Source organism: Neobacillus jeddahensis (assembly GCF_000612625.1).
Classification (GTDB): Bacteria; Bacillota; Bacilli; order Bacillales; family Cytobacillaceae; genus Neobacillus; species Neobacillus jeddahensis.
On the sequence record NZ_CCAS010000014.1, the window covers coordinates 1 to 57671 of the forward strand.

General features: G+C 37.6%; 52 protein-coding genes, 1 tRNA gene and 1 riboswitch (1 of these 54 running past the window's edge). Of the genes, 19 read left to right on the plus strand and 34 right to left on the minus strand.

The window, feature by feature from the left end:
- Positions 1-508: 508 nt before the first annotated feature.
- From TY15_RS08645 to TY15_RS08660, 4 genes are all read left to right on the plus strand, one after another.
- A complete protein-coding gene (locus tag TY15_RS08645) occupies positions 509-1204 on the plus strand; it encodes an MgtC/SapB family protein (RefSeq protein WP_040203744.1) in 696 nt (231 codons plus the stop codon).
- A gap of 144 nt (positions 1205-1348) precedes the next feature.
- Positions 1349-1421 (plus strand) — tRNA-Ala (locus TY15_RS08650).
- A 319-nt stretch (positions 1422-1740) separates the two neighbouring features.
- On the plus strand, positions 1741-2064 hold the full coding sequence (locus TY15_RS08655) for a DUF485 domain-containing protein (protein ID WP_040203745.1): 324 nt from the start codon (positions 1741-1743) through the stop codon (positions 2062-2064).
- The gene (locus TY15_RS08660; RefSeq protein ID WP_040203747.1) at positions 2064-3602 is read left to right on the plus strand and encodes a solute symporter family protein; all 1539 of its coding nucleotides are present in this window, start codon (positions 2064-2066) and stop codon (positions 3600-3602) included. Before TY15_RS08655 ends, TY15_RS08660 begins: the two co-directional genes overlap by 1 nt.
- A gap of 204 nt (positions 3603-3806) precedes the next feature.
- On the opposite strand, the gene TY15_RS08665 is transcribed toward TY15_RS08660, so the two are convergent.
- Positions 3807-5051 carry a DEAD/DEAH box helicase gene (locus TY15_RS08665; protein WP_040203749.1) on the minus strand — a complete coding sequence of 415 codons (1245 nt, stop codon included), beginning with the start codon at positions 5049-5051 and terminating at the stop codon, positions 3807-3809.
- A gap of 192 nt (positions 5052-5243) precedes the next feature.
- Here TY15_RS08665 and TY15_RS08670 point away from each other — a divergent pair, with 192 nt between their 5' ends.
- The gene (locus tag TY15_RS08670; protein ID WP_042374331.1) at positions 5244-5819 is read left to right on the plus strand and encodes an RBBP9/YdeN family alpha/beta hydrolase; all 576 of its coding nucleotides are present in this window, start codon (positions 5244-5246) and stop codon (positions 5817-5819) included.
- A gap of 48 nt (positions 5820-5867) precedes the next feature.
- On the opposite strand, the gene TY15_RS08675 is transcribed toward TY15_RS08670, so the two are convergent.
- The 3 genes from TY15_RS08675 to TY15_RS08685 are packed head-to-tail and all read right to left on the minus strand — an operon-like array spanning position 5868 to position 7604.
- A complete protein-coding gene (locus TY15_RS08675) occupies positions 5868-7004 on the minus strand; it encodes a zinc-dependent alcohol dehydrogenase (RefSeq protein ID WP_040203750.1) in 1137 nt (378 codons plus the stop codon).
- A gap of 16 nt (positions 7005-7020) precedes the next feature.
- The gene (locus TY15_RS08680) at positions 7021-7380 is read right to left on the minus strand and encodes a spore coat protein (RefSeq protein WP_040203752.1); all 360 of its coding nucleotides are present in this window, start codon (positions 7378-7380) and stop codon (positions 7021-7023) included.
- A 14-nt stretch (positions 7381-7394) separates the two neighbouring features.
- Positions 7395-7604 carry a hypothetical protein gene (locus TY15_RS08685; protein WP_040203754.1) on the minus strand — a complete coding sequence of 70 codons (210 nt, stop codon included), beginning with the start codon at positions 7602-7604 and terminating at the stop codon, positions 7395-7397.
- Positions 7605-7741: 137 nt separating this feature from the next.
- On the opposite strand from TY15_RS08685, the gene TY15_RS08690 reads away from it, so the two are divergent.
- Together TY15_RS08690 and TY15_RS08695 are read left to right on the plus strand one after the other, a co-directional pair.
- Positions 7742-7948: a hypothetical protein gene (locus TY15_RS08690; protein WP_040203756.1), complete on the plus strand. Its 207-nt coding sequence runs from the start codon at positions 7742-7744 to the stop codon at positions 7946-7948.
- Positions 7945-8244 (plus strand): spore coat protein, encoded by a 300-nt coding sequence (locus TY15_RS08695; RefSeq protein ID WP_040203757.1) that lies wholly within the window; start codon positions 7945-7947, stop codon positions 8242-8244. Before TY15_RS08690 ends, TY15_RS08695 begins: the two co-directional genes overlap by 4 nt.
- Positions 8245-8372: 128 nt before the next feature.
- Here the strand turns inward: TY15_RS08695 and thrB are convergent, their stop codons facing one another.
- Genes thrB through TY15_RS08710 form a run of 3 tightly spaced genes read right to left on the minus strand, consistent with a single transcriptional unit; the run spans position 8373 to position 11640 of the window.
- The gene (gene thrB, locus TY15_RS08700) at positions 8373-9290 is read right to left on the minus strand and encodes a homoserine kinase (protein WP_040203759.1); all 918 of its coding nucleotides are present in this window, start codon (positions 9288-9290) and stop codon (positions 8373-8375) included.
- On the minus strand, positions 9287-10348 hold the full coding sequence (thrC, locus tag TY15_RS08705) for a threonine synthase (RefSeq protein WP_040203760.1): 1062 nt from the start codon (positions 10346-10348) through the stop codon (positions 9287-9289). Before thrC ends, thrB begins: the two co-directional genes overlap by 4 nt.
- Positions 10345-11640, minus strand: coding sequence for a homoserine dehydrogenase (locus tag TY15_RS08710; RefSeq protein ID WP_040203762.1), 1296 nt, complete (start codon positions 11638-11640; stop codon positions 10345-10347). Before TY15_RS08710 ends, thrC begins: the two co-directional genes overlap by 4 nt.
- Positions 11641-12279: 639 nt before the next feature.
- Between TY15_RS08710 and serA the strand changes: the two genes are divergently transcribed.
- Positions 12280-13917: a phosphoglycerate dehydrogenase gene (serA, locus tag TY15_RS08715; RefSeq protein ID WP_040203764.1), complete on the plus strand. Its 1638-nt coding sequence runs from the start codon at positions 12280-12282 to the stop codon at positions 13915-13917.
- Between the two features lie 99 nt (positions 13918-14016).
- Here the strand turns inward: serA and TY15_RS08720 are convergent, their stop codons facing one another.
- The 3 genes from TY15_RS08720 to TY15_RS08730 all read right to left on the minus strand — a co-directional run bounded on the left by TY15_RS08720 (position 14017) and on the right by TY15_RS08730 (position 17366).
- Positions 14017-15141: an HAD family hydrolase gene (locus TY15_RS08720; RefSeq protein ID WP_040203765.1), complete on the minus strand. Its 1125-nt coding sequence runs from the start codon at positions 15139-15141 to the stop codon at positions 14017-14019.
- Positions 15142-15332: 191 nt separating this feature from the next.
- A complete protein-coding gene (locus tag TY15_RS08725) occupies positions 15333-16547 on the minus strand; it encodes an acyl-CoA dehydrogenase family protein (RefSeq protein WP_040203767.1) in 1215 nt (404 codons plus the stop codon).
- A 216-nt stretch (positions 16548-16763) separates the two neighbouring features.
- The gene (locus TY15_RS08730) at positions 16764-17366 is read right to left on the minus strand and encodes a cell wall hydrolase (protein WP_040203769.1); all 603 of its coding nucleotides are present in this window, start codon (positions 17364-17366) and stop codon (positions 16764-16766) included.
- A 359-nt stretch (positions 17367-17725) separates the two neighbouring features.
- Here TY15_RS08730 and TY15_RS08735 point away from each other — a divergent pair, with 359 nt between their 5' ends.
- Together TY15_RS08735 and TY15_RS23550 are read left to right on the plus strand one after the other, a co-directional pair.
- Positions 17726-18172: a Dps family protein gene (locus tag TY15_RS08735; protein WP_040203771.1), complete on the plus strand. Its 447-nt coding sequence runs from the start codon at positions 17726-17728 to the stop codon at positions 18170-18172.
- A 356-nt stretch (positions 18173-18528) separates the two neighbouring features.
- A complete protein-coding gene (locus TY15_RS23550; RefSeq protein ID WP_040203772.1) occupies positions 18529-18621 on the plus strand; it encodes a YjcZ family sporulation protein in 93 nt (30 codons plus the stop codon).
- Positions 18622-18700: 79 nt separating this feature from the next.
- Here TY15_RS23550 and TY15_RS08745 read toward each other — a convergent pair whose 3' ends face one another.
- From TY15_RS08745 to TY15_RS08760, 4 genes are all read right to left on the minus strand, one after another.
- The gene (locus tag TY15_RS08745) at positions 18701-19114 is read right to left on the minus strand and encodes a disulfide oxidoreductase (RefSeq protein WP_040203775.1); all 414 of its coding nucleotides are present in this window, start codon (positions 19112-19114) and stop codon (positions 18701-18703) included.
- Positions 19107-19814: a DsbA family protein gene (locus tag TY15_RS08750; protein WP_040203776.1), complete on the minus strand. Its 708-nt coding sequence runs from the start codon at positions 19812-19814 to the stop codon at positions 19107-19109. The genes TY15_RS08745 and TY15_RS08750 overlap by 8 nt, the downstream gene beginning before the upstream one ends.
- 210 nt (positions 19815-20024) lie before the next feature.
- Positions 20025-21803, minus strand: coding sequence for an ABC transporter ATP-binding protein (locus TY15_RS08755; protein WP_040203777.1), 1779 nt, complete (start codon positions 21801-21803; stop codon positions 20025-20027).
- Between the two features lies 1 nt (position 21804).
- Entirely contained in the window at positions 21805-23556 is a 1752-nt protein-coding gene (locus TY15_RS08760; protein ID WP_040203778.1) for an ABC transporter ATP-binding protein, read from the minus strand.
- Between the two features lie 187 nt (positions 23557-23743).
- Here TY15_RS08760 and TY15_RS08765 point away from each other — a divergent pair, with 187 nt between their 5' ends.
- Positions 23744-24802, plus strand: a complete 1059-nt coding sequence (locus TY15_RS08765) for a lactonase family protein (protein WP_040203780.1) — start codon at positions 23744-23746, stop codon at positions 24800-24802.
- A gap of 141 nt (positions 24803-24943) precedes the next feature.
- Here TY15_RS08765 and TY15_RS08770 read toward each other — a convergent pair whose 3' ends face one another.
- The 19 genes from TY15_RS08770 to TY15_RS08860 all read right to left on the minus strand — a co-directional run bounded on the left by TY15_RS08770 (position 24944) and on the right by TY15_RS08860 (position 45737).
- Entirely contained in the window at positions 24944-26347 is a 1404-nt protein-coding gene (locus TY15_RS08770) for a right-handed parallel beta-helix repeat-containing protein (protein WP_040203782.1), read from the minus strand.
- 226 nt (positions 26348-26573) lie between these two features.
- Entirely contained in the window at positions 26574-27377 is an 804-nt protein-coding gene (locus TY15_RS08775) for a hypothetical protein (protein WP_040203784.1), read from the minus strand.
- Positions 27378-27410: 33 nt separating this feature from the next.
- A complete protein-coding gene (locus tag TY15_RS08780; RefSeq protein WP_040203786.1) occupies positions 27411-28511 on the minus strand; it encodes a GNAT family N-acetyltransferase in 1101 nt (366 codons plus the stop codon).
- An 11-nt stretch (positions 28512-28522) separates the two neighbouring features.
- Complete coding sequence (locus tag TY15_RS08785; protein WP_042374336.1) at positions 28523-29530, minus strand: ATP-grasp domain-containing protein; 1008 nt, start codon at positions 29528-29530, stop codon at positions 28523-28525.
- 32 nt (positions 29531-29562) lie between these two features.
- A complete protein-coding gene (locus tag TY15_RS08790) occupies positions 29563-30489 on the minus strand; it encodes a beta-1,6-N-acetylglucosaminyltransferase (RefSeq protein WP_040203788.1) in 927 nt (308 codons plus the stop codon).
- A 186-nt stretch (positions 30490-30675) separates the two neighbouring features.
- Positions 30676-31929 carry a type III PLP-dependent enzyme domain-containing protein gene (locus TY15_RS08795; RefSeq protein WP_040203789.1) on the minus strand — a complete coding sequence of 418 codons (1254 nt, stop codon included), beginning with the start codon at positions 31927-31929 and terminating at the stop codon, positions 30676-30678.
- Between the two features lie 74 nt (positions 31930-32003).
- Entirely contained in the window at positions 32004-32936 is a 933-nt protein-coding gene (locus TY15_RS08800) for a beta-1,6-N-acetylglucosaminyltransferase (RefSeq protein WP_040203791.1), read from the minus strand.
- Between the two features lie 32 nt (positions 32937-32968).
- On the minus strand, positions 32969-34036 hold the full coding sequence (locus TY15_RS08805) for a polysaccharide pyruvyl transferase family protein (protein ID WP_040203793.1): 1068 nt from the start codon (positions 34034-34036) through the stop codon (positions 32969-32971).
- Positions 34037-34146: 110 nt separating this feature from the next.
- A complete protein-coding gene (locus TY15_RS08810; RefSeq protein WP_052353733.1) occupies positions 34147-35331 on the minus strand; it encodes a glycosyltransferase family 4 protein in 1185 nt (394 codons plus the stop codon).
- Positions 35332-35333: 2 nt separating this feature from the next.
- Positions 35334-36875 carry a murein biosynthesis integral membrane protein MurJ gene (gene murJ, locus TY15_RS08815; RefSeq protein WP_040203794.1) on the minus strand — a complete coding sequence of 514 codons (1542 nt, stop codon included), beginning with the start codon at positions 36873-36875 and terminating at the stop codon, positions 35334-35336.
- 8 nt (positions 36876-36883) lie between these two features.
- On the minus strand, positions 36884-38011 hold the full coding sequence (locus tag TY15_RS08820) for a protein kinase family protein (RefSeq protein ID WP_040203796.1): 1128 nt from the start codon (positions 38009-38011) through the stop codon (positions 36884-36886).
- Positions 38004-39293, minus strand: coding sequence for an O-antigen ligase family protein (locus TY15_RS08825; protein ID WP_040203798.1), 1290 nt, complete (start codon positions 39291-39293; stop codon positions 38004-38006). Before TY15_RS08825 ends, TY15_RS08820 begins: the two co-directional genes overlap by 8 nt.
- 62 nt (positions 39294-39355) lie before the next feature.
- Positions 39356-40120: a tyrosine-protein phosphatase gene (locus tag TY15_RS08830; protein WP_040203800.1), complete on the minus strand. Its 765-nt coding sequence runs from the start codon at positions 40118-40120 to the stop codon at positions 39356-39358.
- Between the two features lie 68 nt (positions 40121-40188).
- Entirely contained in the window at positions 40189-40878 is a 690-nt protein-coding gene (locus TY15_RS08835; RefSeq protein ID WP_040203835.1) for a CpsD/CapB family tyrosine-protein kinase, read from the minus strand.
- Positions 40865-41599 (minus strand): YveK family protein, encoded by a 735-nt coding sequence (locus TY15_RS08840; RefSeq protein ID WP_040203802.1) that lies wholly within the window; start codon positions 41597-41599, stop codon positions 40865-40867. The genes TY15_RS08835 and TY15_RS08840 overlap by 14 nt, the downstream gene beginning before the upstream one ends.
- Positions 41574-41945 carry an XRE family transcriptional regulator gene (locus TY15_RS08845; RefSeq protein WP_040203803.1) on the minus strand — a complete coding sequence of 124 codons (372 nt, stop codon included), beginning with the start codon at positions 41943-41945 and terminating at the stop codon, positions 41574-41576. Before TY15_RS08845 ends, TY15_RS08840 begins: the two co-directional genes overlap by 26 nt.
- Positions 41946-42015: 70 nt before the next feature.
- Positions 42016-43128: a DegT/DnrJ/EryC1/StrS family aminotransferase gene (locus tag TY15_RS08850; RefSeq protein WP_042374343.1), complete on the minus strand. Its 1113-nt coding sequence runs from the start codon at positions 43126-43128 to the stop codon at positions 42016-42018.
- Positions 43129-43267: 139 nt separating this feature from the next.
- Positions 43268-43882, minus strand: coding sequence for a sugar transferase (locus TY15_RS08855; RefSeq protein WP_040203807.1), 615 nt, complete (start codon positions 43880-43882; stop codon positions 43268-43270).
- A gap of 28 nt (positions 43883-43910) precedes the next feature.
- On the minus strand, positions 43911-45737 hold the full coding sequence (locus TY15_RS08860; protein ID WP_040203809.1) for a polysaccharide biosynthesis protein: 1827 nt from the start codon (positions 45735-45737) through the stop codon (positions 43911-43913).
- A gap of 541 nt (positions 45738-46278) precedes the next feature.
- Positions 46279-46394, plus strand: a riboswitch (SAM riboswitch).
- 129 nt (positions 46395-46523) lie between these two features.
- Here TY15_RS08860 and TY15_RS08865 point away from each other — a divergent pair.
- The 8 genes from TY15_RS08865 (at position 46524) to TY15_RS08900 (ending at position 57183) form a co-directional block, all read left to right on the plus strand.
- Complete coding sequence (locus tag TY15_RS08865; RefSeq protein ID WP_040203810.1) at positions 46524-47636, plus strand: methionine biosynthesis PLP-dependent protein; 1113 nt, start codon at positions 46524-46526, stop codon at positions 47634-47636.
- Positions 47636-48829: a cystathionine beta-lyase gene (gene metC, locus TY15_RS08870; protein ID WP_040203812.1), complete on the plus strand. Its 1194-nt coding sequence runs from the start codon at positions 47636-47638 to the stop codon at positions 48827-48829. Before TY15_RS08865 ends, metC begins: the two co-directional genes overlap by 1 nt.
- Entirely contained in the window at positions 48826-50676 is a 1851-nt protein-coding gene (locus tag TY15_RS08875; protein ID WP_040203813.1) for a bifunctional homocysteine S-methyltransferase/methylenetetrahydrofolate reductase, read from the plus strand. The genes metC and TY15_RS08875 overlap by 4 nt, the downstream gene beginning before the upstream one ends.
- Positions 50677-50779: 103 nt before the next feature.
- Positions 50780-54229 (plus strand): methionine synthase, encoded by a 3450-nt coding sequence (gene metH, locus TY15_RS08880; protein WP_040203816.1) that lies wholly within the window; start codon positions 50780-50782, stop codon positions 54227-54229.
- A 185-nt stretch (positions 54230-54414) separates the two neighbouring features.
- On the plus strand, positions 54415-54828 hold the full coding sequence (locus TY15_RS08885) for a MarR family winged helix-turn-helix transcriptional regulator (protein WP_040203817.1): 414 nt from the start codon (positions 54415-54417) through the stop codon (positions 54826-54828).
- Between the two features lie 14 nt (positions 54829-54842).
- On the plus strand, positions 54843-56057 hold the full coding sequence (locus tag TY15_RS08890; RefSeq protein ID WP_040203818.1) for an MFS transporter: 1215 nt from the start codon (positions 54843-54845) through the stop codon (positions 56055-56057).
- A gap of 150 nt (positions 56058-56207) precedes the next feature.
- The gene (locus TY15_RS08895; RefSeq protein ID WP_040203821.1) at positions 56208-56771 is read left to right on the plus strand and encodes an NAD(P)/FAD-dependent oxidoreductase; all 564 of its coding nucleotides are present in this window, start codon (positions 56208-56210) and stop codon (positions 56769-56771) included.
- 28 nt (positions 56772-56799) lie between these two features.
- A complete protein-coding gene (locus TY15_RS08900) occupies positions 56800-57183 on the plus strand; it encodes a VOC family protein (RefSeq protein WP_040203822.1) in 384 nt (127 codons plus the stop codon).
- A 52-nt stretch (positions 57184-57235) separates the two neighbouring features.
- Here the strand turns inward: TY15_RS08900 and TY15_RS08905 are convergent, their stop codons facing one another.
- Positions 57236-57671: the 3' portion of an aldose epimerase family protein gene (locus TY15_RS08905; protein WP_040203824.1), read on the minus strand. Its footprint extends 431 nt past the window's final position; only the last 436 of its 867 coding nucleotides appear in the window; its start codon lies off the right edge, out of view — the gene reads right to left on this strand; it ends in the stop codon at positions 57236-57238.

Genomic DNA, 57671 nt, shown 5'->3' on the forward strand with positions numbered 1-57671 from the left:
ATGAAAGTTGATAAGCTCATTTGTTACGTTGGCTTAGTTTCAATGAAGAAACTAATAATTTATTGTTTGTTGACGTTTTTGTTTGTTTAGTTTTCAAAGAACAAATGTCTCAATCGCTCAAAAGCGACTTCCTTAATTTATCATATCCAACATTTAAAAGTCAATAACTTTTTTTAATTTTTTTCAGTTACTGTTGCTCTCTCGATGAGGACAAGAATTAATATACCATGGGTAATAAATGATTGCAATATAATTTTTAAAAGTTTTTTAGATTTATTTCGCCAATATCAGTGAAAGGTGAAAGAATATGATCCTCATCAATCCTTTAAATTATTTTTCCTCTTCTTCTATTAGAGAATAAATACATATGATAAGTAATAGAATGGTTTTTGTATTTTATCTCACTTTCCTTCCAAACTCTAATCAGTGTAGAATCAAAGTAACGGTTTCCAATTGAATCATAATTACCCTATTAGTAACATGACAATAAAATTGGATGTGAATAAAAATGAGCAATGTCGATATTGATATATTAATTAAGCTAGGCATTTCCGCAGTCTTTGGACTTATTATTGGTCTTGAACGTGAATTAAAAAGAAAACCAGTTGGACTTAAAACAAGTTTGGTCATATCTGTTGTTAGTTGCTTACTGACAATTGTATCGATACAATCGGCATATATGTTTCCAACCTCTGATGATGTAAAAATCACAATGGATCCGCTCCGACTTGCGGCTCAAATCGTTTCTGGAATCGGTTTTCTAGGTGCAGGGGTCATTTTAAGAAGAGGAAATGACAGTATCTCGGGATTAACCACTGCGGCAATGATTTGGGGAGCCGCCGGAATTGGAATTGCAGTTGGGGCTGGCTTTTATATTGAAGCTTTTGCCGGGGTCGCTCTTCTTATTATTAGTGTTGAATTAGTCCCATTTTTAATGAAATTAGTTGGTCCAAAACAATTGCGAGAAAAAGAAATTACCCTGCAATTATTTATTAGAGACCAAGCCCAAATTGAAACGGCCATCTCTTTTCTACTTGAAAAAAAGTATATTATTCGAAGGCTCCGAATTAAGGATTTAGATAATGGGGATCATTTAGTCCAAATATTAGTAGCCGTTGATTATCGCGAGAAGACGACGGAGGTATACGCTGCTGTTTCTGACTTAGAGGGCGTTCAAAAAGTTGAGATTGAAAGTATTGGCTAAGTGAAAAGCGTATGGTTTCCGGCACTTAAATTTCTCAAAGTGGTATCTTATCCATTCTTTTTATAAAAATAGTCTAATTTTCAAAAATTTCTTCTTGCAAGATTCTTATAATGCAGATATAATTTCTTTTGTACCAATCAAATTGGGGGCTTAGCTCAGCTGGGAGAGTGCTTGCATGGCATGCAAGAGGTCAGGGGTTCGATCCCCCTAGTCTCCATATTTAGAAAACCTTCGCATAGCGAGGGTTTTTTTGTGCCTTTTATTTACTCAAATAGGAAAAAATAGTAATATTTTCCTATTTTTTCATTTCCCTCTTGCTTAGTTTATTCTATTATTACTATAATAAAATAAACTGTTTTAAGATTCAGAAAAATATAACAAGGAGGGATTTCTTCTATCACTCATTTCTTTTCCTCTTTTACCCACATCCTGCCGTAACTTTAGTTTTTCTACACCCTATGACCATCAGTCATGTCACTTCTTTTTCAACATATGTGTTAAACATAAGTTTTGTTTACTGAGAGGGGGAGCTTCCATTGGAGGCACGAAAAACAAAAACCAATTCTGAAAGCGATTACACATCAATTGTTCATTCACCAGCATTTCAAACATTACTCTCTGAAAAGAAAAAATTTATTATCCCAACTACTATTTTCTTTTTTTGCTTTTATTTTGCATTACCCATCTTAACATCCTATTCAACAATCTTAAATCATAAATTTATTGGCAGCATTACCTGGGCATGGGTATTTGCCTTCTTGCAATTCATCATGACTTGGGTCTTATGCATGCTCTATTCAAAAAAAGCAGCTAAATTTGATGAATTAGCAAATCAAGTTCAAGAGGGAGGAAAGGACTGATGAATACTCCTGCTTTTATTATGTTTCTAGGAATCGTATTTGTAACGTTAATCATTACCTATTACGCTTCTAAAAAAACAAAAAATGCAAGTGAATTTTATACTGCGGGCGGCGGATTGACAGGCTGGCAAAATGGCATGGCGATTGCTGGAGATTATATGTCAGCAGCTTCCTTCCTAGGAATCGCCGGCGCCGTTGCCTTAACAGGCTTTGATGGATTTTTTTATAGTATTGGTTTTCTTGTCGCCTATCTTGTTGTTCTATATTTAGTGGCTGAACCCTTAAGGAACCTAGGTAAATACACATTTGCGGATATGATTGCCTCCCGTTTTGACGCCAAGAAAATACGTGGATTTGCAGCAATGAATACCGTAGCAATCTCGATATTTTATATGATTGCACAGCTTGTTGGTGCAGGTGCACTTATTAAATTATTATTAGGCATAGAATATACCACTTCTGTGTTAATCGTCGGGGTCTTAATGACCGTTTATGTTATTTTTGGTGGAATGCATGCAACTAGTTGGGTCCAAATTATTAAAGCCATCCTACTAATGGGTGGTACTTTATTAATCTCAATCATGGTGTTCGCTAAGTTTAATTGGAGTATTACCGATATGTTCGCTCAGATGAAAACTGCAACGCCGTTAAAGGAATCCTTCTTGAATCCAGGGGTAAAATATAAAGTCGGCCTTGATACGATTTCATTAAATATGGGGCTTGTACTAGGAACAGCGGGATTACCCCACATTCTTGTCCGCTTCTTTACCGTAAAGGATGCGAAAACAGCTCGTTCTTCTGTTGTATATGCGACCTGGATCATTGGAATCTTTTATGTTATGACCATTTTCCTCGGCTTTGGTGCCGCAGCTTTTGTAGGTAACTCTGACATTGTAGCTGCAAACCCTGCTGGTAATATGGCAGCACCACTATTAGCACAGGCCCTTGGCGGCAATATGTTATTTGCGTTCATTTCTGCTGTAGCATTTGCTACCATTCTAGCGGTTGTCGCGGGACTTGTTCTCACTTCAGCATCTGCGGTTGCTCATGATTTTTATAATGAGATTCTTTGTAAAGGGCAGGCAACAGAGAAACAGCAGGTCAATATGGCACGCTGGGCATCCGTAGGTGTTTCTGTTGTCTCTATTATATTGGCATTAGGTGCACAAACCTTAAATGTCGCTTTTCTTGTATCACTTGCCTTTGCTGTTGCCGCCAGCGCTAACCTACCTGTTATTATTTACACTATTTACTGGAAACGATTTAATACATCAGGTGCGATTTGGGCAATGGTGGTAGGACTCATTTCAGCGATTGGTTTAGTTATCATTAGTCCAAATGTTTTCAGTCCTGAAGCCGGAAAAGCTATTTTTGTTGGCAATCCTATTTTCCCATACACAACACCTGGGATTGTTTCTATCCCACTCGGATTTATAGCCGGTTATCTAGGAACCATCTTTTCAAATCAAAAAGCTGATGTGAAGAGATATGAAGAAGTACTTGTAAAATCCAATACTGGTATTGGAATAAAAGGATAATAAGAAAAGCGCAAGGCGCCCGTAATCGTCGACAAGCACAAGACGAGCCGGCGGGAAGGTTGTTCTTTAACCTTCTCGACGGATTGGCTTGTGACCTCGAGCCGATGGCGCCTGGAGCTGGACAATTCTCAAAGTCAAAATTTATACTTTCTTATCTTTTAAAAAAGGGACTGAAATCATTTCAGTCCCTTTCCTATGCGCCGTTTACTTTCTTCTTCTAGATCCAGCTGATTTGAATTTATCCCCACTTCTTTTCGGATGGAAGCTTGAAGAACTTGAATTCGCTTGTTTTCCCTTGAATGATTGGTTCTGTCTTCCTCGATCTTCCCTTTCAGAGGCACCAAGGTTTTGCTTTTGGATGGTGATGTTTAATTCCTTTTCAATTGACTCAAGTGTTGGTCGATCGTCTGTGGAGTAAAAGGTCAAAGCCAAACCCGTCATACCAGCCCTACCTGTTCGTCCAATTCGATGGATGTAGCTTTCTGCATCTTGAGGGATATCATAGTTAAATACATGAGTGACACCTTCTACATCAAGCCCCCTTGCCGCCACATCCGTTGCAATCAACAATTGAATCTCAGCATCCCTAAACCGCTTCATTACCTGTTCTCGTTTAGCTTGGGACAAGTCCCCATGTAACTCATCACAGGCAAATTTTTGAGCCTTCAGAGCATCATAAAGCTTGCTTACTCTTCTTTTAGTCCTACAAAAAATAACAGCTAAAAATGGTCGATATGTTTCAACCAATTCAATGAGGTTGGCTTGTTTTGCCCGATCAGTAGTATGAAAGGCAATTTGTTTCACATTGTCTGCAGGTCCTTGTGTTTTTTCGACCTGAATGTATTCTGGTGAATCCATATGTTTCTTAGCTAATTTTCGTATTTCTGGTGGCATCGTTGCTGAGAACAACATGGTTTGTCGCGTTACCGGCGTTTCCCTGATAATAGTCTCTACTTCACCCAAAAAGCCAATATGGAGCATTTGATCGGCTTCATCCAGAACAAGGAATGATATTTCTGATAAGCGAACCGTTTCTCTCCTAATATGATCTAACAGTCTGCCGGGCGTCCCGACCACTATTTGAGGATTCCTTTTTAATTTTTTCAATTGCTTCGCTACATCTTGTCCTCCGTAAACGGCTAAAACCGCAACACCTTCCATATCTGCAGTCAGTTTTTCGACTTCATCAGTGATTTGCAAAGCAAGTTCTCTCGTTGGAGTGACAATCAACGCTTGAACATGTGTAGCTTCCCGATTGATTTTTTCAAGAATTGGCAGGATAAAGGCAAATGTTTTTCCTGTACCTGTTTGTGCTTGGGCAATAATATCATTCCCCTCCATAACAAATGGAATAGCTTGTTCTTGAATCGGGGTTGGTACGGCAACACCATAGCCCCGTAATGTATCTACAATTGTTTCCGAAATACCTAATGATAAAAAGTCTGCCAAAAAATACCCCTACTTTCTAAAAATCCTATCTACTAATATTGATGGTTTTTCATCACAATTGCAAATAACTTTTTTATCTTACTATTAGGGATAAAATACGGAAACAATTATTGCCTTTTCTTTTTAAAAGCATTATAATTTCTTTAATACCAACTTATTCAATCGGAATAGTTAAATTAAAGGAGGGATTATATGAATGAACAAAGTTTTCTCATTGTCCATGGATTAGGTGGAAGTGGCACTGAACATTGGCAAACTTGGCTGGCTGCAGAACTGAGAAAGAGGAACTACCATGTTTGTTATCCAACCTTCTCACAATTCGACTCCCCGAATAGGGACGTTTGGATGGAGGAATTAAATAGGGCAATACAAACTATCCCGGCAGATTCTCAACTTACTGTGATTACTCATAGTTTAGGATGTTTTCTTTGGTTGCATTATGCAGCAGCACAAAACAAAAGGATTGCTCAACAAGTTATTCTCGTTGCTCCACCGTCCCCAACAAATGTTCTTACTGAAGCAAAATCCTTTTATCCTGTCCCACTGTTAGGTAAGCACCTTTCTAATAGTGCAGAAGATATCTTATTTATCCACTCCACTAATGATCCTTATTGCAATATGGAAGATGCGCAGCACTATTTAAATTTAGCTCATCGTTCATTTGTGTTACCAAATGCGGGACATATTAATACTGCATCAGGACACAGGGAATGGTCCTGGATGTTGGATTTATGCCTTACTGATGAAAAATTAGCCGTAACTATATAAACTGAGGGAGTGATGTTTAATCTATCACTCCCTTCTTTTATCTATTCTTTATGGTTTTAAAATAACTTTAATACAATCTTCCATTTTCGTATCAAAGACTTCATAACCATGTTTAGCCTGATCCAATGGAAGCACATGTGTGATGATATCCCCAGGGTCTATCTTTCCTTGATTAATCTGATCGTAAAGAAACGGCATGTACGGAATGACAGGGGCTTGTCCTGTCTTGATTTCGACATTTCGTTGAAAAATATCTCCGAGAGGAAATGCGTTATAGCGACCACCATATACACCGGTTATTTGAATGGTTCCGCCCTTTCTGACAGCCTGACTCGCAATTACAATCGCTCCCATTGCCCCGCCATGTAATTTTAAACCAGAAGCAAGAAATTCAAGCGGTGTCCATTTTCCATCCATCCCAACAGCATCAATGACAATATCAGCCCCACCTTTAGTTATTTCCTTTAAATATTCCCCTGTATTAGGATGTTGTTCAAAATTGATAATTTCTACCTTGTTTGTTCTTTCAGCATGCTTCAAGCGGTAATCTATATAATCAACCGCTATCACCCGTTTTGCTCCTTTTAGCCAAGCAAATTTTTGCGCCAATAATCCAATTGGACCACAACCTAGAATGATGACCGTATCACCTGGTTTCACCCCTGCATGATCAACACTCCAATAAGCAGTTGGTGTAGCATCAGCCAGTAAGGCTAACTTTTCATCTTCTACTTCACAATTTTCCGGCACCTTAAATGGGGTGAAATTCCCATATGGGACCCGCAGGTATTCAGCCTGTCCCCCCGGAAAACCACCAGTTAATTCTGAATAACCAAAAAAGCCACCCATTTCTCCATGTGGATTGGAATTGTCGCACTGGCTTGTGAGATCATGGGTACAATACCAACAATGACCGCAACTTACGTTAAAGGGGATAATAACCCTATCCCCTTTTTTTAGTTTTGTCACTTCAGGACCCACTTCTTCAACGACTCCCATCGGTTCATGGCCAATCACAAAATCTGTTGGGGTATTGGGAACCATGGCATGAATCAAATGCAAATCTGATCCACAAATAGCTGAAGAAGTAATTTTCACAATAATATCATCGGCTTTTTGTATTTCAGGATCTTTGACTTCCTTTACCTGAACGTTTTTTATACCTTGGTATGTAACAGCCTTCATTCTAAAATGCCTCCTTCTATTTATTTGGTGTTGCAAACATGCCAAGGCGGTCAGTATCATTAGGAAAAAGATTTAACTTTGCAATCTGAACAGCCGTTTCTGCCGACTTCAAATCAATAGGAAATTGCTCATTAAAATTATGGGGATGCAGCCAGCCCTTTTTGATCATCAAGTCAGAAATTTCTGTGTGTAAATCAATTGCGGATTCCATTTGTTTGTGTAAAACTCGTCTCAGTTCGGGATTAGCTGTTTCAGTAATCGCAAAACCATAATTTCGAATTCCACTTTTAACCGATAGTAAAAAGTCCATAGCAAACGCAGAATCAGCTAAATTGGGCATTCCTTCAGAGTTTCTCGGGTCTAAATAGTCCTCCAATTTTTTCACCTCATTTATTGTAGTAGTTTACTTTTTTTATAAAGATCAACGAGTTCATTAATATCCATAATCGATTGTTGAACATCTTTTTCCATTAAGGCTTTTAATTCATTATCAAAGCAAATTCCTTGCATTAATTTTGAGCGAAGTAGGCAAATCGTTTTAAAGTTGAGGATTTCATGTGTTTCCATTGTTTCATGTAGGGCTAAGTATTCCTTATCCACGAGTACACCTCCAGATTCTTAACATGTGTATTTTCTCCTACACCGATTACTATTTATACAAAGGCCCTGTGGTGAATAATCAGTCATGGACTTAGAAAGGATAAAGTGAAAAGAATGTTTAGGTTGGAGGGAACAAAATGACGAAGTACTTAGGACTTCATGAGACCTTAGATCTACATGAGTTGGTATCATTTAAAAATCTATGCTTAACGAAAGCAACGACCATGAGTGGATTGGTTCAAGACGAAGCGCTAAAGGCTATTCTCTCTGAAGATGTTACGACCGGTACATTGCACATTCAGCAATTACAGGAGTTTCTGACAGATCGGAGGAATAATGGATGAATCAATTTATTCAAAACATGATGGGGATGGGTGGCATGACGGATCAGGTTATAGCGACAGACTTTCTCGTTTCTGCCAAGGCTAGTGTAAAAAATTATGCTGTGGTGATTACGGAAACCGGTACCCCAGAGCTTAAAGCAGCTTTAAGGGCACAATTAAACGACGCCATTGCCACCCACGAAAAAATTACCAACTATATGATTGCTAAAGGATTCTATCATCCTGATAATTTAAGTGCACAGTTAGAAGTTGACTTAACTGCGTCAGACACTGCCCTTGACCTTGCTCAAGAGTAATAAGGGAGAAAGTGTGTTGGAGGTGGACGACTATGTCTGAAAAATGCGTTTATTGTACATCTCACATTGAGGAAAGACAGTTACACTATGTTCCATTAAAAAGTGAGAGGGCAGCATAAGCTGCTCTCTCACTTTACATACTTCTCAACTTCCTTCACACTACTCCCGCTATGGTCAATAGAGACTTGCTTCACAGACATTTTAGGAAATTCTTCTTGCAAGGCATTTGCAAGCCTCTTCCCTTTCCCTTTTTCACTAAAACAAATAATCGTTGGTCCGGCTCCACTTAATGCGACCCCGAACGCTCCATTGACCTTTGCTTGTTTTTCGATTTCCTCATAAAAGGGAATGAGTGGCCGGCGGTATGGTTGGTGGAAATAATCCTTGCTCATCATTTTTCCAGCAAGATACCAATTTTGACTTAAAAGGGCTCCTACCATGAGATTAGCCGTTGAAGAGGCTTGGACTGCCCCCTGACGAGAATAGGTATCCGGCAAGATGTCTCGTGACTCCTTCGTCAATAAGATTTCTTGGGGAATGACCACGACTATTTCGATCGGAAGATTATTAAATGACAGGATATCGACTTCTTGTTGCTGATAACAGCCAATCACTAATCCTCCATATAAGGAAGCACCGACATTGTCTGGGTGTCCCTCCCATTTTGTGGAAAGTAGAAGCTTCTCCTCCTTCGTTAAACGTAATTGGCCAACAGCATCGGCAAGCTCAATCCCCGCCACAATCGCTGCTGCACTCGAACCTAACCCTTTTGCTAAGGGGATATCACTATCTACCTTGATTTTACATGGGGGTAATTCAGTCTGATAGTGTGCCGCTGTGTTAATGGCTACCTGACAGATTAGGTGATTTTCGTCGGTTGGAAAGTCCTTTAATTCCTCACAAGACGAGAAACATTCCCAGTGTTCACTTTTTTGTATATCTAGGGTCAAATATAAATCAAGGGCGAGGCCGATCGAATCGAAGCCAGGACCAAGATTGGCTGTACTTGCAGGTACTTTAATCATAAAGCGATCAACTAAAGTCATCCGAGGACAACTCCTCGAATATGTTCTGTTACTGCCTTTTCATCATTTGGCAATTGGATCGGCTTAATTAAACTGCTTTTGATAGCTGTGTCTGGATCCTTTAAACCATTTCCTGTTAAGACAGCGACAATTTTAGTTCCCTTTTGAATTTTTCCATTTTGAATACTTTTATAAACACCTGCAAGAGAAGCGCATGAAGCTGGTTCAGCGAACACTCCTTCAGCAGCGGCTACTTTTTTATAAGCTGCGACGATCTCTTCATCGCTTACCTCATCAAACTGACCATCAGATTCTTGTACAGCAGAAACAGCTAAATCCCAGCTTGCCGGATTACCAATCCGAATTGCTGTTGCAATTGTTTCAGGATTTTCAAAAACCCGGTTATGAACAAGGGCAGCAGCTCCAGCAGCTTCAAAACCGAACATCCTTGGGAGACCAGTACCTCTTTTGCTGGCAAATTCCTTAAAGCCTTTCCAATAGGCACTAATATTTCCAGCATTCCCGACTGGAATCGCTAAAATGTCTGGGGCATCCCCAAGTTGATCACAAATTTCAAAGGCTGCTGTTTTTTGCCCTTCTAGCCGGTAAGGATTGACAGAATTGACTAGAGTGATCGGTTGTTCTTTACTAATATGGCGAACCATCTGTAAAGCTTGGTCAAAGTTCCCTTCAATCGAAATAATTTCTGCCCCATACATCATCGCTTGTGCGAGTTTCCCGAGTGCAATTTTCCCTTCTGGGATGACGATAATACATTTTATCCCCGCCCTGGCTGCATAGGCGGCGGCCGCGGCAGAAGTGTTTCCCGTCGACGCACAAATAATTGTTTTACTGCCTGCTTCAATCGCTTTCGTAACTGCCATCACCATTCCACGATCTTTGAAGGATCCCGTCGGATTTGCTCCCTCCATTTTCACATTGAGCTCTACCCCCCACTCTTGTGAGAGTCTCTCAAGTTTAATTAATGGAGTATTTCCCTCATTCAATGTTAATTTAGGCGTTTTCTCATTCACTGGTAAAAATTCTCTATAAGCTTCTACTAATCCTGGCCATCTCATAATGATTTCCTCACCACTCTATATGCACTTTTTATTTCCTTCACTGCTTGTAAATCATATAATTCTAGTAAAATTTTATCGTAATTGGTTAACGATGCCTTGTGAGTTACTAATACAATCTCCGACGTTTCATTTTTCTTGATTGGCAGCTGAAGTATTTTTTCAAAACTCACTCCGTACTTTGCAAAGATAGCCGTAATGTCAGCAAAAACTCCGACCACATCCTGTACATGGATGCGTAGAAAGTATTTTGAATACTTCTCTTCATTATCCTTTAATTTCTTCGGATATTGTGGGGTAACAGCACTTCTGCCATTGACACCGAGCCGCAAGTTTTTTATTACTCCAACTAAATCGGAAACGACTGCGGTTGCAGTTGGCAAGCTGCCTGCCCCAGGTCCGTAAAACATCGTTTCGCCTACAGCTTCACCGTAGACATAAACAGCATTATACTCATTTTGGACCGAGGCGAGTGGATGATTATTGGATAGGAACGTTGGTGCAACGCTTACTTCCACCTTTTCTCCCTCCCTATGAGCGAAACCAATTAGTTTCATGGTATAGCCTAATTGTTTCCCATAACGGATATCTTCCTCCGTAACCATCGAAATCCCACTTACCTTCACATCATCTAAATCGATATGCATGGAAAATCCTAATGTTGCGAGAATAGTCATTTTTCGAGCTGCATCAAGTCCCTCCACATCAGCAGTTGGATCCGTTTCTGCAAAGCCAAGCGCCTGGGCCTCTTTCAATACCTCATCATAGGAGCGGCCTTCATCGCTCATCTTTGTTAAAATATAATTCGTTGTCCCGTTAACAATCCCCATCATTTGCGTAATTCGGTCAGAGGCAAGTCCATCAACCAACCCTCTTAAAATTGGAATCCCCCCCGCCACACTGGCTTCATAAAATAAGTCGCAGCCATGTTCAGAGGCAACCGTTAATAACTCCGAGCCATGTAAGGCCATCAAATCTTTATTTGCTGTCACGACATGCTTTCCTTGGCGAAGGGCCGTAATTAAATAGTCCTTAGTGGCATTTACTCCACCCATAACCTCAATAACAACATCGATATCCTGGTCAAAGAGGATTTCTTCGGCGTTGGATGTTAATACTTTTGAATCCACTTCAACCGGGCGACTTTTATGTAGATCTTGTACAAGAATCTTTTTAATGACAACTGGACACCCCACTTGGTGGATTAATTTGTCCTGATGATTCTCAATGATTTTTACCACTCCAGAACCAACTGTTCCTAAACCCAATAATCCAATCGAGATCGTTTTCATATTTTCCCCTCCCTCAGATGTCCACTTATCGTGTACAAATGTTTTTCTGTTGTAGACATTATATGATTCTCTGAATTTTTTTACAATAGATTTGTTTCCCTATTTTCTATTGTAATCGCTTACTATCCTAGTGTAATAGGATAAATTTTAAAAAATAAATTTTCTATTTAAAAAATTTGTTTTTTTCTACTTTCTCCCTTTACAATCATGAAGGGTTGGATGTAGAATAATCCCTATATTCAATTAATATTGAAATTTCAGAGTACTATAATGTTAAAAGTGATGATGAAGACGGCATTAAGAAAAATCCCCAGAGAGCCGGTGGTTGCTGCGAACCGGTGATATTTCTTACGTATTGCAGAAGCTTCCATTAAGTGATGTTTGATCCTCACTGCTCGCTTATGCAAGAAGGTTACGGAGTTATTTCGTTAACCTTTGCCCAGCCCTTCGGAATTGGCTGCTGAAACTTTTAGTAGGTATGCCCGGTGAAAACCGTTAAATAATGAAGGTTGCGTTATTTTACTGCAACAAAAGAGGGTGGCACCACGTTCATTCACGTCCCTCATAACAAGGCATTTCTGTCTGTTATGAGGGACGTTTTTATTTTTATAACAAAGATTACAGGAGGTATACACAATTATGTATAAAGTACTTGTAACCGATGGGATCAGCAGCACAGGACTAAAAAGCTTATTGGAGCATCCCCATTTTGTTGTCGAGAGACAGCCCACACTACCTACTGAGGATTTAAAACAAATTATTGGTGATTATGATGCTCTCATTGTTAGGAGCCAAACAAAGGTAACTGAAGATTTGCTTTCGGCTGCTAAGCGCCTACGGGTCATCGCTCGTGCTGGTGTAGGGGTCGACAACATTGATGTCAATGCCGCCACACGAAAAGGGATTATTGTTATCAACGCTCCTGGTGCGAATACAATTGCTGCAACCGAGCACACGTTAGCGATGATGTTGTCATTAGCAAGAAAAATACCACAAGCCCATCAAAAGACGTCTAGTGGTGCATGGGACCGCAACTCCTTTAAGGGAGTGGAATTATATAAAAAGACACTCGGGGTCATTGGCATGGGGAAAATCGGCACAGAGGTGGCGAAACGGGCCAAAAGCTTTGGCATGAATATTTTAGGATTTGATCCTTATCTGTCCGAAGAACGGGCTAAGAAACTGGGAATGACAAAAGCAAGCCTTGACTTAATTGCTCAAGAATCCGACTTTATTACGATCCATACCCCACTGACCAATGATACGCGTGGATTGGTCAATGACGAATACTTAAGTAAAACGAAAAAAGGGGTCCGCTTCATTAACTGTGCACGCGGCGGGGTCATCGATGAAAAAGCCCTAGTTAGAGCGATTCAATCAGGTCATGTTGCTGGAGCAGCCTTGGACGTGTTCGAAAAAGAACCAGTCGCCGATGTGGAACTATTACAAAATCCCAATATAATTGTTACCCCACATTTAGGTGCTTCCACTGTAGAGGCTCAAGAAAAAGTAGCTCAAGAAGTTAGTGCAGAAATCATTGAGATTTTTGAAACCCAGTCGATTCAAAATGCTGTTAATATGCCACAAATGTCAGGGGAAACACAGGCGAAGCTCCAGCCTTACTTACTGCTTGGAGACCAAATGGGACAGCTCGTTATTCAATTGCTAAACAAACAGGCACCTTCTAAAATTGAAATCAATTATTATGGGGATTTAATTGAGGAAGATACGGAGTTGCTGACCCGTACACTTTTAAAAGGGATTCTATCCTATCATTTAAGTGATTCTGTTAATCTGATTAATGCCCTTCATTTGTTGAAGGAACAAGGCGTTTCTTATAATGTGGTGAAACACGCTACAAACAAAGGTTTTGCTAATTATATGGAACTAAGCGTCTCTAATGGTCAGGAAACAGCTAAAATTGGGGCAACAGTCTTAAACGGGTATGGGGCAAGAATTCTTAAAATCAATCAATACCGCATTGATGTGAAACCTGAAAAGTTTCTTTTATATATTAAGCATCGTGATGTTCCGGGGATGATCGGTAAGGTTGGCTCATTATTGGGTGATCACGCTATAAATATTGGGACCATGCAGGTCGGTCGGACTGCTATTGGCGGCGAGGCGATCATGGTTTTAACCTTAGATAAAACATTAAATGCCAATGTCATTCATGTCTTAAAACGAATTGATGGTTTAGAAGAAGCACAAGTTCTAGAATTGACCAATATTGATTCAGTTGAACAAGGAAGGCTAGAGCCGGTAGAAAGCATCTAGTTTATTGGGAAAGAGGGATTGCCTGGTGGCAGCCCCTCTTTCTTTTTTTAGTAGAAAAGTTTCAATTCGACATCGAGAAATGCCGCATCCTACGCCTTCTTACAGGATACTCTTTATATCTAAAACAGAGTCTAAAATATAATCTGCCTGATGACTTTCAAATTCACTTCGTGCCGCTTTCCCTGATAGGCCCGTTAACACCGCAGCAAATTGGCAGCCCAATTGTCTTGCGGCGAGAAGGTCTGCCAAAGAATCACCGACAACCAGCACTTCATCACCTTGATCGATTGGTAGTGATGTATGTAAACAATCTTGAATCGATGTTCCTTTTCCTTTTAAACCCATTATATAGGTGTAGGGATGCGGCTTTGATAGAGATTTGCCATCTCCAAGCTCCTTCTCTGCTTGTAATACTTCATCCGCTGTTATAATTCGTTCCTCATCGAAATGGGCCAGCCATTCTAAATGCTGAAAAGGCTGAATCGTCTCTAGGGCTGGTCTGCCTGTTCCAATTCCAATGGTAAATCCTGATGCAGTTAAAGATGCAAATAAATTTCCAATTTCTTTAGCAGGGGCTAATGTAGTCTCATTCGCGAGAAAACCCTTTTTACCTGTCTGTACGGAAGGTCTCCCTGTCGAGACGAGGACATTTTCATCGCCAACATACCATTCCTGAGAAACATGCTCGCAGATTGACCACAACTCCCCTTTATGAAAAATAGACGTCTCCACCCCAAGCTTCTCCTTAGCCAACTCATTCAAGAAACCGAGCAACTCCTGCTTCGTCGCTTTCGATCGAGAAAAATCTGCCACAAACAAACCAAAATCCACTTCCACATCATATTGCCTTAAGACGTTGCCAATCGCTCGTAATGTATCAAAGTTAATTGGTGCCTGACACCATTTCCCTATATTTTCCTTTTCTTTATCTTTGATTTGTGACAACAGGTAGATCAGTTGGTGGCTGAAAGATAGATAGATCATATCCCAGTTAGCGTTGAGGCCGCGTGATTTCATAAATTTAAGAACTGTATCGTTTACGAATACGTGCTCTCTTATTTTTTTTATTTCTTCCTTACTATTGTCTGTAGTAAATTGTTCCGGAGCGAGTGCTAAGTAATTACGGCTATGCAGGAGCTCCCAAACGGTTAAGGCTGATACATCGAAATAATGCTCTTCACTCAACAGGACTCCGTCTACGTCAAACAAAATTGTTTTAATCAAGTTCTCTTCCCCCATTTTCAGACTACTTTTATACGTTATCGTAACACAGTATAACGAATGATTTGAAGTGTATTTATTTTAAAAATATTAAAACAAGCCGTCCCTGGGATTTTCCACTCCAGCGATACGGCTTGGTATTAGTGCTCTGCCTTTTTTTACTTATTATCCATTAACATCTTTGACTACAGCAATTAATGCTTTTCTGCGATACAAATTTCCTTAAACGGCCAAGCTGGAAGCATTTTACGCAATGGTTTGTCTTCACGGTAACCTAATGCGTACTCTCCCTGCATGATCGTATGAATTTCCCTCGTCCCTTCATAAATCACAGGCGCCTTAGCATTTCGCAAATACCGCTCAACAGGGAATTCATTGGAGAAGCCATAAGCGCCGTGAATTTGAACCGCATCATTGGCGGCCTCCAAGGCGGCATCACAAGAAATCCATTTGGCCAAGGATGTTTCTTGCGTGTTCCGTTTGCCATTATTTTTTAACCAACCCGCCTTAAAAACTAATAACCGAGATATTTCTAGGTTTGCTGACATTTTCGCGATCATTTGCTGGACAAGCTGATGTTTGCCAATTTCTTTACCAAAGGTTTTTCGTTCTGCACAATACTTCACGCTCGCCTCAAGCGAAGCCATAATCGTTCCAACGGCTCCTGCCGCCACCGTAAAGCGGCCATTATCGAGAGCTGACATAGCAATTTTAAACCCTTCCCCTTCGTAACCCAATAAATTTTCAACTGGAACCCTGACATGGTCTAAAAACACTTCTCCCGTATTCCCGGCGCGGATACCGAGTTTTCCTTTAATTGCCTTTGAGGATACTCCCGCAAGTGTTCGTTCAACAATAAAGCAGGAGATTCCATGGTGCTTTGCTTTTGTATCAGTTTTTGCAAAAATTAAGAAGTTATCAGCCACATCACACAGGGAGATCCATGTTTTAGAACCATTTAATATATAGTAATTTCCTTCCTTTACGGCAGTGGTCTCCATTGCAGCAACATCTGAACCCGCATTAGGTTCGGTTAGCCCAAATGCACCAACCTTTTCACCCTTTGCTTGTGGAACGAGATATTTTTGCTTTTGTTCCTCGGTTCCCCATTGTAATAATGTCATACTATTTAAACCGGTATGAACCGAAACAGCCGTACGGAAGGCTGTATCACCACGTTCCAATTCTTCGCACACAATGGCAAGTGTGTTGTAATCCATCCCCACTCCCCCATATTCCTCAGGAATACATACACCCATAAGTTGTAGATCAGCCAACCGTTTGAGAATATTTTTTTCAAAATGCCCCTTTTCATCCCATTCTTTAATATACGGGTTTATTTCACGGTCAACGAAGGCTCTGACTACCTTTCTTACACTCTTTTGCTCATCTGTTAATGAAAAATTCATTTTCTCTTCCTCCTCAACTCATATTTTGTTGGTTATTTTGGTTCAACTAACTTTCAAGTAATTTAATAAATTGATTCTATTAAAATATCGTGATTCCTCCCTTTAAAAAGAAAAGAATAGAAAATTTTACAAAAAAAAGCAGTGAAGCTCCAAGTTAATGGGTTTCACTGCTTTGGAATAAATGATTTACTTTTTGAAATACTATTAAGGAAAGACTTACTTTGCAAAACGGTGGTTTCCGATTGTCACCGTAACTTCACGAGAGGTAATCCACTGACTTACTGCCGTTTTTGGATTGTAGAAAAATAATGAACCGCTGCCTTGTCCTCTAAAAGCTAATGCTTCATTCACAGCCTGCTTTGAGGCTGCATCCGCAGGTTGATTGATTTGACCATTTTGGACAGGAGTAAAGGCATAATACCCATTTGAGATTTGGTAAATAACTTCTCTGATCGAATTGGGGAAATCAGGGCTTGCTACTCTATTCAAGATGACAGTAGCAACGGCTACTTTTCCAGCATATGGTTCGCCAACCGCTTCAGCACGGACAAGACGCGCCATAAGGTCTTTATCTGCTTCAGAAATAGTAGCACTTGGGATCACTAGACTTTGACCAACATAAAGAGCACTGCTCTTAACATTATTTGCCTGCATTAAACTATTTACTGGAACTCCAAACTTTGATGCAACTTTCCAATACGTATCACCTGATTGTACTTTATGTGTTGTAGTTGCAGCTTCTGTTGTCCCATTTAATGCAAAAGCTGAGATTGATAGAAGTAATCCTGTTGCCATCACTAGTTTTTTTAGTTTATTCATTGTATTACCTCCCGCTTATATTGTGTTTGTCGTCTCTCTACAGCTAAGGCTATCAGTTGTAACATACCAATTCATCAGCCAATAAATGGAATATTTATTCCACCTAAAATGGAACCCACTATGAAAGCATTTATCTATTAATTAGAATTAATATCCATCAACTAGTTTTTACCTTAATACCACTTAACTGGGCATTTATGGTTCGATCATGACAGTTTGTATTTTCGCTGTAACATAATTTGATCTATTTTCGGCTAAATTTCACTAAATTGACAACAAATTCCTTAATTTCACGAAGGATTTCAACGAAAACTTTGGTAATAATATAATGAAGGACAAAATGAAGGAGGCAGAATATAATGGAAAGTCAATTAGTCAGTGTACTCAACAAGCAGATCGCGAATTGGTCTGTCTTGTATATGAAGCTACATAACTATCATTGGTATGTTAAAGGGGGACAATTTTTCACCCTTCATGCTAAATTTGAAGAATTTTATAATGAAGCAGGACTACATGTTGATGAATTAGCAGAACGCCTGCTTTCAATCGGTGGCAGCCCTGTCGCCACTATGAAAGAATGCCTTGAAATTTCCTCTGTACAAGAGGCTTCAGGTAAGGAAGCAGCTGAGGAAATGGTTCAGTCTGTCATCAATGACTTCTCAATCATCATCGGTGAATTAAAAGAAGGCATGAGCCTTGCTGGCGAAGTGGATGATGATACCACAGAAGATATGCTTCTTGCTATCCATTCTGGTTTAGAAAAGCATGTTTGGATGTTAAGTGCCTTTCTCGGAAAGTCACTATAATTGATTGAGTCCAACCAATCGACAAGATGGACTTAAAAGTGGAAACCTGTAAGTACCGTCAAATTTAAATATAAAGGCTGAATCCCGCTACTGCTGGATTCAGTTTTTTTATTAACGGAAGCTCCTTCTAATTTCTCCATCCCATTTATTTTGACCCCTTCAATGAACTGTAGGATAAATCATACTTTTCATACCAACAACGCATTTCACCTAATGTCCATATGACCGTTTTATGACTGAACCCGAAGACTGTTGGTTTCCATGAAAAATCTATTTTTCAATTATAAACACTTGTCCCTTACAGAACCCCTCACCAAAGCATACATTGTAATTATTTGACGAAGGAGGTGTTTTCTATGTCTAACAGTGGCGGATACAACAACAGCTTTGCTTTAATCGTTGTATTGTTTATTTTATTAATCATCGTTGGAGCATCCTTCATGTACTAATCGTTAAACCAGGCTCTACTAAACAAAGAAAGAGCGGTGAACCCATTCCAATGGGTTCACCGCCCTTCTTTGCTATAAACTATTTAGCGTGTTTGTTACTTCTTACAATCATGATCATGCAAACAGTGATGATGGTAAAAGCAATAAATGCTAACAATGGAATCGTAATAAAACCAAGCCAGTTTATGTAATCCTTTGAACAGGGTACTCCACTTGTACACATTTCAAACTGCTGCAAATACGATATTTTTTGCAACAGGGTATGATATCCAGAAATGAACATACCAATGATGGACAACGGCAAAACGTAACGGTAGATTTCCTTATCATTACGATAAACGGCTATTCCCAACATGATTGCTAATGGATACATAAAAATTCGTTGGTACCAACAAAGGGTACAGGGAATGAAATGCATCACTTCACTGAAATATAAGCTGCCGAGTGTGGCAATAATCGCAGCAACCCAAGCGAGCAGCAAAGATTTATTCATGGTTCTTCGCCGCTTCCGCTACCATATCTTTTAAGTCATCGATTGTTTGGCCTTCAAACTTCTTCCCATCAACGAAAATGGTTGGAGTTCCCGTCACATCTAGTTTCTCAGCATATTCCATATCCGTATCAAAGGCCTTTTTTGACTGATCGGCACGGAAATTTTCAACAACCTTGTCTACATCTGTATCATTCGCGACTTCTTTTAATGTAATAATTAAAAAGTCCTCTGTAAAAACATCCATTTTTTCTTTTTCAGGTTCTTCTGGTTGGGCGGCATACAGCTGATCATGAAATTTCCAGAACGTTTCGTTGCCTAGCTCTTGATAAACGGATTCTGCAAATTTAGCAGAACGTGTCGAATCCACATTGATAAAGGCATCATTCATAAAATAAAATTTTGCTTTTCCCGTATCAACAAGCTCTTTTTCTATGACTGGCACGACTTGTTCTAAAAAGTTTTTGCAATTTGGACATTTATAGTCTCCAAATTCAATAATAGAGACAGGTGCAGACTCCTCGCCAAGGAAGGGTTGTTGACTATAATTGATGTCATTTTCGGTCGATTCTTCCTTATCCTTCGAATCTTTTTCAAAGAAAATAAGCGCCAAAATACAAACTGCAACCAAGCCAATAACCCAGAAAGCAAACTTTGATGACGATTGTTGCTGTTTTTTTGAATTTTTCATATCCTTTGCCATAATCAAACTCCTTCTTAATTCTTAATACCCTATTATTGTCGAACGAGGATAGTATAAATATCACTTATCCTAGGCAATATTGCAAATAAATGAACCTTCAAATAAAAAAAATGCCATTGTAAAAGGGCATCTTTCCAGTTTGATTTATAAGTGTTAACAATAAGATCCATTTCGGCTGATAGAACGAAATACTGCCCTATCAGCGAAATGTTAGCAAACCTCTTGAGAACCGTGTTGGGCAAGATTCAGCTTCCAATAAAAACCCTTTTTATTCACTAATTCCTCATGTGTACCCTCTTCCAAAATTTTTCCTTTATCAATAAATAAAATCTTTGTAGCTGTTTGAATGGTTGAGAGTCGATGGGCAATGATAAAAGAGGTTCTGCCCGCCAACAGTGTTTTTAACCCTTGTTGTAATGCAAGTTCCGTCTCTGTATCAATAGAGGAGGTGGCCTCATCTAAAATAAGAATCTTGGGATCCGCTAATAACGCCCTGGCAAACGAAATTAGTTGTCTTTGTCCGGTCGATAGCCTTGTTCCTCTTTCATTGACTTCTGTTTGATATCCTTCTTTCAATCCGATAATAAATGGATGGGCCTGAACCGCTTTGGCAGCCTGGATTACCTCTTCATCTGTCGCATTCAATCTTCCATAACGGATATTATCCATAATCGATCCAGAAAAAATAAATGGATCCTGCAGCATAACGCCCATTTGCTTCCTTAGAGACGGAATGGTGACCGTTGAAATATCAACATCATCAATCATTATTTGACCGCTATTCACATCATAAAAACGGCTAATTAAACTAACAATAGTCGTCTTCCCTGATCCGGTTGCACCGACAAGGGCAATCGTATCACCAGGATTTACTTTTAGATTAATTTGATCAAGAATTCGTTCCTTCTCATAACCAAATACCACATTGTCAAACACCACTTTCCCGTTAATCGTTTTTAATTCACTTGCATGAGGATGACTGAGAACAGTTGGCTTTTCATCTATCATTTCAAAGATTCGCTCTAAATAGGCCATGGCATTTATAATGGCATTATAAAAATTTCCGATGTTTGCAAGCGGGCTCCAAAACATCCAGAGGTAGCCTACAAATGCCACAAGTGCCCCGACCGTTATTCCCTGACCAATAGAAGCCATTCCAATTACATAAATAAGCGACACAGTTACAACGGAGATATTCTCAATCGATGGCCATAAAAGAAATTGAATGCGTACAGCCTTCATCCAAGAATGGCGGTACCCATCCGAGACATCCTCGAAAATTCTTTTATTTTCTTCCTCACGAACAAAAGCTTGAGTTACCTTCATACCATTGATACTTTCATGAATATAAGCATTCATATTCGACTGCTTATTACTTAAATCCTGCCATGCCTTCCGTTGGGCATTTTTAATGAAGAAAATAACAGTCGCCAGGATAGGAAATCCTGCCATGGCAAACAGTGTCAATTTTAAATCAAGCGAAAACATAAATCCTAAAATGACAATCAAGCTAAATATGTCCGTAATTAAGTTAATCAGCCCATTCGAAAGTAAATCACTTAAGGAATTAACATAATTGACGACTCGGACTAAGATCTTCCCATGTGGCCTGCTGTCATAAAAAGAGAATGATAGTTTTTGTAAATGGACAAATAAATCAGCCCTCAGTTTTTCAATAACACTCTGACCGATTTGGGACATCATCCTAATCCTGTATTTCATACAGATTCCAGTCAGCACCAATGCTACTAAGTAAATTCCCGAGAGCAGCACTAAGCCAGCAATATTCTTCTTAGGGATCTCCTGATCGATCGCTTGTTTAATTAAATACGGTCCGATTAGGTTTGCACCACTAGCAACCAGCATAATCAGTACGGTAAGAATGATTTTGGTTTTATATGGTTTCAAATAGCTGAACAGCCGCTTTAGATGCAAAAAACTAAATGGCGTCTCCAATTCTTCGTCAACATTAAATTTATTGCGTGCCATGTTATATCACTTCCTGACCATGGAGCATATGATCAAAGTTCCCAGATTGGTTCTTATATACGGTATAGTAGTAGCCTTTTTTCTCAAGCAGTTCTTCATGCTTCCCTCTTTCGATAATTCTGCCTTGGTCCATAACTACGATTTGGTCTGCATCCCTTACAGAGGAAATTCGATGGGCGATTAAAAAACAGGTTTTATTTTGCTGAATGGATTTTAAAGTAGTTTGGATCTTCTGCTCCGTTTCCATGTCGACACTTGACGTGGTATCATCGAGAATCAAAATTTGAGGATCCTTTAAAATAGCACGGGCTAATGCAATTCGCTGCCGTTGTCCGCCAGAAAGTCCTACTCCACGTTCACCAACAATGGTATCGTAGCCCTCTGCCAGTTCACAAATAAATTCATGTGCCTCTGCCATTTTAGCTGCTGACTGGATAGCATCCAGTGTTGCATGAGGATGACCATAGGCAATATTTCCTTCAATCGTATCAGAATATAGAAATATATCCTGCATGACCATCGCTATGCCCTCTCGTAATGCTTGGAGATTCCATTCCTTTACACTTATGCCATCTACTTTAACTTCACCGCTAGTCGTATCATAAAAACGACTTAGTAAATTAACTAATGTTGACTTCCCAGCACCAGTTGCTCCAATCAGCGCGAGTGTCTCTCCTGGTTTTACCTTTAAGCAAATATCCTTTAATACAGGTCCTTCCCCATAACTAAAGTCGACATGATCATATTCAACTACACCCTCAAATTTGTTCATGTTAATCATTTTGGCTTTATTCGTTATTTTCGGGTTTGTATGGAGGAGATCCTCTACTTTTTCAGCGGAGGCAATAAATCTTTGCACATCATTAAGCAGCCAGCCCGCCATACGCATCGGATTATTTAAAGCCCAAATCAACGAGTTAAAGGTAACTAACTCACCAAACGTAAGAGAGCCACGAATCACCATTATTCCACCAATCAAGATCATAATCACCGTTAGCACACCTGCTAACGAGTCCAGGACGGGTAAGTATTTTTCCCAAACTTTTGCTGAAAGCAGATTCTTCTTCTTAAAGGCTTCATTTTCAGCATGAAACTTCTCAATTTCGTAGTCTTCTTTCGCAAATGCCTTTACAACTCGATTGCCACTAATGTTTTCCTGTACAACAGAATTAAGCCTGGCAAATTGATTGCGAATCTCCGTAAACGTCGGACGTACAGCAAACGTTAATCGATACGCGAAAAAACCGATGACCGGTGTAACTAACAACATCGCCAATGCCAATGGAAGATCAATATAAAACATAAATCCAATGGCGAAGATGAGCAGCATAGCGTTTTCAAAAATCATATAGATAGACCAAGCTGTAAAATGGCGAACCGCTTCGAGGTCACCTGTCATCCGAGCCATGATATCCCCTGTTTTCGTTTGATCGTAAAAACTAAAATCCAGTTGATGAAGACGATCATACAAATGTTTACGTATTTTAAAAATGACATTTTGCGATAACGTTTCAAATATTATTTGATACCCGTAACGAACCACCGTTCTGATAACAGTGACACTAATCATAAGGACTAACAGTTTCCACAACAGATTTTCTTGATGACCAACCATTACTTTATCAACAATCATTCCTGCCAAATAAGGATTAAGCATATTCATTGCTGAAACAACTAATGCCAGCAAAAGACCGATCATTATCATAGCACGATATGTTCGAATATAGCCCCAAATCCAACGTAAACTATCCATATGTTGCCTTCTCCCTCCCAAGTACTTTAGACATAAATACATACTATTTCGGTTTCCTTGTTATTATGAATGTTTTATGCCATTCACTTACTGCCGTTTGTCCTCACAACACTGATCTTTTTAATTTTTGTTAAAAATAGGATATGATAAGGAAGAAATTCATTTTATCTTTCGAGGGGGAAAGTACATGGCAAATACGAGTAAGTATATTGGTTATATAGGTACATATACAAAAGGAGAAAGTAAGGGGATCTATTCTTTTACCTTCAATCCTCAAACCGCTGCGATCGAAAATATTAAAGTCGCTGCAGAGTTAGGTAACCCTACATATTTAACTATTAGTAAGGACAATCGTTACCTCTACTCGGTTAGTAAAGAAGGAAATGAAGGAGGAGTCGCTGCTTTTTCCATCAAAGCAGATGGGGATTTAGAAGCAATTAACAGCGAGTTAGTGGAAGGGGCACCACCTTGTTATGTTAGTGTCGATCGCAGGAATCGTTATCTGTTCAGCGCAAACTATCATAAGGGATTAGTAGATTCCAGGCTCATCAATCAAGAGGATGGATCTGTTCTACCAGCAGCATCAATTATTGAACACGAAGGGTCAGGACCAGATCCTCGCCAGGAGAAGCCTCATAGTCATTATGCAGAGCTGACTCCCGATGAGAAATATTTAGCGGTTGTTGAATTAGGGATTGATGCACTTATTACGTATTCCGTACAGGAGGATGGAACTCTTACACAGTCCCATTTACTACCCGTAAAGGCAGGTAGTGGTCCACGGCACTTAGTTTTCCACCCAAATGGGAAATTTGCTTATATTATGACAGAATTTAGCTCTGAGGTCATCGTCCTACATTATCATAAGGAAGGCGGACATTTTACAGAACAACAGTATATTTCGACCATTCCAGCAGATTTTACCGAAAATAATCAAGGGAGTGCCATCCATATTTCGTCTGATGGACGTTTTGTTTATGCGGGAAATCGGGGACATAATAGTATTGCGGTGTTTGAGGTGAATGAAGAAACTGGCGAGCTACGTTTTGTCGAGCTTGTTTCAACAGAGGGAGATTGGCCGAGGGATTTTGAGTTAGATCCAACCGAGAAGTTCATTATTGCTTCCAATCAGGAATCGGGTAATCTTGTATTATTTTCACGGGATGGAGCAACAGGGAGATTGAAGCTGTTAAATTCGGATATATCCGTGCCATATCCGGTTTGTGTGAAGTTTTTGCATGTATAGTCTCTACTTAAAGCTGATTGGAATCGTTCCAATCAGCTTTTGTATTAGTTCATCAGCAATCGATCGGTTCCTTTCTCCCTTTTTCGACAACCTGGATTATATGATTTAGAAAAGCTTACGTGGTGTCACAAATATTCTTAATTAATTTTGGACATGTATCCCACTAGTGTTTATAAAATCATTATCTCTAACAGTTACATTTTTACTAGATTTTCTTGTGGTATACACTGAATAACCAGCTATATTCTTAAAAGTATTTTTCTCGATATTTAGGCCATCCACTATATTGCCACTATAACTTTCTGTGATAACTCCCTTGCTGTAATTCAGAAAAGAATTGCCTATTAAATTTGTATTCATTATATTTGTTTCATTCGCCCATAGATACGCCCCCCTTCCATCACCTGGACCTATAAAAGTATTTCTTTTAAATTTTGTATCTTGTGAACCTGTTAGGATATTTATTCCATCACCCGATGTTGAAACAGAATTATCGGAAATAACCGTTCGTCTAGAATTTCCTAAATATCCATCTATAACAAATCCAATGTCTGATTTAATTTTATTACGAAAAATTTGAAGGTCTTCATTTTTAAACCAAATATACATATTTTTTACATCAAATTGGTTATCATGAATTTTAGTACCCTTAGTTTCCTTAATCATAAATTTTCCTTTTTTGCCCTTAACAGTGTTATTATAAAACTCTATTTTATTATAAAAATTCCCTGCCCCTTTTGTCCCTTCAATTTGGATAGTATAGGTTTCACTTGCGTTTGTTTTAAATGTATTATTGTAAATTTTTGCGTCGTATAGATTAACTTTTTCCCATGGTTCAAAATGTAAAGTTGGACGACCAACTTTAGACGTACTAATGTTATTAAAAATCTTGATATGGTTCACTTGTTCCACAACGATATTTGAGCGGTGATTATCTTTTATTATATTATGCGATACAGTTATATAATTACTTGCTCGCGTTGATCCAGTTAAAGAGATTCCATCACCAACAGCATTTCTCATTCGATTGTGGGTAATGATTACTTGATCACTATCCCAAACAAACACAGTATGCATATGTTCGATTCCATTTGTATGTTTTTTATAATTGCCATCAAAGGTAATATTTTTCAATTGTACATTTTTAACATTATTTATATTAACTAATCTTGTTTGTTTCTGATCATTCGCAGCATCTGAAAGTTTTAACGTAACTGTATCACGATTTTCTCCAACCAAACTCACATTTGATTTAACAAAAATCGGTTGTAAGATATAGTTTCCAGGAGGTACAAATACTTCTCCACCACCGTTTGAATTAACTTCATCTATTGCTTTTTGAAAGGCAGCCGTATCTTCTGTTCTTCCATCTCCTTTTGCTCCATAAACTTTTACATTTACAGTAAGGTTTGTTTGATTAATCCATTTAGGATCTTTTGTAATCATCCCTTCTATGTTCGTATATATCAACTGTAAACTGATAAAACCCATGTAACCCCAAAATCCAAGAAGCACTAATTTCTCGGTAAAGGTGAACGACTTCATTTTATTTGCTCACCTCCTGCTATTTTATGTAAAACAACAACTTAAACTTTACTGACATCTAAACTCAATACAATTTTCTAGGTGCAAAGTTGAGTTATTAATCTAAATTATATCCGTTTACTTAAATTCGCTGAATAACTCTACTAAAAAAAGCTTCATCCATAAATAATCAAAATGGATGAAGCTTTCAATTGTAAACTATATTCCGTTTCCAAATTACTGCTGATTACATTATAAAATTTCTTTTCCATTTAAGGTATAATAACGTTTTACATAGTTTTCCTATAAAACTAGTAGAATGGTATATTTTAAGATCATATCCCCGAATGGCACCAAGCTTTATCTTGAAGTCATTAATTCCTTCTCCTTCTTTACCACTTACAACTCCACCAAGATTATACCATCTAAAACCTTTTTGCTTTACGGTTTGTATATCTTTCCAATAGAGGTATTTGTTTGCCCTTCCTATTAATTGTTTTTCATCACTCTTTATAAGCCGACTAGATACAGAATACATCCCATAGGATTGGCTGTTTTCCCGATCTAACAGCATACAATGGGCACACAGAATATTTTTTTGTTCATCAGAAATAGTGGTTATTAATAAAGATTGATTATTTCTAAGAGTAATAAGCTTTTCTAATACACATCTATCAATATTTTTTTCTTTTGCAAACGAATTAAATAATGCCGAGAAGTTAATAAGTTGTTCATCACTTGGATTGACATTTTCCGAATAAATCAATCCATCCTTTTCAGAAGCTCTCTTAATCTCCCTCTTAAATGTTTTGTTAAAATTATTGTAAATATCCTGTTCATCCTTAGTTAAATCCAAAATAAAATTGGGAATGAGAATTTCAAAGGAGTTATTATATTTATTCTTTTTAACTACAGGACCGTCTTGAGGATGCATCAAAAGTTGTGTATTAATGATAATATCCGCACTCTTTGCATTAATCTCTTCAAGTTTCCTTTTTCCATAAATCTCTATTACATTTAATAGATTCCTTTTGTAATTGATCGTTATCATTGAATTATTCTACCTTCCCACAAGTTTATGAAATCAAACTAAAACAGAAATTGTTTTTTGCGGCTTATTACGATAGGCCGGAAAGAAATTTAGATCAGCTGATTCACCATAATACTTTTCCCATTTCTCTATCAACCAGTTATAGGTTTGAGCGTTATGAACTTTCTTCCCAATATAAAAATGGAGAAGTCCATTAGGATTGAATCGGTACTTATATTGAAATAAAGAGTCCCTTCCTATATGCCCTCCACCTAGATGGAACTTATTTAAACCCATTTGCTTTCCCCATAAGGCCATTTGATGAAGCAAATAAATATTTCCACCCAAATTTAAGAACTGTTTTTGGGAACACCCAAGATGGTAATGTAATGAATGACCATCATACATACATAAAGCCGCTCCAATCATCCTACCTTCAAAGTAAACTGAGCCAATTACGGAATTATTAGATAGATCCGTTAACAAACTGATTAGATACTTTTCAGAAAAATAAGAATAGGCAGATGCATGTAACTTATCCATTGTTTCTTTATATAATTGATAAAAATCGTTTACAATCTTACTAGCTTCTTCGCTTTGAAAAGTTTTGAAGGCTAGTTTATTTTTTAAAGCCTTATTGACGTTCCGTTTATGATTTTTATGATATTGATTAAAGATTTCACTTTCGTCTTTTGTTAAATCTATAAATACCGTTTCTCTATCATAGGCAACATCCATATATCGGTCCATCCATTGATAATTTTGAAGCAGAGGATGAAAACGATTAAACTCACAAATAATATGTTCCTTTTGACAATACTCCTCAAATTCCTTTCTAAATTGTCTTAAATACTGATCATCATCAATATTGCCTAAGGGACCTCCATATCCGTAGGAAGGTGTTATAATGTCATATAATTCGATATCCAGCTGTTCATCCTGAACAAAAGGCAATAAATCAATCTTTCTCTTTAGAAAAACATAACCTACTTTATTCCCACTTTCGTCTTCATAAAAAAATAAATATGGAGCACCGTCCCCAAAACGCTGATACAGATTTGAATAGGAAGGATGATAAAATATATCTGTTTTCGAAAGTTGATTTAGCCTTTCTTCCCATAGAGATTTCTGATTATAAGAAATTACCTCGTACATGCAATCCCCCCTTATTTAGACTCTTGTAAAGAATTCAGCATAAAAGACTTATCTAGTGAAGACAGCAGCATAACATCATCAAACTTTATCATGACTGATCCACTAGGGTAATGGCCAATATGGGTCTGATTTGATTTTCCTAATAAGTTATTAATAATGTTTCTCACAAAATTTTGACCAGCTTCATGTGCATGAGGATAGCCACCGCCAAATCTAGGATTTATTTCTGAAATGAAGTACCCTTTATCCGTTTTAAAACAATCAATATCAATTGGTCCGATTGGATTGAGTTGATTAACCAGCTCTTCTATTAATTGAATCAAATCCGGGTCATTAACCGAAACCGATTTGTCAGTTTCTCCCGCCCTCATTTTTATTTTCTTTTTACAAAAAATATTAGTCACACAGGCATTTAATAAATCCATATAGCAATCAATGCCAAATTCATCCCCCTCAATAAACGGCTGGGCAATTAATTCACCGGAATCTCGCCATACAGCTTGCAATTCCTTAGTAGAATGGACGATTGAGATTCCAATACTAGCGCTGCCATTTTTAGGTTTTACTATAATCGGAAACTCTAGAAAACCAGTTTCAATATCTGATAGGATTTCAGCAAAATTTATATACGTGGGAATACCTGGTAGGCTGCGATCATTTAAAAATTGATAGGTACGATATTTGTCAAAGCAAATATCTACAACCTCTTTATTCGAAACAATTAATCTTATATTTTCTTTTTCAAAGTCTTCTTTATGTTCCGCCAGCACACTTAATTCAGGATCTATTAAACTCAATACTGCATCAATCTTGTACTTTTGACATAATTGTTTTAGCTGCTGGATATACTCTGGATCAGTAATAGCTGGAATGATTTCAGCAAAATCCGCAAAATGTAATGCTGGGGCTGTTGCATCACAATCGACAGCAACAACTTTGCCTCCTATTTTACTTAATTCCACTTTAAAATATTTTATTAACTTTACTCTTCTACCAGCGCTGCAAATTAAAATATTCATTCTCATCCCTCTAATCAATTATTTAAAATGCATCAACCATTTATTTTTATGCTTACATCAGGATTTCCACCAAACCCTACCTTATTTGAAAAATATTCAATGACAGCTTTATCGATATCTTCATCAAATTTTCTGGCAAAAAAATCATTTGATTCCTCTATTTGTTGAATATCTTTAAATGTCAGGCACACAGGAGATCCTATATCCGTAAATTTCCCCCCCCATTTTAAAAATAAATAATTGTTCTTAACAACTTTAACTTTAAATGGCGAATTCATAATTAATGTGTGAAAAAACCATTCATCCGGGGCTAAAGTATTTTCAAAGAATCTATAATACCATTCATTTTTGTCTATAAATTCTATGATATATTTGGCGGCTTCAAGCGGAATCGTAAACCATTGTGAACCAGTAAAAAACATATATTCATTTGGCCACTGATTTTTATTGGGAAATAGATTGAATCCCTTTTGGTATAAATCGTGAATGATTCTTCTGTAAATCCTAAATGGATGAGCTGAATTATAACGGCTTCTCGTCACTTTTGGCCAATTAATTTCCATTCCCACCAAATCTTTCTTCTTAATCTCTCTAAAACCCATAAATATTTTCCCACTATTTTCCGAAAGGAACCCCTTAAAACCATCTTTCACCAATAAATCCTGCCCGCTTCTTAAGCAAACATAATCATAATTCTTTTTGGATGCCAATACCTCTCTCAATAACAAAATCGTTGCTGTAATTTGGCTAATATTCCCCCACTCACAGACAACACTATTCTCGAGTACTTTAACATTAGAATGTTTCAAAATTTTGTGATAAATTTCTTTATAACTCCTTTTATCAATATGAACATATACATCTGCTTGATCATCTGATAAAAGTTGATCGATAAACCTATTTACTTGTCTTGGGTTTTTATGAATCTGTAAAATAAATGCGGTACGGAGAGAATTCATTTTATTATCTCCTTTAAAAAGTAAATTAAAATACGTTCTTTAAAAAGAACAATTTAAATAAAAAAATAATTAATCTGGCGTAAAATAGACTAACTACTTCAATTTTAGTTCTTTATAATGGACAAATCAACAGTCTTTCCCTAAATAAATGCATTTCCTAATAATTAACTATTAACACCGAGAAAATTACTGAAATACATATAAATGCTCGTTAAAAAACTCTCTCAAACTTTCCCTTCTCCGTACAATGTAAAATTCATTTTGATCTATCGCAATAATTCCCGGCCTTTCTTTAATAAACGGTGGATTAAAGACAATCGTGTATGCTCCCACATTTTCAAAAACAATATAATCATTTGGTTCTGGCAATTCTCCCTCTATATCATGGGCTAAGTAATCTTTTTCCATACAGGTATATCCGACGATGTTATACCTGGCCGTTTGGTATTTATTATAGTTTTGCTTTATTAATTGCATCGGAAGATTTCGTTTATGCATAGTGGGCTTTATATTATGAACACTGCCATCAATCAAAACAAAGTGTGTTTCTTGAACTTTTTTCCCTTCAATGACCTTAGCATAAAATGAAAATGTGTTGGCCACCATGGAGATTCCTGGTTCCAATATTAAATATGGCTGTCTTTCCCCCTCTTCAAATTCTGTATTCATAATTGAACAAACAGATTCAGCATAATCATCGAAGCTTGGCGTGTTTATGTTAAACGATGATGGTATTTCCCCATATATCCCTCCACCGATATCAATATATTCAATGGTCTCTGTAAGATATTCTTTTGCTAATTTACATAGTCCTTTCGTAATTCTTGAATAGGTTTCAACTTTCCTCTCACTTGTAGAAAAATGACCATGTAATCCAATTACTTTAATATTTTTGTATTCTTTAAGCTTATTTAATGCATACTCAAAATTTCCGTTTGCAACACATATTCCAAATCTACTAACACCATATCCTTCTTGAAGAGTGCTTACCCCATTATCTGAGATAGTAAAGTTTACTCTCAATCCAACCTTTACTTGTTTATTCTTGTTTTTTCGGCAGTAATTTTGAATAAAATCTATTTCATAAAGTGAATCAATGTTTAAAATGCTGCCCTGTTCCAAAGCTGTATGAATATCATCCTCCGTTTTTAGAGGCCCATTAAAAATGATTCTGTTAGATTTCACCCCAATTTTAATGGCTAAATCATATTCTAATCTCGAAACCACTTCAGCATATGCTCCTAATTTATCCATCTCCTTACACATGAAAGGCAAATAATTGGTTTTATAGGAGTATCCAATAATAAACCTATTGTATCTGCTCCTGAACGCATCATCTATTTTCTTATAGTTGCTCCTTACCTTCTCCACATCAAGCAGAAAAAAGGATGTTCCCATTTTTTGTTCAAGTTCCGCAATTTGTTGATAACTTAGAACCATTCCAAACACCCCACAAATAAAAAAATAATTTTCTAGGTACTATGAAAAACTAGCTTCTTGTTATATTGTGAAGCTCATAAATGAATGTCTTGAGTATTATAATTAGTATCATTTCCATATTTTATATAACTCGTAAAATAATCGATTACATTTGGATCAATATTCTTATCAAATTTTCTAGCAAAAAATTGAAGTGATTGCTCGATTGAAGTAATATCTTCATATGTTAAATACTGAGGTGAATTTCTCTCACTAAACTTTTCTCCCCATTTCAAATACAATAGGTTATTTTTAACGACATTGGATTTAAATGGTGAATTCATGATTAAGGTATGAAAAAACCATTCATCAGGACAATAAGCATTGGTAAAAAAGTTAAAGTACCAATCATTTTTCTCTAAAAACTCGACCACAAAGCTGGCAACTTCAAATGGAATGGTAAACCACTGTGAACCGCAATAAAAATTAAATTCTTTTGGCCAGTAATTAGTATTAGGGTATAAGTTAATCCCTCTATGGTATAATTCTTGAATAATTCGCCTGAAAATCCTGTAAGGGTGTGCCGAAGTATATCTTTTTCTGGCTCCTTTAGGCCAGTTAACCTTCAATACACATAAATTTTCTTTACCTATATCTTTAAAATTCATAAAGACATTTCCTCGGTTTTCCACTAGAAACTTCTTAAATCCATTTCTCACCAGTAAATCCTGCCCACTCCTTAAGCAGACAAAATCATAATTATTATGAGAACGCATGACCTCTTTCAGTAGTAATATAGTAGCGGCCACTTGACTGATGTCTCCCCATTCACATTTAATACTTTCCCTTAAAATTTTTACATGTTGATTCTTAATGAGTTGTGGATATACTTGTTCATAAGTTCTTTTATCAATATGAACAAATACGTCAGCTGCCCCTTCATCAATTAACTGGTTTATAAACATATTTACTTGTTGTGGATTTGTATGTATTTGCAACAAATAGGCTGTTCGGACAGTTTCACTCACATTTTCACCCCATTACCTAATTTCCTTTTCATTCATTTTCTTAATGACTCCAAAATTAAATCAAATTTTTGAATATACTCTAAATACTTTACTTCATGGTCTTCCTTCCATTCCATTTGAACGAGCTGATTGATTTGCTCTAAAATATAGTCAATGTCAAAAACTTTTATATATCGTATAAAAGCTAAATCCGATAGCCAGCATTGATAAGTACTAATGATTTTATGATTACTATTTGAAAAAACGATACATGGTGTTTTCGTGATTGCACAAAATATCATTCCATGTAATCTATCAGTAACAACTACTTTTGCTTGTTTAAAAGCTATCCAAATATCCTCTAATTTCTGATTAGCCATATCAGTTGAGAAATCATTTATGACAGTATCATAAAAGTGTACTTGCTGATATTTCTCTTCAATAGCGGCAATAAGACTATTCTTATGAATGGATGAGATCACTCCCTCTAGATCGTTTCGCAAGCAAATAATAACTCCCTTCCTATTAAAACGTGGTTCGGTCCTATTAATATAAAAGACAATATCTGGAACTAAATGAATATGATTCTTCTTAAAGCTATTCTTCATAAGTTCGTAGGATTTTAACTCTCTTGCAAAGATGTGCAGGTTTGGATGCTTTGAATAGATTTTAATGCTTTTATTAAGATTTTTTTCCTTTTTAAAATCGATTGATTGGGGAAATGAGATAATTTTATTATGTGGAAATGATTTAATAATATATCGTCTTTGATTCTCCAGCCCCTCATATACATCTCCCATATTGCCTCCCCCAATAGTCGTAATAATATCTGAAGGAGTAATTACCTTTTTTAGCTTTGTAAGAGAGTAAAGATTTTTTACATATAACGGAATAATTTCATAGTCGGGAAAATAATCTTTTAAGAAACTTGTTTGTGCCTCTGTAATGGCAACATCACCAAGATTCCCGTAATCTGCAGCCATAGCAACAAAAATTTTTAAGCCATTAGATAAAACTAAAGGAACATTATTCTTGCTGAAAAACGATCGAATTCTTAACTTTAAAGTCATTGGAATTTTATAAATCACTTTTAACTTTAGTTTGTTGATCACATCTAACATTTCATCCACTCCAAAGATTCAAGTAACCTTTTTAGATAACGTGGTAATGATGAATCAATTGTACTCATTACTATACTTTTTTTCATTATAACGAACAATACGGTATTTTTTTACAATCGTTTTACTATTCCAGTATTATTATTTACCATATTTATTCTATTTTTAGTAAAATCATCCATATCAAGGTATATTTCTTTTATTTCTTTTATCACATTTTCAAGTGAATAACGCTTAATTTGTTCTAGGTTCTGTTTACCAAACTCTTCCCTTAATTCTTTTGAATTATAAAGAATCTCAATCGCATTGGCACAGGCATCTGCATCCTCTACCCCAACCACAAATCCATTCACACCATTTGTAACTAAATCACTATTCCCCCTGCATCCAGTAACAACGACAGGCAACCCAGTAGCCATAGCTTCCATAATATTAACAGGGAGTCCCTCTTGCCTAGATGTCGAAATGGCTAAATCCGAGATGGTCATGATGTTGTCAATATCTCTACGGAAACCTAAAAATTCAACATGATTTTCAAGCCCCAATTCTTGAACCAACTTCTTATATGCATTAACTTGATCCCCATCCCCTACAAGGAATAGCTTTATATTTTTTATTTTTTCGTTTAGTTGATGGACTGCTTTGATTAACAAGTCCTGATGCTTCCTGTAGCTTAGTTCCCCAACATAAGTAATAATAAAATCTTGAGAACTTACTTCATACTCTTTTCTTAATCTCATTTTCTCTTCAAAGGAATGGGGTTTAAACCGATGAAGGTTTAGTCCTACCCCATGTACTATATAGATCGGTCCTTTCCTTCTTAGATTAAATTTCTTAGCCGAGTGATAGTCCTCCTCATTCATTGTAATAAGAATATCAGTCCATTTAGCAGCAAGCCTTTCTAGGGAATAAAAAATAAGCCAGTTGAAGATTGGTGCACCTTTAAAGAAGTGAAAACCATGCGCGGTATATAAAATTTTTACACCTTGGATATTTCTACAAGCAGCTCTAGTGATTAATGAGGCTACAGGTGTATGAACATGAACTAATTGATATCCTTCACTTTTCATGATCTTTTTGATTTCTCGATACGCTTGAATATTTTCTTTATGGAAAGGGGACCTTTGAAAACTAACGGGATGAACCTTACATTCCAAATGAAGTAATTCCTTATTTAATTCCTGAACCGGATTACATGCGATTCCCACTTCATTCCCCTGCTCTATTAAAAATTTAATATGGGGAATTAAAAATGCATTTACTGTGTTCGATATCGTTGCAACATATAAAATTTTCATTTTTATGCCTTCACCACCTTATTTTCTTTTCCTGCCTTGAACTTTACTTTTATTTCATCAACGATCAAATCAACTTCCTTAATTTTCAAAAAATAAATCATAATAAAATAAACAACTGCTCCAATGAATACCGATAGTAGTAATGAGCTAGCTATATTTAATTTACTCGTCAAATGATCATAAATGAATCGGCTTAAACCTCCCATAACAAGAGAAGAAACTGCAATTTTCATAAAGGAAATGGACACCTTTTTTAATCCCATCCTCCCTATCTTTTTTCGAAGTTTAATTAATAAAAGGAACGTACAGAAAATAGTTGAGATACTTGTAGCTAGAGCTAACCCTCCTATACCCATTATTTTGGATAACATAATATTTAGGAGAATGTTTAAAACCATTGCTAATGCTGCATTAATCATTGGAGTTTTGGTATCTTGAAGTGAATAAAATGTATTGGATAAAGTTTCCCTATGGCTTAAAGCGACAATTCCGATTGAAAAATAGAATAGTGCATTGGAAGTCATCACTAATGCTTGGGCATCAAAGTGTCCCCTTCCATAAAGTAATTCAACAATCGGAGCTGCAAAAAACATACAACCTACTGCTGCTGGCACAACTAATATGTTCACAGCACTGATGGATCCAGACAGTACCAACTTCATTTCATCCATCTTATTTTTCGCAGTTAATTTAGATATTTTTGGGTACAGAACCGAACTAATTGACAAAACAAATATACCAATGATTACTACACTTAATGTATTGGCATAGTTTAATGCTGCAATTCCACCTTCTGTAATATTAGAAGCCAATGTACGGTCAATTAATAAATTGATTTGGACAACCGAAGTACCAAGAATGGCTGGCAATGCTAAAAGGGACATTTTTCTTATATTTTGGTCTTTAAAATCTAATGTGAATTTATACCTGAATTTACTTTTCATACTAAAAATAAATAAAAGCAAGAATTGTGAAAAGACAGCGACTAAAGTGCCTATTGCCAAAAAATAAATGTTCTCATGAGAACTAATATAGATAGAGGCAATCATAATTAAATTTGCTGGAAACCCCATAATAGTAGGAATAATAAAAACTCCCTTAATTTGAAGATAAGCCAGGTAAACATAATTTAATCCCGAAAAATATACTCCTACTATTGTTACTCTAGTAAAGGATACCGTTAAATCCAACGTATCTCCTTTAAATCCAGATGCAAATAACTTTACGATAGGCTCAGTATAAATAAGGCCAGCGATAAAGATGATTGTACAAATAGCTAAAACCAAATTAATAACATTATTGGTATAATGTAGTGCTTTATCTGCTCCTTCACTATTTTCTATTCTTGTATACATAGGTATAAATCCCACTGAAATACCTTTACCTATGAGGGCAAAAATCACAGTTGGAATCGTCATGGAAATCAAATAAACATCACTAATATCGGTGGCCCCATAAAAATAGGATAAAACAATATCCCTTGCAAATCCTAAAATTTTTGAAACGATAGTTATTAGCATTAATATAAAGACGGTTTTTTTCATCTTATCGCCTACATATCCATATTGATATACTGTTTATTCGCTATAACCTGTGGGACACATTGGACTTTTCCCAGTAATATTTTATATTTACTTAAATAATCCATTTGATCGATTCGATCCAAATGTGCTAATCGTTCCTTAAAAAAGTTAAGAAAATAAATATAAAAGTAATCTAACCGAAATTCATCTTGAAACTTCAAATTAAATTGAGAAAATATTCTCTTAAAATATAAATCAAAATCCCCTTTAACATACTTATCGATATAAAGGTAATTATTATTTACATATACCTCCAGCCACATTAAATGGAAAAAATCATAGAAAAAAATATATTCCATTGAATATTCCCAGTCTATGTAATAGATATTGGATTCCTCTCCTTTAGCTAGTAAGGTATTGGCTGTCCAAAGATCTCCATGCAATGGTAAATAGGGAAACTTAGCACCAATTATTTGGGGTGATATTTTATTAAAAATATCTTGAGTCTCATTTGCACTTCCAGTCGTTATTAATAAATCCTCAGCTGTAATAAAAGAAGAAATCCGTTTTTCAATACACTGTTCAAAGTAATCGATATATCGGTTGAAAATATCAAACATCAGATATAAATAATCATCTTCTTGCCACGAATGATTCTGTTTGAATTGGACCAACTCTTCAATGATCATTTTTTTTTCGTAATCGACACATAAAATAGCCGGCATTGGAAAATAATTATTAAAATTTTCATATTGCTCAAGAACGGTTAAGAAATGTTTCTCTTCATAAAAAACGGACAATACTTGATTGCTGAATAGATCAAATATTTTACTATCACTATATCCTTGTGTGCTTCTAACCGGCCGATAGACCGTACCACAAAATCCATTTTTATATAGACCCATATAAGGAACAATAAATTTATTTCTAAAGAGTGTTTTCCTTAAAATAAAGACAAGCGTTTTAATGGACAATTGATGATAGTTATTTTGAAAAATTTGATCGGCTCTTTGTTTTGTGTACGGGTCATTTCTCCAAATATATTTAATAGAATCATCATATTCATAGATACCTGCACACATATATTGCGTGTGTCTATGAAAGCTTCTCTTTATCTGTCTTTTCCGTTTAATATACTCAAATATTTTATTAAACATTTTGTTCCCTCTTATATTTTTTAAGATTTTCATTCCTATCTAATGAAGCCATTAGTCCTCCCAATACCAGCCAAAGGATTCGGGCATTATTTAATGAAATAGCCATAGAGCCAAGTAAGAGAACAATAATAATATCCCTTAAAATAAAATTAACTTCTGCATTAAATAGACGGGAATTGGTTGCTTTCCCGAGGATAAAAAATACATAAGAGAATAAGAGTACTGCTAGCGGTAAGCCCCACTCCGTCGATACCTGTAAAAATGTATTATGAGAAATATCACTTTGATTAAACAGTTCAATTGCAATATTGGAATAGGTTCCAATTCCAATACCTATAATCGGAGATAGCTGTATTAGACTCCAAGCAACTTTCCAAGTGATATTTCTTCCAGAACCATTTTCAGAAAAGGCACTGCTAAAATCAGTAAATAATACTTGGACTCTAGCAAATGCAGGTATGCTAGAGCTTAATACAGTAACAAAGTTCTGTAGAAAACTAACCATTAGTGGAATGAATAGGATTAAAAAGATAACCAAAAAGATTTGAGTGATCACAGAAAGGGCTCTTTTATTTTTGGTAAACACATATTCTGAAACTCGTAAGACTAAATAACAAAATAATGTGAGAATTCCTGTTTTTGAACCTGAGATTAACACTGCTGAAGCTGTTATAAACAAGGCTATAAACTTATATTTTGGTTTAATATGGCTTGCCCTGCTTATATATACATTTGCCGAAATCTGCAGAACAGCAAAGTAATTAGGATCAATCATTAGCCCTCTATATCTAGTATGTTCAAAAAATAATATGTCGGAAAAAATGGGGATATTTAAAACCGTCCAAAGGAGTCCTAAACCACCGATGACCATTCCAAAAATGGAGTACCATTTAATTGTTTTTTCCATTAAACCAACCTTTAATAAATTGTATCCAAAAATAAAATAGATAAATATCGCCATTAGTTTAATATACTCACTTAAAAGTCTTGTTGGCACTGGGTTATACATAAAATGAAAAGGGATATAAAATACAGCCGTAACCAAAACCACCATTGAAACGATAAGAAAGTAAAGCAATGGAGCAAGTGGGATAAGCAATTGGTTTCTATAGACAAGAGTGACAAAAATAATCAGACAAAATAAATCTGAAAAGGAAATATTGACACCAAAAATGACTTGCGATTGATGTAATAAAAGTGCCAAGAATAACAAGGCTATTGTGATTAGAAGATTATTATTCATATTCTTATGACTGTCGATTTCATATAATGAGGCAAACACTATTCACTGGCCCCTTTCTTACCAATAAAGACAAATTGCTTGCTCTAATCAATGTTAACTGATTAAAAAATCCTAAAGATTTTTTTCCTTATTGGTATAGGCTGTTCAATATGAGGGCTTTGTCCCGTTATCAGCATTTGAGCATTTTCTTGGAAGTAATATCGAAAATCAACCCCAAACTTTTTCGCAATGGATTCATATGCTTCATTAAGTGTGAAGCTTCTAAGCTCCGTATTATGAGCGTCTGTTGCGATGAAATGTGCCAACTGATGTTTTATGATTTCTTCTGAAAAAGTTTTTACCTTTTTTCCAAAATGTCCAATAATACTTCCCGATGTAAGTTGAGTTAACGCACCCTCCTGTACTAGCTCAAACAATAAGTCATGGTCACGTAAAAAACCTTTATTTCTCTCTGGATGAACGATAATAGGTGTAATCCCCCTTAATAAAAGCTCATAGACAACTTCCTGTGTGTATCCAGGAACCTCCCCGGATGGCAATTCTAATAATAAATATTCCCCATTATTATCCAGAGTTAGTATTTCATCCCGCTCAATTGAATCAAAGATTTCCAGATGGATTCTTATTTCTTGACCTGGATGAATGGATAGTGGGATCTTCTCTTGTTGTATATAACGATTGAGGAATGCTACACTTTGCAGGATGTCTTCCTTTGAATTTTCATACCACCCATTCATATGATGGGGCGTGGCAAAAAGATGGGTAATCCTTTCATTTACTGCCCTTTCTACCATCGCTACGCAATTTGTAAAATTAGGGGGTCCGTCATCAATACCGGGTAAAATATGACAATGCAAATCAATCATAAACATGCCCCCTTAAAAGTCTAGTATAGGAAACGAATTCAATTTCTCTAAAGTTAATTTTCACACTTTTATCCGTATTGATAATAAGTTTCATTGTTTGAATCTACACCATTAACAACTACACCCAATAATTGGGCATTAGCATTTTCTAAAACTACTTTTGATTTCAATGCAACTTCCTTCCGAGTTTTCCCACTGGCCACAACCAAAATCACTCCATCACATTTGTTAGCAATGATTTGTGAATCTGTGGCAGCAAGAATAGGCGGTGTATCATAAATTACATATTCGAATCCTGTATTAAGTACTTTTATCAGAACTTGCATTGCCTCTGAATCTAGAAGTTGGTATGGGTTTGGCGGTATTTGACCACTGGTTAAAATTGCTAAGTTTGGAATACTTGTAATTTGGATCGCCTGTTTTAGGCTTATTTTCTTAGTAAGAACACTAGTTAATCCCTCAGTATTACTAAGATTGAACGCGTAATGTACAGAGGGTTTCCTAAGATCTGCATCCACGAGTAGCACCTTTTTCCCTTGTTGTGCTAGGACAATGGCTAAATTGGCTGAAGTTGTTGATTTCCCATCTGAAGGTTCTGGAGAGGTAACAACGATTGATTTAATATCTTTGTCAATAGAAGAAAATTGTAAATTGTTTCGAATCAGGCGATATTTTTCAGTTATTGGAGACTTGGAATTATTATGAGCAATTAAATTAATTACGGCTCTTTTACTTTTTAATGTTCTAGGCAACCGTATCACTCCTAAATTTCTGTTTTTTTGAACGCTTTCTTCCTTTTGAGTTAGATTTGGACATTTTTGGTATTGAACCTAATACCGGCATTCCAAGAATTTCTCCAATGTCCTCTTCTTTCTTTAAAGTGTTGTCTAAGAATTCTAATACAAATGAAAGCCCAAGTCCTGCCATCAAACCAACCAATACACCTATGGTTATATTTAACTTCGGATTAGGTTTAATAGGAATAGGTTTTTCTTTTATTTCGGCCACTGCTAAAATACTCACATTATCTACATTCATAATATTTTGAATTTCCTCTTGAAATATAGTAGAAATGGTATTTGCTATTTCTACCGCTTTACTATGACTTCCATCCTCAACTGTCAATGAAAAGACCTGTGAATTTTCTTGGCTGCTTACTGAAATATTTTTATTCAGTTGTTCCACACTAAGATTTAAGTCAAGTTTATTTATGACTTTTTCTAAAATGACGGGACTCTTTATAATGACACTATACGTATTAATTAAATCCACATTACTTTGTAACGCGGTTATGTCCAACCTATTTTCAGAGCTTTTTTGATTCACCAGTATTTGTGTTGAAGCTTGATACACAGGTTTTAAAACAAAAAAGGAAATGGCCCCACTAATCAATGTCACAGCCAGTGTAATGAGGAAAATTAATTTCCAGCGTTTCTTTAAAGTTATAAAAACATCAGCTAGACTGATTGCTTTGTCCATAATGTCCTCCCGTTTGTTCATTTGTCCATTTGATAAATTCAATCAGTGTTTTATATTGACGAATTTGGTCCACTTCTAGTCCTGATTCTTTTAATTCTCGTACAAAGTCCACCCATTCCTTTTCAAGATACACATGTGAAACATCAGGATTGCCAGAATTCAATAAGGTAATTAAATCTACATCTAATACAGTGGCAATTTTCGACATAATCTGAAGTGAAGGGTTTTTGTTAAGATTACGCTCCATATTGCTTAAGTATGATTTTGATATATTGGTTAGATCAGCTAACTCTGTTAAAGAGTAGCCCCTTTGTTTACGTATTTTAGCTATATTTTCACCTAACATTTGTCTACCTCTTTACATTTTAATTATCTGAAAAACCTAATCCTCCCTTAAATTAAATACAATAAAGTTATTATGGTATTTTCCTAAGAGATGTTTTAATACATTCAATCACTCTCATTTGGTCTTGTAGTGTCAAATTTGAACCCGAAGGTAAACAGATTCCCGACTGAAAAAGCTGTTCCGATACATTAAATGTCTTATGTGAATAGTACTTACAATTAATATATAGTGGCTGCAAATGAAGTGGTTTCCATACATGTCTTGCTTCAATATTTTCCGACTCTAAAGCTGTTAGCAATTCTGTGACAGACATGTCAGTTTCTTCATTATTAATTGTTAATGCCGTAAGCCAACGATTTGATAAGGTATTATTTAACTCTGGCATAAAAGATACAGCAGGTAAGTGGGATAATTCTTGATGATAGATTTCAAATATACTTCTTCTTGCCTTTATTCTCTCTTCCAAAACAGACAGCTGGCTCCTGCCTAATCCTGCTAAAATATTGCTCAATCTATAGTTGTACCCTATTTGGCTATGCTGATAATAACGTGCAGCGTCTTTTGATTGAGCAGCTAAGAAATGAGCTTTTTTTAATGCCTCTGTATTGTTAGATACAAGCATCCCTCCACCAGAAGTTGTAATGATTTTATTCCCATTAAATGAAAAAATCCCAAATTCCCCAAAAGATCCACTTACTTTTCCCTTATATAGAGAACCTAGAGATTCTGCAGAATCTTCAATAATTGGAACCTGAAATGTGTTACAAATGGTAACCAGTTCATCCATTTTGGCAGGCTGCCCATAAAGATTAACGATGATCACTGCTTTGGGAAGTTTAGAAATAGTAGCTGCATCTATTAATGCTTCTTCTAATGCTGTTGGTGACATATTCCAGGTATCGGGTTCAGAGTCAATGAAAACTGGTTCTGCACCTTGATAAAGAATCGGACTTGCACTGGCAACAAAAGTCAGACTAGAACAAAAAACAGTATCGCCTCTTTGGACATCTAATAAACAAAGGGCCAAATGTATGGCGGAAGTTCCAGAACTGACAGCAACTGCCCCTTTGACACCTACATAATTTGCTACTTCCCTTTCAAATGCCTCTACATTTGGTCCTAATGGTGCAATCCAATTTGAATCAAATGCCTCTTGGATGAATTCCATCTCATTTCCGCTCATATGTGGTGGTGACAGAAAAATTCTCTTATCCGTAGCAACTTTCAACAATACATTCACCTCAATTTCTTTTTATAGTTAAAAATGATTTCTTAATAGTTATCTAACTACCTTCTTATCAACCTATACATAAGTCGTAGTTTTAGCCATTGCCTTTTCTCCCTTGAATTTCAGTCCCTGTAAAACGAGTCATTGTTACATGATTGGCTTGGCTAATACCCTCGGAGCGAACAACCTTTTTTATAGTTAAATATAAAATTCTAATATCAAGTAATATTGAATGGTGAGTCACATACCAAACATCCATTTGAAATTTTTCTTCCCAGGATATTGCATTTCTTCCATTTACCTGGGCCCACCCTGTAATTCCTGGTTTGACTAAGTGCCTTTTTGCCTGCTCCTTCGAATATAGTGGAAGGTACTCCATTAATAATGGTCTAGGTCCCACTAAACTAAGGTCCCCCTTTAATACATTAATCAACTGTGGGAGCTCGTCTAAACTAAACTTTCTAAGAAATAACCCAAATGCTGTTATTCGTTCTTCATCAGGTAGCCAATTGCCATTATCGTCCTTGGAATCATTCATCGTTCGGAATTTGTATAATAAAAAAGGGATCCCATATAATCCTGGCCGTTGCTGTTTAAAAAGAACGGGAGAACCTAGTTTAAACCTAACTGAGATCCAAATGAATAAAATAATCGGTGCAAAAATGAGTATTATAAACAATGAAACTACTATATCCATTAATCGTTTCATGTTTCCCCTCCACACGATTTCTATTAATCTATATTGAGATTGGCATATAAATTTTTGTTGACACATTTTTATTCGCTAACAGTAAAAGTGTTTCTCTCAATTCTTCTTTTTCCATACCTTCATAGTTTTCGAGCAAATAGTGAATTTCCTCCATTAATAGTTCAGAAGTTTTTCCGATATAAATCTTTTGATAGATTTGACTTTCATGAATTTCATTTTCTTTTAATAATTCTTCAAAAAGCTTCTCCCCCGGTCTTATGCCTGTAAAATGTATCTCAATATCCTCTATAGAATTTCCGGACAGAAGAATTAGATTTTTGGCAAGATCCACAATTTTTACCGGTTCACCCATATCAAGAACAAATATTTCTCCACCCTTTGCAAGGGCACCAGCCTGAATAACGAGTCTCGATGCCTCTGGAATGGTCATAAAATAACGAACCATATCTGGATGGGTAACAGTAACTGGACCACCTTGTTTGATTTGCTTCTTAAATAACGGAATCACACTGCCTCTGCTTCCTAGTACATTCCCAAATCGAACCGCAACAAACTTTGTCTTGCTTTGGTTATTCATTGACTGAATGATCATTTCTGCTAGTCTTTTAGTTGATCCCATTACACTAGTAGGATTAACCGCCTTATCAGTAGAAATCATGACAAAATTCTTGACACCGTTACCACTAGCAGCATTCGCCACATTCATCGTTCCGATCAAATTATTCTTAATAGCTTCCTCCGGATTACGCTCCATGAGGGGGACATGCTTATGTGCCGCTGCATGATAGACAACATCTGGAAAGTGTTTACGCATAACATGATCCATTTTTCTTGCATCCTGAACATCTGCAATTTCTGTTATGAATTCAATAGACGCATTTTTATACATTTCTTTTAATTCCATTTCGATGGAGTAGATACTGTTTTCACCATGGCCTAAGAGAATAATTTTTTGGGGATTAAACTGGGCAATTTGTCTGCAAATTTCCGATCCAATCGAACCACCCGCCCCTGTTACCAATACAATTTTACCTTTAAGATTTTTTGAAATGGCTACTATGTCTAACTCTATAGGATCTCTTCCTAATAAATCCTCCACCTGAACATCTCGAAATTGACTAACAAAAATTTTCCCGGTAACTAAATCTTCAAGCATTGGCAGTATTTGAGTTTTTGCTGGTGTTTTTAAGCACTCTTGAAATATGACTTGCAGATTCTTTTTGCTTAATGAAGGAATGGCAATGACGATATTATCAATCTGCATCTTTGGGACAATTCCCCCAATGGAACTAATTCCGCCCAACACCGGAATTCCTAATATATCCAATTTTTGTTTACTTTTATCATCATCAATAAATCCAACTGGGCAAAGATCAGTATCGGAATTTTTTAATAGCTGTCTGGCAACCATCGTTCCTGCTGCACCTGCACCGACAATCAGTGTCCTTTTTTTATTATGACTATTTGTATGGAGGGAATCTCTATACATTCTCCCCCAAAAGCGTGAACCTCCTAGTAGAAACATATGTAAAAACCAAGTTACAACTAGTAATCTAAAATATATTTCATCAAGAAAAATTTTCTGAAAAATGGAAGCCATTATAATAGAAGAACTAACAATCTTAAAGATAATAATCAATTCTCCTGTACTTGCATAAACCCAGACTTTTTTATAAAGTTTCCAGTATATAGAGAATAAATGATGGCTAACCAGGATTGTTAAAGCGGTAACAATAATTGGAATAGAAATGACATAAATTGTAGCATTCACCAAGAACCTACTTATAAAAATAGCTGTTAGAACAATAAAAGAATCTATAAGAAAAAATACAGATAATCTTTGTCTATAAGTCATTTTCTCTCCCCTTTATTTTCAGCCTTACCTTATGAAAAGTCTTAATTACAATATTCATATTAATTGTTTTAATTTAATGCTTTTAATATCAATTATTGAGGCATCGAACCCCTCCTCACGTCACACTCTTGACAACTAGTGTCTAAGGTTCATTTCACCCACAGCATGGCCGAGTGCCTCCATTGATACCGGCAAGGAGACATCACCTTTAGTTATTATATAACGAATATTATATACTCAATAAAGAACATATTAAAAAAAATATTACCAATAATCACTTATTGGCTTGTAAAAATAATCTACTTTTTTGGTTGCACATATTTTAGAAGTCTTCATTTGTTCACATTAAAGAACATATAAAGTTAATTATCAGTGGATATCTAAATAATAATTCTATATAAAGAACAAGTCAAGAGGATTTAATTGATTTAAAAATTTTATAATAGTCATTCCTTAAAGACTTTTATCGGTGTTAAATGAAAAATAATTTGACATCGTTCCCTAGTTGTAGTAAATTTTATAAATAATCTAAATAATTGATTTCTTATCAAGAGAGGTTGAGGGAATGGCCCTGCGACGCCTCAGCAACCTTCAATGGATTCTTCATTGAAAAGGTGCTAAGTCCTGCAAATGATTTGCTCATTTGCAAGATAAGAAGAATGACACTTTGGTCGTCCTTACAAAAGTCTTCTTCTTATAGAAGACTTTTTTTAATATCAGGGAACTTTAACACCCTATCGCATTAAACAAATTCTAACTATTCATATATTTTAAGGAGTGTGTCTTATGTATAAAATCGATACGAAACTAGCTCAAATTGGTAACCGTAGTGAAACAACAACTGGAACTGTAAATCCGCCTGTATACTTCTCAACGGCCTTCCGTCACGAAGGTATCGGGCAATCAACTGGGTTTGACTATACCCGAACAGGAAATCCAACACGACAGCTTCTAGAAAAAACAATCGCAGATTTAGAGAGTGCCGATCAGGGATTTGCCTGCAGCTCAGGTATGGCAGCCATTCAACTTATTCTTGCTTTATTTGAATCAGGTGACGAATGGATCGTGAGTGAGGATTTATATGGCGGTACCTACCGCCTCTTAGAAAAAGGCTATAAAAAATGGGGCTTAAACACTCGATACGTCAATACCTGTTGTCCGGAAGAAATTGAAAAGAAAATCACCCCGCAAACAAAAGCTATTTTCCTAGAAACACCAACCAATCCGCTTATGCAGGAATCAGATATTGCGGCTGTTTCCAAGATTGCCAAACAACATGGTCTATTGCTGATTGTGGATAACACCTTCTATACACCTCTTATTCAACAGCCCATCACCTTTGGTGCCGATATCGTCATCCACAGTGCGACGAAATACCTTGGAGGTCATAATGATGTTCTTGCCGGCCTTGTTGTGGCAAAAGGTAAAGAGCTTTGTGAGGCGTTGGCCTTCCATCATAATGGGGCAGGAGCCGTCTTGAGTCCATTAGATTCATGGCTATTAATGCGCGGAATGAAAACATTGTCTCTAAGAATGGAACGCCATGAAAAAAATGCACAGGCGATTGTAGAATTCCTTTCTCATCATGATGCCATAACGGATGTCCTTTACCCAGGACGCGGTGGAATGGTTTCCTTTAGAATCAAAGACGAAGCATGGGTCAATCCATTTTTACAAAACTTACAGTTAATCAGTTTTGCAGAAAGCTTAGGTGGAACGGAAAGCTTCATTACTTATCCAGCAACACAAACACATGCTGATATCCCAGAAGAAATCCGCATTCAAGCTGGGGTTTGCAATCGTTTATTACGTTTCTCTGTTGGAATTGAAGATTCTCAAGATATTATTGAAGACTTGCAACATGCTTTTGCAAGAGTACAAGAAGGAGTGATTGCATAATGGCACACGAAGAATACAGCTTTGAAACCAGACTACTTCACAACCAGCACAAAATTGATCCGGTAACAGGAGCAGTCAGTGTACCTATTCAGCATGCATCTACCTTCCATCAAGCAGATTTTGATCAGTTTGGCAAGTACGATTATGGCCGCAGCTTAAATCCGACTCGTGAAGCACTTGAAGATGTCATTGCCGAGCTTGAGGGCGGAATAAAAGGTTTTGCCTTTGCATCAGGAATGGCTGCTATTTCCACAGCCTTCCTCCTCCTCTCCTCTGGTGACCATATGGTGATTACCGAGGATGTTTATGGCGGCACCTTCCGAATGGTGACTCAAGTTCTTTCAAGACTTGGGATTGCGCATACCTTTGTCGATATGACCAATTTAGATGAAGTAAAGCAAGCAATTCAACCAAATACTAAAGCCTTTTATGTGGAAACACCATCAAACCCATTAATGAAAGTAACGGATATAAGAGCAATAAGCCAAATTGCTAAAGAAAGCAATGCGTTAACATTTGTTGATAACACGTTTCTCACTCCTTCTTATCAAAAACCGCTTGCCTTAGGCGCTGACGTTGTCCTGCATAGTGCAACGAAATTTTTGGCAGGTCATAGTGATGTCGTCGCAGGTCTTGCCGTTGTTAAAGACGAGGACTTAGCTAAACGCTTAGGCTTTTTACAAAATGGCTTTGGTGCGATCTTAGGTGTTCAAGATGCATGGCTTGTATTACGAGGAATCAAGACGCTGCATGTTCGTCTCGAACAATCGCAAAAATCAGCGATAAAACTAGCCGAATTTTTAGACGCACACCCGCTTGTGAAAAAGGTCCATTATCCAGGGCTCGAAAGCCACCCACAACATCAACTCCAGAAGGTACAAGCCGAGGGACCAGGCGCTGTTTTATCGTTTGAATTAGCGAATGAAGATGTCCTTCGCACCTTTGTTGGTCATGTAAAGATCCCTGTATTTGCAGTTAGTTTAGGTGCAGTCGAATCGATCCTTTCTTATCCGGCAAAAATGTCACACGCAGCCATGTCTCAAGAAGATCGGGAACAGCGTGGAATTACCGACGGACTAGTGCGCTTATCGGTTGGACTGGAAAATCCAGAAGACTTGATAAAAGATTTTTCGCAAGCACTTGAACAAGTTCGTGCGAAACATTTGGTCTTACATCAAGGGGAATCATCATGAGCCTATTAGAAAAATTACAAAGCCAAATTTTAATAGCTGATGGGGCAATCGGCACTCTGCTTTATTCGTTTGGAGTAGATTCGTGTTCTGAGGAACTCAATTTATCTCAGCCTGAGCAAATCCAAAATATCCATCGTGCCTATATTGACGCTGGTGCGGATGTCATTCAAACTCATACGTATGCGGCTAACTATTTAAAGCTGCAGAGATATGGATTAGAAGACTCGGTAAAGGAGATCAACAGTGCTGCTGTCCGTAATGCAAAGAAGGCCGCACAATCTAACGCTTTTGTACTCGGAACCATTGGGGGCAATCGCGGGATTAAAACGAGTTCCATTACAATAGAAGAAATCAAACGAAGCTTCCGTGAGCAACTATATTGTTTGCTCCTCGAAGGTGTTGAGGGAATAGTACTTGAAACCTTTTATGACCTTGAAGAGCTCGAAACCGTGTTAACGATTGCACGGAAGGAAACGAAGTTGCCAATTATTGCTCAGGTTTCCCTTCAGGAACCCGGATTTTTGCAGGACCGCACACCTGTTAATGACGCTTTAAAAAGACTGGAAGGACTAGGTGCTGATATCGTCGGTCTCAATTGCAGATTAGGCCCGCACCATATGTTACTGGCATTGGAACAAATCGAAATTCCGAAGCATTCTTTCCTATCCGCTTATCCAAACGCCAGTCTTCCTACTTATACGGACGGAAAGTTTCATTATGAAGGCGATGCCGATTATTTTCAAAAATCAGCACAAAGCTTTAGAAGTGAAGGAGTGCGCTTACTTGGTGGTTGCTGCGGTACGACACCAGACCACATTCGCGCCTTTGCCTCTGAATTAAAGAATAGTATCCCTGTCACAGAAAAAGTTGTAAAATTGAGACAAAAGACAATGATTGTCGAATCACCTCCGAAAAGGGAATACACTCCCCTGCAGGATATCGTGAAAGTAAGACCCTCAGTCATTGTCGAATTGGATCCACCTAGAAAGCTGGATACCACTAAATTTTTTGAAGGGGCTAAGGCACTTAAAGAAGCTGGAATTGATTCGATCACGCTTGCGGATAACTCCTTGGCCACGGTTCGGATCTCCAATGAATCTCTAGGCTATCTCCTTAAAAGTGAATTAAGAATGCGGCCGCTCATTCATATTGCTTGCCGCGATCGTAATATTATCGGGCTGCAATCGCACTTGATGGGCTTGCACACTCTTGGAATGCACGATGTCTTAGCGATTACGGGAGATCCTGCTCGAGTTGGCGATTTCCCTGGGGCCTCCTCTGTTTATGATGTGTCGTCATTTGAACTGATTCAAATGATCAAGCAATTAAACGAGGGCCTGTCTTTCTCCGGAAAAGATTTAGGACAAAAAACAGCCTTTAGTGTCGCCGCAGCCTTCAATCCTAATGTACGTTCACTTGAAAAGGCAGTAAAGCGTTTGGAGAAAAAAATACAATTCGGTGCAGATTACTTTATTACCCAGCCTGTATTTTCAGAGGAAAAGTTAATAGATGTCTATGAACAGACAAAACACTTGGACGCACCAATTTATATCGGCTTAATGCCGCTCATTAGCAGTAAGAATGCTGAGTTTCTTCATAATGAAGTACCCGGCATCAAAATAGCCGATTCCATTCGTGAACAAATGGCTAACCTGCATGACGACCCGCTTCAGGCGACAAGATTAGGCATTGAGATTACAAAATCATTAATCGATACGGCATTAGATTTATTCAATGGTATTTATTTAATTACTCCATTTTTACGATATGAACTAACCGCTGAGCTTGCCCAATATGCTAGACGGCGTGCCAGTGAGAAAAGTGAAGTACTCAATAAAGGGAGATGAATTTTCGACAAGTATAAAGGAATAGTGGAGACACTTTGACCCTGTTCTCCCTTTTCAAAGTCGAAGTTCACTTTTTACCTTAATGAGATGAGGGGGAGCAGCTATGCCGAAAACACCATTTACAGAACAACTAAAACAACGCATCCTTGTCATGGATGGCGCCATGGGAACGATGCTACAACGTGCCGATCTTACCGCAGCCGATTTTGGCGGTGACCTATATGATGGCTGCAACGAACACCTGAATTTGACCGCTCCAACGGTTATTTCTACCATTCACCGTGAATACTTAGAGGCAGGAGCAGACATCATTGAAACCAATACATTCGGGGCGACGAGCCTTGTTCTTGACGAGTATGAGCTTGGGTTTAAAGCCTACGAAATAAATAAAATAGCCGCGTTACTTGCCGTTAAAGAAGCATACAAAGCGTCAACAGATGAATGGCCTCGCTATGTAGCCGGCTCCATGGGACCGACCACAAAAACCTTAAGCGTTACAGGCGGAACAACCTTTGATGCCCTTTCTGCCGCCTATGAAGAACAAGCGATTGGCTTGATTGACGGTGGCGTTGATCTGTTACTGCTTGAAACGAGTCAAGATATGCTAAATGTGAAAGCAGGATTTGTCGGAATTCAAAGTGCTTTTAAAAAGACGGGTAAAACACTGCCTCTATTTATATCAGGAACGATTGAACCGATGGGAACAACACTAGCTGGACAATCGATTGAGTCTTTCTTTATTTCTGTCGAGCATATGAAACCTGTTGCAGTTGGGTTAAATTGCGCAACTGGCCCAGAATTCATGCAGGATCATGTCCGCTCATTAGCCAATTTAGCAACGACTGCCGTTAGCTGTTACCCGAATGCTGGTTTACCTGATGAGGAAGGCCATTATCATGAAACACCAGAAACACTCGCAAAAAAGCTGGCTGATTTTGCGGCGCATGGCTGGCTAAATATTGTCGGCGGCTGCTGTGGTACGACTCCTGAACATATAAAAGCCATATCTGACGCAATGAAACAATATCAACCACGTGCATTTCAAGCATCGTCAACACACATGGTTTCAGGGATTGAGCCATTCATTTACGATGATCCAACGTTAAGACCAATTATGGTCGGTGAACGGACCAATGTCATTGGTTCACGTAAATTCAAGCGGTTAATTACGGAAGGGAAATTTGAAGAAGCTTCGGAAGTTGCTCGTGCCCAGGTAAAAGGCGGGGCCCATGTCATTGATATTTGCTTGGCAGACCCCGACCGTGACGAGCTAGCCGACATGGAGCAGTTTATCCAAGAAGTGGTTAAGAAAGTTAAAGTTCCCCTTGTCATTGATTCAACTGATGAAAAAGTCATTGAAAGAGCCCTTAAATATTCGCAGGGAAAAGCGATTATCAATTCCATTAACCTAGAGGATGGCGAGGAACGCTTTGAAGCGATTGTCCCGTTAATCCACCGCTACGGCGCAGCGGTCGTTGTAGGGACTATTGATGAAGTAGGTATGGGCGTTACAGCCGAACGCAAACTTGAAATTGCTAAAAAATCTTACAATTTATTAGTAAATAAATATGGGCTCCATCCACAAGACCTCATCTTTGACCCGCTTGTTTTCCCAGTCGGAACGGGTGATGAGCAATATATCGGATCAGCAAAAGCGACGGTAGAAGGCATTAAGATGATTAAGGAACAGCTTCCAGCAGTCCAAACAATTCTCGGGATTAGTAATGTTTCCTTCGGGCTGCCACCAGTTGGAAGAGAAATATTAAATTCTGTCTTCCTTTACCATTGCACCCAAGCGGGGTTAGATTATGCAATTGTGAACACAGAAAAGCTGGAACGATTTGCTTCGATCTCCAAGGAAGAAGTTCAGTTAGCGGAATCATTGTTATTCAATACGACGGATGAAACGTTAGCGACCTTTACTGAATTTTATCGTGGGAAAAAGAAGGAGCCGAAAACTACTGTTCCCAATATGAGTTTAGAAGAACGTCTCGCCTATTATGTTGTTGAAGGTACGAAAGAAGGGTTATTGGCCGATTTAGATATAGCCCTTGCGACCTATCCTGCTCCACTTGACATTATTAATGGTCCCTTAATGGACGGGATGAAAGAAGTTGGGCGCCTCTTCAATGATAATCAATTAATTGTCGCTGAGGTACTCCAAAGTGCAGAAGTAATGAAAGCGGCTGTATCCCATTTGGAACCCCATATGGAAAAAGGAAATGTTTCCTCCACAAAAGGAAAAGTGATTTTAGCCACTGTCAAAGGAGATGTACACGACATCGGGAAAAACCTGGTCGACATTATCCTTAGTAATAATGGATACGATGTGATTGATTTAGGAATAAAAGTTAGCCCCACTGACTTAGTCCAAGCCATCCGAGAGGCAAACCCAGATATGGTCGGTTTATCAGGCTTGCTGGTGAAATCAGCCCAACAAATGGTCTTAACTGCTCAGGACATGAAAGAGGCAGGAATCTCTCTGCCCATCTTAGTGGGAGGTGCTGCCCTGTCTCGGAAATTTACGGATACGAAAATTGCGAAAGAATATGAGGGGCTCGTTTTGTACGCAAAGGATGCCATGACAGGATTATCGCTTGCCAATCAGCTGCAATCCCCTGAGGAGCACCAAAAGCTTATAGAAGAGAAACAGGAAAAGATTGCAGCGTTGGAGGTACCGAGAGAGTTTGAACGGGTCAGAGCGGGATCAGTTGCCGTAAAACCGAAACCATCCGTTTCAACACAGGCTCCTGTGTTTACACCGATGGATACGAAGCGTCATATCATCAAAACATATTCTCTATCCCATATTGAACCCTATATCAATATGCAAATGCTGATTGGACATCATCTTGGCGTGAAGGGGAAAATCGCAAAGCTACTTGTAGAGAAGGATGAAAAAGCCCTAAAAGTAAAAGAAGTAGTCGACCAATTATTGGCGGATGCCAAGCGTGAAAGCTGGATTACGCCAAATGCTGCATATCAATTTTTCCCTGCGCAAGCAGATGGCAATAAAGTGATCATCTATGATCCAGAAAAACCTGACCGGATCATTGAAACGTTTGATTTCCCGCGTCAAGAATCAGCTCCCTATCTCTGTTTAGCCGATTTCTTAAAATCTGTTCATAGCGGTGAAATGGACTATGTTGGATTTTTTACAGTCACCGCTGGAAAAGGGATCCGTGAACAGGCAGAGCAATTTAAGCAGGAGGGCCGGTTTCTTGAGAGTCATGCGCTCCAAGCCCTTGCACTTGAAACCGCTGAAGGCTTTGCCGAATTGATTCACCGTCAAATGCGCGACCGCTGGGGGTTCCCTGATCCCCTCGATTTTTCGATGCAAGATCGTTTTGCTGCGCATTATCAAGGACAACGTTTCTCTTTTGGTTACCCCGCCTGCCCGGATTTAGAGGATCAGAAAAAACTGTTTACCTTAATCCAACCAGAGGAAATCGGGATTCAACTCACAGAGGGTTGTATGATGGAGCCGGAAGCTTCTGTCTCTGCGATGGTTTTCGCCCACCCCGAAGCAAGGTATTTTAATGTGTTGCGTTAATGTGTTCCCGTGAACTGAGGTTTTGGTTCGCGGGATTTTTTTGGTTATGACTGAGAGAATTCTGTATACCTTTAGCCTTTTTCTAACTTTGGACAATGTCTTTTAGCCAGCCGCTCTTTTTGACAATAGGCAAATATAGTATTATAATTACCTAGGTAACTAATTTTCCAATATAGGAGTATCATATGATAAGCCACGAATTATTCCATTCTCTTCATCAGCTATCACGCCATCTCACCAACAAACTAAATGAAGCTCTGAAACCAGTTGGATTATATAGTGCCCAGTGGGCTGTCATTTTCGTTCTCAAAAATAAAGGATCACTTACTCAAAAGGAACTATGTGATTACCTTTTCGTTGAAGCCCCGCCCATGACACGTACTATTCAAAGACTCGTTAAACAAGGTTTTGTCAAACAGGTTGCCGGTAAGGACAAACGGGAAAAGCACGTTCAATTAACCGATCATGCCCTGATGGAATATCCACAATGGGAGAATATTGTGAACAAGATCAATCAAGAATTACTAAAAGACTTCCCAGTAGGATCTCAGGAAGAACTTTTGAAACTGCAAAAAAGCTGGTTACAGCAAATTCTATAATAGGGGTGCATGACATGAATCAATCAAAACTATGGACAAAGGATTTTATCAGCATATCCTTAAGTAATTTCTTTCTCTTTTTAACTTTTTATATCTTACTTGTCACCCTTCCATCCTATGCTCTAGATGAATTACATAGCAGTTCTTCGATGGCGGGATTAATGACTACCGTATTTTTGCTTTCTGCGATTGTTTCACGTCCGCTTGCGGGGCAATGGCAAGAACGAGCTGGCAATAGAAAGGTATTAATCGTTGCCCTTATCATTTTCGCAGGAGCCGCACTCTTATATTTCTTCCCGAAAACCATTAGTGGGTTTCTAATCATTCGCTTGTTACACGGGATTGGTTTTGGTATGGCCACAACGGCAGTTGGTACCATTGTAGCTGATCTCATTCCTGTCTCTCGCCGTGGAGAAGGCATGGGGTATTTCGTCATGTCCACAAATATGGCGATGGTTATCGGGCCCTTTATTGGTTTGTTGGCGATCCAGGAATGGGGACCCCAGGTATTGTTCATCCTAAGTGTTATCGTTGCAATCATGGCTTTACTCACCGGGCTTAGTGTCAAACAGCCACACTTGGAACAGCCCTCTCAAATAGAGGTTCTGTCATCCTTTTCATTTCGCAGCCTTTTCGAAGCATCTGCCGTGCCAATCGCGATCGTTGGCAGCTTTATGGCGATCGTGTATTCAGCCCTTCTCACTTTCGTATCGATTTATGCCAATGAGATTCACTTATCCAATATTGCCAGTCTTTTCTTTGTCGTCTATGCGATTGTTTTATTAGCCTCAAGGCCATTTACAGGAAAATGGCTTGATCAGTATGGGCCAAACGTGATTAGCTTTCCTTGTATTTTTCTTTTTGCGGTTGGTATGTTTATATTAAGCCAAAGTAATGGAGCGGTTACGTTCTTATTATCAGCAGGAATGATTGGCTTAGGCTGGGGGACTCTCTTCCCTACCTTTCAAACGATTGCCATTCAAAATGCTGAACCAAGACGAAGAGGAGTGGCTACGGCGACCTTCTTATCTATCTATGATACCGGTATTGCCCTAGGATCATTTGTAGTTGGAATCATCGCCGTCAAAATGGACTATAGTACGTTATATTTCTTTTGCTCCTTCTATATTTTAATCGGAGCAGTCCTTTATTACTTTTTCCATACGAAGAAACGGTCTTCCTCAGTAAAAGAAAAGGCTCAACAACAAGCAAACATGCAAGAAATTTAAAACATACTAAACAAAGCTCCCCCATTGTACAATATTTCAAGCAGAATCTTGAGTTTTCACATTTTTCTATTTATAATCAAGCACTTCGTTTTACATTGATATTTAAATACGCTAAGCTAAACGTATTAAAAATTATTGGAGGGATATTATATGTTTGATGTGGTGATTATTGGTGCAGGACCTACTGGTGCTAGTGCTGCGTTATTTACAGCAAAGGCTGGTAAGAAGACCTTAGTGATTGATAATGATAAAAGTGTTACCAAACGGGCGTGGATTGAAAATCATTATGGTGTAGAAGAAATTACGGGCCCAGATCTTATTGAAATTGGGAAAAAACAAGCAACTAAATTTGGTGCAGAAATTGTTCCAGCCACTGTTTCTACTATCACTAAAACAGACAATGGTTTTAAAGTGGAAACAGATCAAAGTGAGTACGAAGCAAAGCATGTTATTGTTGCTACTGGTATGTCAGTTGATTTAGCAGAAAAAGTTGGTTTACAAACTAAACCAGGAACAGAGCCAAGAATTAAGACGATTCTTGATGTCGATCACGCTGGAAAAACTAATATTGCAGGCATTTGGGCAGCAGGAACAGTAGCTGGCGTTAGTATGCATACAATCATCACAGCGGGTGACGGAGCAAAAGTTGCCATTAATGTGATTAGTGAATTAAATGGTGAACGCTATGTTGACCATGATATTTTAAAATCCTAATCAGGATACATAGTATGGGGGAAGTCATATGGCTGTAAAGAAAATGGATCATGTCGGTGTCATGGTAAACAATCTCGAGGCAGCACTTACGTTTTATCAAGAAGTGGTAGGCATGGAGCTAAAGGATAAATTTACGATAGCAAATGGTTCTATTACCCTCGCTTTCCTTGGCTTCGATGGTTCGGACGAGACAGAATTAGAATTAGTCTTTGGCGGTAATCCTGATCTCCCAAATGAAGGAAAGGTCAATCACATTGCCTTTTTAGTCGACGATATTGCAGAGGAATTTGACCGTTTAAAGGGTCTTGATGTTGTATTCATCAGTGAAGACATCTCTACCCTCCCGAATGGATATCGTAATTTCTTTGTACATGGCCCTGCTGGTGAAAAGGTTGAATTTTTCCAAAGATAATTAACAATTCTCATATATAAAGACTTGAAAAGGACTGTTGAAGTCCTTTTCTTTATTTCACAATAAATGCTGTTGTTGTCTGCAACGTATTCCCCGGTTCGATCATCACTAATTCTTCCTTCTGATTCAATTCATCAGTTAAAGCCATCCATGGCTCCACACAAATAAATTCTTGATCACTTTCTGTCCATAATACGATGTACTTAAATTCATTTCCATATGTCATCGTCAAGTACTTGTTTTGATCAGGAAGTGCAAACGATACTTCTTTTTCCGTTGCATCGAGGAGAACTAGAGACTCTTTTTTATTAGTTAAATCTAATGAGCCTTCAATGTTTTTGATTTTCATATCATTATAATCCAAATAGGTTTTAGCATTGGTTTGATAGGTCAGGTCCTTGCAAGTTGTTTTGAAATAGGGATGAAACCCAGCATAGATAGGCATCTGAGCTTCGGATTGGTTTCGGTATCCCTGTAAAATAGTTAGA

Excerpts from the sequence above, each read along its gene's own strand:
- TY15_RS08755 (WP_040203777.1), bottom strand. The coding sequence starts at position 21,803 with ATGGCACGCAATAAATTTAATGTTGACGAAGAATTGGAGACGCCATTT.
- TY15_RS08775 (WP_040203784.1), bottom strand. The coding sequence starts at position 27,377 with ATGATAACGATCAATTACAAAAGGAATCTATTAAATGTAATAGAGATT.
- TY15_RS08710 (WP_040203762.1), bottom strand. The coding sequence starts at position 11,640 with ATGAAAACGATCTCGATTGGATTATTGGGTTTAGGAACAGTTGGTTCT.
- TY15_RS08840 (WP_040203802.1), bottom strand. The coding sequence starts at position 41,599 with ATGGACAAAGCAATCAGTCTAGCTGATGTTTTTATAACTTTAAAGAAA.
- TY15_RS08820 (WP_040203796.1), bottom strand. The coding sequence starts at position 38,011 with ATGTTTAATAAAATATTTGAGTATATTAAACGGAAAAGACAGATAAAG.
- TY15_RS08780 (WP_040203786.1), bottom strand. The coding sequence starts at position 28,511 with ATGTACGAGGTAATTTCTTATAATCAGAAATCTCTATGGGAAGAAAGG.
- TY15_RS08875 (WP_040203813.1), top strand. The coding sequence starts at position 48,826 with ATGAGCCTATTAGAAAAATTACAAAGCCAAATTTTAATAGCTGATGGG.
- TY15_RS08865 (WP_040203810.1), top strand. The coding sequence starts at position 46,524 with ATGTATAAAATCGATACGAAACTAGCTCAAATTGGTAACCGTAGTGAA.
- TY15_RS08730 (WP_040203769.1), bottom strand. The coding sequence starts at position 17,366 with ATGAATAAACTAAAAAAACTAGTGATGGCAACAGGATTACTTCTATCA.
- TY15_RS08770 (WP_040203782.1), bottom strand. The coding sequence starts at position 26,347 with ATGAAGTCGTTCACCTTTACCGAGAAATTAGTGCTTCTTGGATTTTGG.
- murJ (WP_040203794.1), bottom strand. The coding sequence starts at position 36,875 with ATGAAAAAAACCGTCTTTATATTAATGCTAATAACTATCGTTTCAAAA.
- TY15_RS08890 (WP_040203818.1), top strand. The coding sequence starts at position 54,843 with ATGAATCAATCAAAACTATGGACAAAGGATTTTATCAGCATATCCTTA.
- TY15_RS08795 (WP_040203789.1), bottom strand. The coding sequence starts at position 31,929 with ATGGTTCTAAGTTATCAACAAATTGCGGAACTTGAACAAAAAATGGGA.
- TY15_RS08885 (WP_040203817.1), top strand. The coding sequence starts at position 54,415 with ATGATAAGCCACGAATTATTCCATTCTCTTCATCAGCTATCACGCCAT.
- TY15_RS08860 (WP_040203809.1), bottom strand. The coding sequence starts at position 45,737 with ATGACTTATAGACAAAGATTATCTGTATTTTTTCTTATAGATTCTTTT.
- TY15_RS08735 (WP_040203771.1), top strand. The coding sequence starts at position 17,726 with ATGGAAAGTCAATTAGTCAGTGTACTCAACAAGCAGATCGCGAATTGG.
- TY15_RS08765 (WP_040203780.1), top strand. The coding sequence starts at position 23,744 with ATGGCAAATACGAGTAAGTATATTGGTTATATAGGTACATATACAAAA.
- TY15_RS08900 (WP_040203822.1), top strand. The coding sequence starts at position 56,800 with ATGGCTGTAAAGAAAATGGATCATGTCGGTGTCATGGTAAACAATCTC.
- thrB (WP_040203759.1), bottom strand. The coding sequence starts at position 9,290 with ATGACTTTAGTTGATCGCTTTATGATTAAAGTACCTGCAAGTACAGCC.
- metC (WP_040203812.1), top strand. The coding sequence starts at position 47,636 with ATGGCACACGAAGAATACAGCTTTGAAACCAGACTACTTCACAACCAG.
- TY15_RS08660 (WP_040203747.1), top strand. The coding sequence starts at position 2,064 with ATGAATACTCCTGCTTTTATTATGTTTCTAGGAATCGTATTTGTAACG.
- TY15_RS08675 (WP_040203750.1), bottom strand. The coding sequence starts at position 7,004 with ATGAAGGCTGTTACATACCAAGGTATAAAAAACGTTCAGGTAAAGGAA.
- TY15_RS08760 (WP_040203778.1), bottom strand. The coding sequence starts at position 23,556 with ATGGATAGTTTACGTTGGATTTGGGGCTATATTCGAACATATCGTGCT.
- TY15_RS08810 (WP_052353733.1), bottom strand. The coding sequence starts at position 35,331 with ATGAAAATTTTATATGTTGCAACGATATCGAACACAGTAAATGCATTT.
- TY15_RS08845 (WP_040203803.1), bottom strand. The coding sequence starts at position 41,945 with ATGTTAGGTGAAAATATAGCTAAAATACGTAAACAAAGGGGCTACTCT.
- TY15_RS08785 (WP_042374336.1), bottom strand. The coding sequence starts at position 29,530 with ATGAATATTTTAATTTGCAGCGCTGGTAGAAGAGTAAAGTTAATAAAA.
- serA (WP_040203764.1), top strand. The coding sequence starts at position 12,280 with ATGTATAAAGTACTTGTAACCGATGGGATCAGCAGCACAGGACTAAAA.
- metH (WP_040203816.1), top strand. The coding sequence starts at position 50,780 with ATGCCGAAAACACCATTTACAGAACAACTAAAACAACGCATCCTTGTC.
- TY15_RS08750 (WP_040203776.1), bottom strand. The coding sequence starts at position 19,814 with ATGGCAAAGGATATGAAAAATTCAAAAAAACAGCAACAATCGTCATCA.
- TY15_RS08695 (WP_040203757.1), top strand. The coding sequence starts at position 7,945 with ATGAATCAATTTATTCAAAACATGATGGGGATGGGTGGCATGACGGAT.
- thrC (WP_040203760.1), bottom strand. The coding sequence starts at position 10,348 with ATGAGATGGCCAGGATTAGTAGAAGCTTATAGAGAATTTTTACCAGTG.
- TY15_RS08670 (WP_042374331.1), top strand. The coding sequence starts at position 5,244 with ATGAATGAACAAAGTTTTCTCATTGTCCATGGATTAGGTGGAAGTGGC.
- TY15_RS08645 (WP_040203744.1), top strand. The coding sequence starts at position 509 with ATGAGCAATGTCGATATTGATATATTAATTAAGCTAGGCATTTCCGCA.
- TY15_RS08745 (WP_040203775.1), bottom strand. The coding sequence starts at position 19,114 with ATGAATAAATCTTTGCTGCTCGCTTGGGTTGCTGCGATTATTGCCACA.
- TY15_RS23550 (WP_040203772.1), top strand. The coding sequence starts at position 18,529 with ATGTCTAACAGTGGCGGATACAACAACAGCTTTGCTTTAATCGTTGTA.
- TY15_RS08895 (WP_040203821.1), top strand. The coding sequence starts at position 56,208 with ATGTTTGATGTGGTGATTATTGGTGCAGGACCTACTGGTGCTAGTGCT.
- TY15_RS08790 (WP_040203788.1), bottom strand. The coding sequence starts at position 30,489 with ATGAATTCTCTCCGTACCGCATTTATTTTACAGATTCATAAAAACCCA.
- TY15_RS08855 (WP_040203807.1), bottom strand. The coding sequence starts at position 43,882 with ATGAAACGATTAATGGATATAGTAGTTTCATTGTTTATAATACTCATT.
- TY15_RS08690 (WP_040203756.1), top strand. The coding sequence starts at position 7,742 with ATGACGAAGTACTTAGGACTTCATGAGACCTTAGATCTACATGAGTTG.
- TY15_RS08850 (WP_042374343.1), bottom strand. The coding sequence starts at position 43,128 with ATGAGCGGAAATGAGATGGAATTCATCCAAGAGGCATTTGATTCAAAT.
- TY15_RS08805 (WP_040203793.1), bottom strand. The coding sequence starts at position 34,036 with ATGTTAGATGTGATCAACAAACTAAAGTTAAAAGTGATTTATAAAATT.
- TY15_RS08725 (WP_040203767.1), bottom strand. The coding sequence starts at position 16,547 with ATGAATTTTTCATTAACAGATGAGCAAAAGAGTGTAAGAAAGGTAGTC.
- TY15_RS08830 (WP_040203800.1), bottom strand. The coding sequence starts at position 40,120 with ATGATTGATTTGCATTGTCATATTTTACCCGGTATTGATGACGGACCC.